Source organism: Streptomyces alfalfae (assembly GCF_004127445.1).
Classification (GTDB): domain Bacteria; phylum Actinomycetota; class Actinomycetes; order Streptomycetales; family Streptomycetaceae; genus Streptomyces; species Streptomyces alfalfae.
The window spans coordinates 1-57,671 of sequence record NZ_QEXM01000014.1 but is presented as its reverse complement, the minus strand read 5'-3'; the positions used below and the strand labels follow the sequence as shown (position 1 = coordinate 57,671).

Here is a 57,671-nt window from a genome sequence, read left to right as displayed (position 1 = left end):
GCCCGCTGCGCGGCGTGCACGATGGCCCGCCGCTCGACGGGCGTCACTCCGCTGGGCACGCACACGACCATGCGGGTGCGGGGACGCCGGCCCGCGAGGGCCTTGCGCACGAAGTGCCGGATCATCTCCTCGGCGGCCTCGTAGTCGCTGATCACGCCGTCCCGCAGCGGCCGGATCGCGGTGATCGACCCGGGGGTGCGCCCGATCGTCTCCTTGGCCTCGGTCCCGACGGCGAGCACCCCGCCCTTGCCGCCCTCCCGCACGGCGACCACGGACGGCTCGTTGAGCACGATGCCCTTGCCGCGTACGTAGAGAAGGGTGTTCGCAGTGCCGAGGTCGATACCTATGTCCATGATCGCCAAGTTTGCCCGGCGGCCCGGCGAAGCGGAGGGACTTTGGTCCCGAATCGGACGGGCCGAAAGTCCCGACGAGGGCCGCGGCGCGTCCCTCGGGCGCCCCGGGCGGGGCCTGGCCGCGCGTGTCGGCGCCGCTCCGTAGACTGGCGTACGTGAGTGACCTCCCCCCGCACGACGACGACCGCCCCTCCGAGCCCATCGACCCCTCTGACGCCTTCGAGGAGATCGTCGGCGCCGAGACGGACCGCGATCCCGACCTCGCCGTGATCGAGGCGGGCAGCCGCACCCTGCGCACCCAGGCGGGCCCGCCGCAGGGCGACATCCCCGCGCGCCCCGCCGATCCCGAGGTGGACAAGGCGCTGCGCGAGGTGGAGACCGAGCTCGCCGGGCGCTGGGGCGAGACGAAGCTGGAGCCCTCCGTCCGCCGTATCGCCGCGCTGATGGACGTCCTGGGCGAGCCCCAGCGCGCGTACCCCTCGATCCACATCACGGGGACCAACGGCAAGACGTCCACGGCCCGGATGATCGAGGCCCTGTTCTCCGCCTTCGAGCTGCGCACCGGGCGGTACACCTCGCCCCACGTGCAGTCGATCACCGAGCGCATCAGCCTGGACGGCGCCCCCATCGAGGCGGAGCGCTTCGTCGAGGCGTACCACGACATCAAGCCGTACGTGGAGCTGGTCGACGCCAAGGAGGAGTACCGCCTCTCCTTCTTCGAGGTCCTCACCGGCATGGCGTACGCGGCCTTCGCCGACGCTCCCGTGGACGTGGCCGTCGTCGAGGTCGGCATGGGCGGCAGCTGGGACGCGACGAACGTCATCGACGGCTCCGTCGCCGTCGTGACCCCCATCGACCTGGACCACACCGACCGCCTCGGCTCCACACCGGCCGAGATCGCCGTGGAGAAGTCCGGGATCATCAAGCAGGACGCGACGGTGATCCTCGCCCAGCAGCCGGTGGACGCCGCCCAGGTGCTCCTGAAGAAGGCCGTCGAGGTCGACGCGACCGTCGCCCGCCAGGGCCTGGAGTTCGGCGTCGTCTCCCGGCAGGTCGCCGTCGGCGGCCAGCTGGTGACGCTGCGCGGACTCGGCGGGGAGTACGAAGAGGTGTTCCTGCCCCTGCACGGCGAGCACCAGGCGCACAACGCCTCGGTCGCGCTCGCGGCCGTGGAGGCGTTCTTCGGCATCGGCGCGCAGCACGCGCGCCCGCTCGACATCGACGTGGTCCGCAAGGCCTTCGCCTCGGTCGCCTCGCCCGGCCGCCTGGAGGTCGTGCGCCGCTCGCCCACCATCGTCCTGGACGCCGCGCACAACCCGGCGGGCGCGCGGGCCGCGGCGGCGGGCGTCAGCGAGGCCTTCGACTTCACCAACCTCATCGGCGTGGTCGGCGCGAGTGACGACAAGGACGTCAGGGGGTTCCTGGAGGCCTTCGAGCCGATCTTCGCCGAGGTCGTCGTCACGCAGAACAGCAGCCACCGCGCGATGGACGCGGACGACCTGGCCGCCATCGCCGTCGAGGTCTTCGGCGACGAGCGGGTCCAGGTCGAGCCGCGCCTCCCGGACGCCCTGGAGGCCGCGATCACCCTGGCCGAGGACGAGGGGGAGTTCGCGGGCGCCGGCGTCCTGGTCACCGGTTCCGTCATCACGGTCGGCGAGGCCCGGCTGCTCCTGGGGAGGGGCTGACCCCTGATGCGTACGCTCTGCGCTTCGACCCTGATCGGCGAGTTCTTCGTCATCGGCTTCGCGGGCCTCGTCGCCATGAAGGACCCCGACCTGTCGATGGGCACGGTCTGGACGGTCTGCGGCATCGCGATGCTGCTCTCTCTGCTGCTCTGCGGCGTCATCACCCGGCCCGGCGGGGTGCAGCTCGGCTGGGCCCTGCAGATCGGGCTGATCGCGAGCGGCTTCGCGGTCCCCGCGATGTTCTTCATGGGCGCGGTGTTCGCCGCCCTGTGGTGGGCCTCGGTGCACTTCGGGCGCAAGATCGACGAGGCGAAGGCCCGGTTCGCGGCCATGGCGGAGGGGCAGGCGGAGGCGTAGCGCGGCGACCGGTGAGGGCCCGCGGGGGCCGGGGCGGAGGCCGGAGGTAACACCGCGTAGCCGCCCCCGGTATCGTGCGGGCCATCCCACCTGATCGTAAAGATCGTGAAAACACTTTGGAGCCGCACATGAGCCAGCGCACCCTCGTCCTGCTGAAGCCCGACGCCGTCCGTCGCGGCCTGATCGGCGAGATCATCGGCCGCATCGAGCGCAAGGCGGGCTGGACGATCTCCGCGCTGGAGCTGCGTTCCCTGGACCAGGACACCCTGGAGCAGCACTACGGCGAGCACAAGGGCAAGCCCTTCTACGAGCCGCTGGTCGCCTTCATGTCGTCCGGTCCCGTCGTCGCGCTCGTCGTCGAGGGCGAGCGGGTCATCGAGGGCGTGCGCGCGCTCGCCGGGCCGACCGACCCGATCGCCGCGGCGCCGGGCTCGATCCGCGGTGACTTCGGCACCATCGTCCGGGAGAACCTGATCCACGCCTCGGACTCCGAGGAGTCCGCCGAGCGCGAGCTGAAGATCTTCTTCCCGGGCGTGGCGTGACACACCCCGGCACGGCGATCTGACAATACGTCAGTAAGAAACCCGCCTGACCTCGGACGGCCGAAGAAATTCGGCCGTCCTTTGGCATATGCACCCCAATCGGGGGAACGCGTGGCCCTTATGGCACGTCTGCATGGGCGAGGCGGCCCATCATCTGCTGACAATGGCGAAGACCCTCGCGCCGTCTTCGCGCGGCCGAGACTACGATGGAAGCCTCCACTGCCACACAGCACCCACCTCGCCTACCTAAAAAGCCATCAAACGCTCCAATAGGGAAGGCCAGACGCATCCTCATGGGGAACAACATGTCGTTCATCGGCCGTGACATGGCTGTCGACCTCGGGACCGCCAACACGCTGGTGTACGTCAGGGGTCGGGGGATCGTACTCAACGAGCCGTCCGTCGTCGCGATCAACACCAACACCGGTGGCATCCTCGCGGTCGGCGCGGAAGCGAAGAAGATGATCGGGCGCACGCCCGGCAACATCGTCGCGGTGCGTCCGCTGAAGGACGGCGTGATCGCCGACTTCGAGATCACCGAACGCATGCTCCGCTACTTCATCCTGAAGATCCACAAGCGGCGCTACCTCGCTCGTCCGCGCGTCGTCGTCTGCGTGCCCTCCGGCATCACCGGCGTCGAGCGCCGCGCCGTCATCGAGGCCTCGTCGCAGGCCGGCGCGCGCCAGGTGCACATCATCGAGGAGCCCATGGCCGCGGCCATCGGCTCGGGCCTGCCGGTCCACGAGGCCACGGGCAACATGGTGGTCGACATCGGCGGCGGCACCACCGAGGTCGCGGTCATCAGCCTCGGCGGAATCGTCACGGCGCAGTCGATCCGCGTCGCGGGCGACGAGCTGGACAACGCGATCATCCAGCACATCAAGAAGGAGTACTCCCTCCTCCTCGGCGAGCGCACCGCCGAGCAGATCAAGATCACCATCGGTTCGGCGTACGACATGGACGCCGACGAGCACACCGAGATCCGCGGCAGGGACCTGGTCTCCGGACTGCCCAAGACCGTCGTGATCTCCGCCGCCGAGGTCCGCAAGGCCATCGAGGAGCCGGTCAACGCGATCGTCGACGCGGTCAAGACGACCCTCGACAAGTGCCCGCCCGAGCTGTCGGGCGACGTCATGGACCGCGGCATCGTCCTCACCGGCGGCGGCGCCCTGCTCCGCGGTCTCGACGAGCGGCTGCGCCGCGAGACCGGTATGCCGATCCACATCGCCGAGGACCCGCTGGACAGCGTGGCGCTCGGCTCCGGGAAGTGTGTCGAGGAGTTCGAGGCGTTGCAGCAGGTGCTCGACGCCCAGCCGCGCAGATGAACTGACGCGCGAGGATCCGCCGTACGAGTGCTTGCCACTTCGTGCGGCGGATCGTTGATATAGAGGCACGACAGAAGATTTCCGGCAAGGCACAAGAATTCCCCCGAACTCCGTGGAACGCGTAGATTCCACGTCATTCCGATTGAGGAAGGCACGCCGCCGCACGTGAGGGACACACGAGAGAGCCGGCTGCTCCTGGTGCTGCTGATCGCCATCGCGTTCGCTCTGATCACGGTGGACATCCGCGGAGGCGAGGACTCACCGGTCGACGGTGCCCGCCGGGCCGCCGCCACCGTCTTCGGTCCGGTCGAGGAGGGAATGTCCTCCGCCGTCGACCCGATCGGCAACGCCATCGGCGCGGTCCGCGACTCCGGCGAGCGGCACGACCGCATCGCCGAACTGGAGCGCCAGAACGCCGCGTTGAAGGCCAGGCTCGGCAGCGACGACCGCAACCGCAGCAGGGTGCGCCAGCTCGACAGCATGCTCAAGACGGCGGGCGCCGGGCAGTACGGCATCAAGGGCGCCGAGGTCATCGGCATAGGAGCGGCCCAGGGCTTCTCCTGGACCGTCACCATCGACGCCGGCGCCAAGGACGGGCTCAAGCGCGACATGACCGTGCTGAACGGCGACGGCCTCGTCGGCCGCGTCACCACGGTCGGCCCGGACACCGCGACTGTCCTGCTCGCCAACGACCCCGACTTCACCGTTGGCACCCGCATGGAGAAGACCGACGAGCTGGGCTTCGCCACCGGCCAGGGCGACCGCCCGCTCTCCGTCCAGCTCCTCAACGGCAAGTCCGAGGTCAAGAAGGGCGACCGCCTGGTCACCTTCGGCTCCCGCAAGGACAAGCCGTTCGTGCCCGGCGTGCCGGTCGGCGAGGTCGTCCGCGTCGACCCCTCCGGCGGCGACCTGACCCGCACCGTCTACGTGAAGCCCTACGTCGGCTTCACCCGGCTCGACATCGTCGGCGTGGTCGTCGAGGGCCCCCGCGAGGACCCGCGCGACACGGTCCTGCCGAAGAAGCCCGAGAAGCCGAAGCCGACGCCGACAGTGACCGTGACGGCCACCCCGTCGGGGAAGCCCGAGGGGGACGGCGCCGGGAACCCGGCGGACGGAGCCGCCGACCCGGCGGACGGGGCCGCCGATCCGGCCGACGGCGCCGCCAACGACGACGAGCAGTAGGAGAGACGGACCCATGCGCTTCAACCGAATCCTGCTCTCCGCCGCGCTGGTCGTCGTCGCCCTGGTCATCCAGGTCAGCGTCCTCGCCCGGCTCCAGCTCCCGGGCGCGGTGCCCGACCTGGTGCTGCTCACCGTCCTCGGGCTCGCGCTGGTCTACGGGCACACCGGCGGCGCCCTCGTCGGCTTCGGCGCGGGCCTCCTCGCCGACCTGGCCCCGCCCGCCGACCACGCCGTCGGGCGCTACGCCCTCGTGCTCTGCGTCATCGGCTACCTCGCGGGCCTCGCGAAGCCGGACGGCGGCAGACTGCGCTCCGTCAGCGGCCCGCTCGTCGTGGTCTTCGCCGCCGCCGTCGGCTCGACCCTGCTGTACGCGGGCGTCGGCTCGTTGGTCGGGGACACCGCGGCCCGCCACGTGGGCCTGGTGGGGCTGCTGTTCACCGCCGCGCTCTACGACCTGCTGCTCGCCCCGTTCACGGTGCCCCTGATCATCGCCCTCGCCAGAAAGGCCGACAACGACCCGCTGGGGGAGAACGGCCCCGCCAACCAGGCGGCCGACGTCACCTCCGGCTGGCTCTCCTCGGGCACCGGATTGCGCATCGGCAGCCAGCGCGGGGGACTGCGCATGAAGACGGCCAAGGCGCGGGCCGCCCGCGCCGGACGCATCAAGGGGGTCAAGCGGCTGTGACGAACATCCCCGAGACGGGACGTACGCCCCGCGTGCAGCTCCGCCTGATGATCATCCAGGTGCTCGTGGTGTCCCTGCTGCTCACCCTCGGCGGGCGGCTGTGGTACCTCCAGATCCGCAACGGCGACGAGTACGCCAAGGAGGCCTCGGGCAACCACGTCCAGCAGGTCGTCCAGCCCGCCGTGCGCGGCTCGATCCTGGACGCGCGCGGCGTGCCGATCGCGGACAACCAGACCCGCCTCGTCGTCTCCGCCTCCCGCACCGACCTGATGAAGATGAAGGACGACGGCAAGGCGGTCCTCGCCAAGCTCGCCGACGTCCTGGACATGACGGTCCAGGAGGTCGAGGGCAAGGTCCGCCTCTGTGACGCCAAGACGCCGCAGCCCTGCTGGAACGGTTCGCCCTACCAGCCCATCCCGATCACCGACGAGGCCACGCCCAAGCAGGCCCTGCAGATCCGCGAGCGCTCCGAGGACTTCCCCGGCATCACCGCCGAGCCCACCGCCGTGCGCCGCTACGCCGCCCCCGGCAAGTCCAACACCGCGCAGGTCCTCGGCTACCTCTCGCCCGTCACCGACGAGGAGATCAAGAAGGCCGAGGACTCCGACTCGCCGTTCCTGCGCTCGGACATGGTGGGCCGCTCCGGTCTCGAACGCACCTACGACAAGCAGTTGCGGGGCAAGGCCGGCGTCACCCGCTACGAGGTCGACAACCTCGGCCGCGTCATCGGCAAGGCCAAGGACGACAAGGCCCAGCCCGGCGCGAACGTCGTCACCAGCATCGACGCGCGCGTGCAGGCGGTCTCCGAGTACTGGCTGAACGACGCGATGAAGAAGGCCCGCAAGGAGCACGACAAGAACACCAACCAGAACTACAAGGCCGACGCGGGCGCCGTCGTCGTCATGGAGAACAAGACGGGACGCGTCGTCTCCATGGCCTCCAACCCGACCTACGACCCGAACGCCTGGGTCGGCGGCATCTCCGGCAAGGACTACACCAAGCTCACCGGCAAGGAGTCGAACTACCCGCTCCTCAACCGCGCCATCCAGGGCCAGGCGGCCCCCGGCTCCATCTTCAAGGTCATCCCGACGACCGCCGCGGTGAACGCGGGCTACGACTTCAACGGCAGCTACCCCTGCCCCAGCTCGTACTCCATCGGCGGCCAGACCTTCCAGAACTACGAGTCCAAGGGCCACGGCACCATCAGCCTCGGCAAGGCCCTCGAAGTCTCCTGCGACACCGTCTTCTACAAGCTCGCGCACGACCAGTGGGCCAAGGACGGCGGCAACAAGCCGAAGAAGGACGCCAAGGACTGGTTCTACAGGACCGCCCACCAGTTCGGCCTCGGCAAGGAGACCGGCATCGACCTGCCCAACGAGGTCACCGGCCGCGTCCCGGACCGCCAGTGGAAGAAGGACTACTGGAAGGCCAATAAGGACGCCTGGTGCAAGCAGGGCAAGAAGGGCGGCGAGTACGCCGAGCGCATCGCGTACGAGAACTGCCTCGAAGGCATGAAGATGCGCGCCGGTGACTCCGTCAACTACTCCATCGGCCAGGGCGACACCCTCGTCACGCCGATACAGATGGCGACGATCTACGCGGCCATCGCCAACGGCGGGACGATGTACGACCCCACGGTGGGCAAGGCGATCATCAGCGCCGACGGCCGGCAGATCCAGGAGATCAAGCCGCGCTCCCACGGCAAGCTGCCCATGGACGCCCAGCTCCTCAAGGACATAGACGGCGCCCTCGAAGACGTCGCCACGCGCGGCACCGCCGCCTGGCGGTTCCAGGGCTGGCCGCAGGACAAGATCCCGATGCACGCCAAGACCGGCACCGCCGAGGTCTACGGCAAGCAGACCACCTCGTGGTTCGCGACGTACACCAAGGACTACACGATCGTCATGACGATCTCCCAGGGCGGTACGGGCTCCGGCGCGTCCGGACCCGCCGTCCGCCAGATCTACAACGCCATCTACGGCCTGGACGACGAGGGCAAGCAGAACCTGAAGAAGGCCCTCCTGCCCGAGCCGCAGACGTCCCTGCCCAAGATCAAGGGCGACGGCTCCATCCACTCCCCGAAGATCAAGCCGTACAAGCCCGCGGCGCCCAAGCCGCCGACGGCTCCGCAGGAGCTCGCGGGACCCCCGGCCGCCTGGAAGCGGGACTGACCCATGGTGACGAACAACGGTTTCTCCGTATCCGGGTACGGCCCCGAGCGCTCCCAGCTGTCACGGCTGCTCGCCCGCGACTCGATAGTGCGCCGGCTCGACTGGGTCATGCTGCTCTCCGCGATCGCGCTCTCCGCGATCGGCGCCGCGCTCGTCTACTCCGCGACCCGCGGCCGCACCGAACTGGTCGGCGACGACCCGTACTCCTTCCTCCTCAAGCACCTGCTCAACACCGGCATCGGCTTCGCCCTGATGATCGGCACGGTCTGGCTCGGCCACCGCACCCTGCGCACGGCCGTGCCGATCCTCTACGGCATCTCCGTCTTCCTGGTGCTGCTCGTCCTCACCCCGCTCGGCGCCACCATCAACGGCGCCCACGCGTGGATCGTGCTCGGCGGCGGCTTCTCGCTCCAGCCCTCGGAGTTCGTGAAGATCACGATCATTCTCGGCATGGCCATGCTGCTCGCCGCCCGGGTCGACGCGGGCGACCGCGAGCACCCCGACCACCGCACGGTGGTGCAGGCCCTCGCCCTCGCGGCCGTGCCGATCGCCATCGTCATGCTGATGCCCGACCTCGGCTCCGTCATGGTCATGGTGATGATCGTGCTCGGCGTCCTGCTCGCCTCCGGCGCCTCCAATCGCTGGGTCTTCGGGCTCCTCGGCACGGGCGCGCTCGGCGGCGTCGCCATATGGCAGCTCGGCGTCCTCGACGACTACCAGATCGCCCGCTTCGCCGCCTTCGCCAACCCCGCGCTCGACCCGGCGGGCGTCGGCTACAACACCAACCAGGCGCGCATCGCCATCGGCTCGGGCGGCCTCACCGGCACGGGGCTGACCAAGGGCTCCCAGACCACCGGACAGTTCGTCCCCGAACAGCAGACGGACTTCGTCTTCACCGTCGCGGGCGAGGAACTGGGCTTCGTCGGCGCGGGCGCCATCCTGCTGCTGCTCGGCGTGGTCCTCTGGCGCGCCTGCCGCATCGCCCGCGAGACGACCGAGCTGTACGGCACGATCGTCGCCGCCGGGATCATCGCCTGGTTCGCCTTCCAGGCCTTCGAGAACATCGGGATGACCCTCGGCATCATGCCGGTCGCGGGGCTTCCGCTGCCGTTCGTCAGTTACGGCGGCTCGTCGATGTTCGCCGTCTGGGTGGCAGTGGGCCTCCTCCAGTCGATCAAGGTGCAGCGCCCCTTGTCGGCCTGAACGCCGCACGTCTAAATCGGTGCTCGGCGGATAGGTTCCGTGCATGGCGGAGACGAAGCGTGAGATCGAGCGAAAGTACGAAGTCGCGGCGGACGCCGAGCTGCCCGACCTGACCGGGGCGGCCGTCGCGGACTCCGTCGACAGAGGCGTCACCGAGCTGGACGCCGTCTACTGGGACACCCCCGACCAGCGCCTGGCCGCCGCGTCCGTCACGCTGCGCCGCCGGACCGGCGGCACGGACGAGGGCTGGCACCTGAAGCTGCCGGTCTCCCTCGCGGAGGGAGTGCGCGACGAGATCCACGAACCGCTCTCGGACACCGTGCCGCGCGCCCTGCTCGGCCTCGTGCGCTCCCGCGTCCGCGAGGCCGAGCTGATGCCCGTGGTCCGGCTGCTCTCCTCCCGCCGGGCGCACCACCTGCTCGACGCGGGGGGCGCCCTGCTCGCCGAGGTCAGCGTCGACGCGGTCGTCGCCGAACGGCTCACCGACGGCGGCGGCACGGCCCAGTGGACCGAGCTGGAGGTGGAGCTGGCCGACGGCGCCGACCCCGCGCTCCTCGACAAGGTCGAGAAGAAGCTCAAGAAGGCGGGCGTACGGCGGGCGGACTCGTCGTCGAAGCTGGGCCGGGCCCTCGCGGAGACGGCGCCGGAATCGCGTACAGGCGGCGGGGCGGCCCGCGTGGCGCCCGCCGAGGGGGCCGTCAGCAGCGGCAAGCGGGCCGGCAAGAGCGAGGCCGTCGAGCAGGCGCTGCGTGAGTCCGTGGGCGAAGGACCCGGCACCGCGGGCGACCACCTCGTCGCCTACCTCCGCGCCCAGCGCGACGCGATCGTCTCCCTCGACCCCGCGGTCCGCCGCGACCTGCCCGACTCGGTGCACCAGATGCGGGTCGCCACGCGCCGGATGCGCAGCGCCTTCAAGTCGTACCGGAAGATCCTCGACCGCACCGTCACCGACCCCCTCGGCGAGGAGCTGAAGTGGCTCGCGGGCGAACTGGGCGTCGACCGGGACCAGGAGGTCCTCGCCCGGCGGCTCACCGCCCGCATCGACGGCCTGCCCACGACGCTGCTGCTCGGCCCGGTCCGCGGCCGGCTCCGGGTCTGGGCCGTGGCCGGCCGCACCGGATCGCGCGGCAGGACCGTCGCCGTGCTCGACGGCGGGCGCTACCTCGCGCTCCTCGACGCCGTGGACGCGCTCCTCGCCGAGCCGCCGCTGCGCCCCGCCGCCGCGAAGCCGCCCGCCGACGTGCTCCCCAAGGCGCTGCTCAAGGACTACGCCCGCCTCGCGGCCCGCGTCGAGCACGCCCTCGGGCTGCCCGCGGGGGAGGAGCGCGACCTCGCCCTGCACGACGCCCGCAAGGCCGCCAAGCGGGCCCGGTACGCGGGCGAGGCGGCGACGCCCGCGCTCGGCAAGGCGGCCAAGCGGTTCGCCCGGCGGATGAAGGCCGTGCAGAGCGTCCTCGGCGACCACCAGGACAGCGTGGTCGCCCGCGAGGCGCTGCGGGCCCTGGCCGTCCAGGCGCACCTGGCGGGGGAGAGCGCCTTCAGCTGGGGCCTGCTGTACGGCCAGGAGGAGGCGTCGGCCGCCGACCGCGAGCGGGAACTGCCGCAGGTCTGGGCCGAGGCGTCCCGCCGGAAGCTGCGGGCGTCGCTGGGCGGCTGACCGGCGGCCGTGCGGGGGGACTCCTCAGCCGCGTTAGGCTTGAGGGTCACCCCTGCCGGCTCATGAAGGTTCGCGATGTCTGTCGAATCGGTCTTCCCACAGCTCGAAGCTCTGCTCCCGCATGTGCAGAAGCCCATCCAGTACGTCGGCGGTGAGCTGAACTCCACCGTCAAGCCGTGGGACAGCTGCGACGTCCGCTGGGCGCTGATGTACCCCGACGCCTACGAGGTGGGCCTGCTCAACCAGGGCGTCATGATCCTCTACGAGGTCCTCAACGAACGCCAGGGCGTCCTCGCCGAGCGCACCTACAGCGTCTGGCCGGACCTGGAGGAGCTGATGCGCGAGCACCGGGTCCCGCAGTTCACGGTCGACAGCCACCGCCCGGTGAAGGCCTTCGACGTCTTCGGGCTCAGCTTCTCCACCGAGCTGGGCTACACGAACATGCTCACCGCCCTGGACCTCGCGGGCATCCCGCTGGAGTCCAAGGACCGCACGCTCGACGACCCGATCGTGCTCGCGGGCGGCCACGCCGCCTTCAACCCCGAGCCGATCGCGGACTTCATCGACGCCGCGATCATCGGCGACGGCGAGCAGGCCGTGCTCGACATGACGGAGATCATCCGCGCCTGGAAGGCCGAGGGCCGCCCCGGCGGTCGCGAGGAGGTCCTCTTCCGTCTGGCGAAGACCGGCTCGGTGTACGTCCCGGGCTTCTACGACGTCGAGTACCTCCCGGACGGCCGCATCGGCCGTGTCGTGCCGAACCGCAGCGGCGTGCCGTGGCGGGTCTCCAAGCACACCGTCATGGACCTCGACGAGTGGCCCTACCCCAAGCAGCCGCTCGTCCCCCTCGCCGAGACCGTCCACGAGCGCATGTCCGTGGAGATCTTCCGCGGCTGCACCCGCGGCTGCCGTTTCTGCCAGGCCGGCATGATCACGCGCCCCGTGCGGGAGCGAAGCATCACCGGCATCGGCGACATGGTCGACAAGGGTCTGAAGGCGACCGGCTTCGAGGAGGTCGGCCTGCTCTCGCTCTCCTCCGCGGACCACAGCGAGATCGGCGACATCGCCAAGGGCCTCGCCGACCGGTACGAGGAGGACAAGATCGGCCTGTCCCTCCCCTCGACCCGCGTCGACGCCTTCAACGTGGACCTCGCCAACGAGCTGACCAGGAACGGTCGCCGCTCGGGTCTCACCTTCGCCCCCGAGGGCGGCTCCGAGCGCATGCGCAAGGTCATCAACAAGATGGTGTCCGAGGACGACCTCATCCGCACCGTCGCGACCGCGTACGGCAACGGCTGGCGCCAGGTGAAGCTGTACTTCATGTGCGGCCTGCCCACCGAGACCGACGAGGACGTCCTGCAGATCGCCGACATGGCGACGAAGGTCATCCAGAAGGGCCGCGAGGCCTCGGGGTCGAACGACATCCGCGCCACGGTGTCGATCGGCGGCTTCGTCCCCAAGCCGCACACGCCCTTCCAGTGGGCCCCGCAGCTCTCGGCCGAGGACACCGACGCCCGCCTCCTGAAGCTGCGCGACAAGATCCGCGGCGACAAGAAGTACGGCCGCTCGATCGGTTTCCGCTACCACGACGGCAAGCCCGGCATCGTCGAGGGCCTGCTCTCGCGCGGCGACCGCCGCGTCGGCGCCGTCATCCGCGCGGTCTACGAGGACGGCGGCCGCTTCGACGGCTGGCGCGAGCACTTCAGCTACGACCGCTGGATGCGGTGCGCCGAGAAGACGCTGCCCGAGATGGGCGTCGACGTCGACTGGTACACCACGCGTGAGCGCACGTACGAAGAGGTCCTGCCCTGGGACCACCTGGACTCCGGTCTCGACAAGGACTGGCTCTGGGAGGACTGGCAGGACTCGCTCGACGAGACCGAGGTCGAGGACTGCCGCTGGACGCCCTGCTTCGACTGCGGCGTGTGCCCGCAGATGGACACCCAGATCCAGATCGGCCCGACCGGCAAGAAGCTGCTGCCGCTCACGGTCGTGAAGTAGCGGGAGAAGAGAGAAGGAAGACCGAGACCGAAGCGCCGCGTCCGCGTGCCCGAACTCGCCCTGCCCACCGGCCTGGTGCACCGCTCCTTCATCGCCGCGATGGAGGAGTTCCGGGCCGAGGGGCGCGGCGGGGACGCGGACGACACGACGCTCGGTCACACCCTGCGGGCCTACGGCGGCACGTGGCACGACCCCGCCGTCTTCGAGCGGTACGTCGCCGAGGCCCGCGCCGCCGCCTATCCGGCCGAGCCGTTCTCCGTCCCCGTCACGTCCCTCTGGTACGTCGACGGCAGCGACTACGTCGGTCGCATCGCCGTACGGCACACCATCGCCACGCGCTTCCTGCGCGAGTACGGCGGCCACATCGGCTACGACGTCAGGCCCACCGCGCGCCGCCGGGGCCACGCCACCGACATGCTGCGCGCCTGCCTGCCGTACGCGGCGGACCTCGGCCTGGAGTCCGTCCTGGTGACCTGCGACACCGACAACACCGGTTCGCGCAAGGTCATCGAGGCGGCGGGCGGCACGTTCGAGGACGAACGGGGCGGGAAGCTGCGGTACTGGATCCGAACGGCACCCGTGTGCGTCTAGGACGACATGGACCTGGAGAAACGGCCCGCCCCCGGCGCTGAGCCGCAGCGACCGCCCGAGCACGCCGAGGGCTGTCTCGCCGTCGCCGTCCGCGTGCCGGTGCGCATCGTGGCGCTGGTGCTCGTCGTGCCGGTGCGCCTCGCGTGGGACGCGCTCGCCGTGGCCGGACGGTTCGTGTACCGCGGCGCGCTCAGGCCGGTCGGACGGGGTGTCGCCGCCGCACTGACATGGTTGTTCAGAGCCGTGTTCGTGTGGCCGTGGGTGGGGCTGTGGCGCTACGGAGCGGTGCCGCTCGCCACCGGCCTCGTGTGGCTGGGCCGGGTGCTGTTCGTGGCGCCGGCGGTGTGGCTGTACCGGTCCGTGCTGGCGCCGGTCGGGCGCGGCATCGCGACGGGCGTCCTCGGCGCCGGGGCGGGCGTCGCCTGGCTGGTGCGGACCCTTCTCGTGACCCCGGCGGCCTGGCTCTGGCGCTGCCTCGCGGTGATCCCGGCCCGCTGGTTCCACGCCCGGGCGCTGACCCCGCTCGGCCGCGCGCTCGCCTGGCTGGCCCGCGGCCTCGGCGCCGGAGCCACGGCCGCGGGCCGGGCCATCGGCGCCGCCCTGGTCTGGCTGTGCAAGGCGGTCTTCGTGTGGCCGTGGGTGGGGTTGTGGCGCTACGGGGTGGTGCCGCTCGGCGGGGGCCTCGCATGGCTGGGCCGGGTGTTGCTCGTGGCGCCCGCGGTGTGGCTGTGCCGAGCGGTGCTCACGCCGGTGGGGCAGGGCATCGCCTGGTGCTGCGCGAGGATCGGCGCGGGCGTCGCCCGGCTGGCGGGCGGGGTGTGGGCCGGGGTCTCGTGGCTGGCGGGCGGCTTCTGGGCCGGTGTGTCGTGGGTGGGGCGTGGCTTCTGGGCTGGTGTGTCGTGGGTGGGGCGTGGCTTCTGGGCAGGGGTCTCCTGGCTGGGGCGCGGCCTCTGGGCCGCCGTCGTCGCGCTCTGCCGCTGGGTCCTCGTCGTGCCCGCCGTCGCGGTGTGGCGCCGGGTGCTCGTCCCGGTCGGGCGCGCCCTTGCCGTCGTCGCCCGCGAGGTCGGCGCCGCGCTCGGCCACGCCTGGCGCGTCGCCGGACACGTCTCGCTGGCCGTCGGCCGCTTCCTCGCCAGGCTGCTGCGGTGGATCTTCGTCGAGCCGGTGCGCTGGGCCTACCGCTGCGTCCTCACTCCCGTGGGCCACGTGGTCCGCGACACGGTGTGGCGCCCCGCGGCCAAGGCGGTGCGGGAGGTGCGCGCCACGACCCGGCAGGCCCTGACGTCGGCCCGCGCGAGCATCCGCCAGGCGCGGGCCGACGTGCGCCGCACACTGTTCGGCGCGCCCGCGCGGCCACGGCGGGCCCCCGTGGAGCCCCCACCGGCGCTCGTGGAGGCGCGGCCGACGCCCGTACCGGTGGCCCGGCGGGAACTCGACGCGCCCGAGCCGCGTAATCTAGAGAAGAACCCCGGGAGTGCAGTTTCCCCGCCTGTGCGGGGGTGATCCCGACTGGACGACGCTGGGCAAGCGTCGCCCAGGCTGCTCCCCGCCGAGGCGGGGGTCCTTCCCGGACCGCACACAAGGAGAAGTTCCCCTGGGCAAGCGACAGCCCGAAGGCCCGCCGCCCGCACCCGCGGTGCAGCGCATCCGCCTGCGCTACACCAAGCGCGGCCGCCTCCGGTTCACCAGCCACCGTGACTTCCAGCGCGCCTTCGAGCGTGCGCTGCGCCGCGCCGAGGTGCCCATGGCGTACTCGGCGGGGTTCACCCCGCACCCGAAGGTGTCGTACGCCAATGCCGCACCCACCGGCACGGGCAGCGAGGCCGAGTACCTGGAGATCGCGCTCACCGCGCCGCGCGACCCCGAGGTCCTGCGCGACCTCCTGAACGAGTCGCTGCCGGACGGCCTGGACATCACCGACGCCGTCGAGTCCCGCACCTCGGGCCTCGCCGACCGGCTGACCGCCTCCGTCTGGGAGCTGCGCCTGGTCGGCGTCGAGACCGCGGACGCGGCCCGCGCCGCCGAGCGCTTCAGGGACGCCGAGACGGTCGAGGTGCAGCGCCGCACGAAGAACGGCATGCGGACCTTCGACGCCCGCGAAGCGGTCGTGAGCCTGGAAGCGATCGCCGAGGACGAGGCGGTCACGCACGACACCGATAGGCCGAGCGACAAGCCCTGTGCGATACTGCGGCTGGTTGTTCGGCACGTAACACCTGCCGTACGACCTGACGACGTCCTGTCCGGTCTCCGAGCTGTGGCCGACCTGGCGCCGCCGGTCCCCGCAGCGGTGACCAGGCTGGCGCAGGGGCTTTTCGATGAAGAGACCGGCACGGTGACCGACCCGCTCGCGCCCGACCGCGAGGCAGTTCCGGCCGCATCAACGGCCGCCGTGACTGCCGCCGCGAAGGCGCCTGCGACGGAAGGCCCCCGGTAAGGACGTACGTCGAAGCGCCGCCCTCGTACTCGGGAGCCATCTGGGTCGGGCAGCGCACTGACCGAGACTTTCGCCAGGCCGTCCGCATTTGGGCGTACGGAACCGGCGAGACAAGACACAGAGAGCTCCCGTGCGGCGCCCCCGCCCCCGGATGACGGCCCCGCGCACCTAGCGCGAGCCGTGGACATCACCGGACCAGGCGCGGCGCCCGGGAGCGTGACGGGAGAACCGCCCGCATGCTTGAGCCGAACGACCCCACTGAGGGCTCGCAGAACGACAGCCCCAGCGACACCCTGCCGCCGCGCCGCAGGCGCCGCGCCGCGTCCCGCCCCGCGGGCCCGCCCGCCGGCGCCGCCGAGGCCGCGGCTCCGGCCGTGGCGGCCGCGCCCGCGGCCGAGGACGCCGCGCCGGCCGCCGAGGCCCCGGCGCCCGCCGCCGAGGAGGCCGCACCGGCGCGCCCGCGCCGCCGCGCGACCCGCCGCGCCTCCGCGCCCGCGGGCTCGCCGGGGGCCGCCGAGGCCACGGAGACCCCGGCGCCCGCCGCCGAGCCCGAGCCCGAGGCCGAGCCGGTCGCCGAGGAGGCCGCACCGGCGCGCCCGCGCCGCCGCGCCACCCGCCGCGCCTCCGCCCCCGCGGGCTCGCCGCAGCCCGTGGCCGAGGAGACGGCCGCCGCCGACGAGGCTCCCGCCGCCGCGCCCGAGCCGGTCACCGAGGAGCAGCCGGAGGAGGCCGCGCCGCGCCGTTCGCGCCGCCGTGCCACCCGTGGCGCCTCCGCGCCCGCCGCCGAGGCCCCCGCGGCCGAGGCCGCCGCCGAGCCGCGGCAGGCCGAGGAGAAGGCTTCCGCGAAGGCCCCCGCGAAGGCCGCGGAGAAGGCCGCCCCGGTCGAGGCGCCCGCCGCCGAGTCCGCTGAGCCCGCCGAGTCCGCCGAGGACGGCGCCCCGCGTGGCCGTCGCCGCCGTGCCACGCGCAAGGCCGCGGCCGGATTCTCCGCGCCCGCCGGCCACAAGGCCCGCAAGGCCTCGGTCGCCGACGACTCCGGTGAGGACGGCCGCCGCAAGCCGGCCCGCCCCGCCGTCGCCGTCTTCCAGGCGCCCGTGTTCGCCGCGCCGATGTTCCAGACCCCGGAGAGCGCCGCCGCGGCCGCCGCCGCCGAGGCCGCCGAGGAGCCCGAGGAGGAGACCGTCGCCCCGGTGGCGGAGGAGGAGCCGGCGCCGCGCCGTCGCCGCCGTCGCCGTGCCGCCGACGAGCAGCCCGCCGCCGAGGAGCGCGAGCCCGCCAAGGCCGCCGTCGAGGAGCAGCCCGCCGAGGCCCCCGACGACACCGAAGCCGAGGTCGAGGCCGAGGTCGACCAGGCCGACTCCGAGGACGAGGGCGACGACTCCGGCGAGCGTCAGGGCCGTCGCCGCCGCCGCGGGGGCCGTCGCCGCCGCCGTGGTGACGCCGCCGAGCACGAGGGCGACCAGCACGACGCCGCCGAGTCCGACGACACGGACGCCGAGCACGCCGACGAGGACGCCGCGGACAGCGCCGAGCAGGACGACGACGCGGACGAGTCCGCCGCCGAGTCCAATGGTTCGGGCTCCAGCAGCAGCCGCCGTCGCCGTCGCCGCCGCCGCCGCGCCGGTGACTCCGCCGAGGGCGAGCCGGGCGACGGCGACCCGGAGCGCACGGTCGTCAAGGTCCGCGAGCCGAGGGAGCGGCGTGCGAAGGACGCGGACCGCGAGCCCGGCACCGGCGCCGACGAGGTCCAGTCCATCAAGGGCTCGACGCGCCTGGAGGCCAAGAAGCAGCGCCGCCGCGAGGGCCGTGAGCAGGGCCGCCGCCGCGTGCCGATCATCACCGAGGCCGAGTTCCTGGCCCGCCGTGAGGCCGTCGAGCGCGTGATGGTCGTCCGCCAGAACGGCGAGCGCACCCAGATCGGCGTCCTCGAGGACAACGTGCTCGTCGAGCACTACGTCAACAAGGAGCAGGCCACCAGCTACGTCGGCAACGTCTACCTGGGCAAGGTCCAGAACGTGCTGCCGTCGATGGAGGCCGCCTTCATCGACATCGGCAAGGGCCGCAACGCCGTCCTGTACGCCGGTGAGGTCAACTTCGAGGCGCTGGGCATGGCCAACGGCCCCCGGCGCATCGAGTCCGCCCTGAAGTCCGGCCAGTCGGTCCTCGTGCAGGTCACCAAGGACCCGATCGGCCACAAGGGCGCTCGCCTGACCAGCCAGGTCTCGCTGCCGGGCCGCTACCTCGTGTACGTGCCCGAGGGCTCCATGACCGGCATCAGCCGCAAGCTGCCCGACACCGAGCGCGCGCGTCTGAAGACCATCCTCAAGAAGATCGTCCCCGAGGACGCGGGCGTCATCGTGCGCACCGCCGCCGAGGGCGCGAGCGAGGACGAGCTGCGCCGTGACGTCGAGCGGCTCCAGGCGCAGTGGGAGGACATCCAGAAGAAGTCCAAGATGTCCATCACCAGCTCGCCGAGCCTGCTGTACGGCGAGCCGGACATGACCGTCCGGGTGGTCCGCGACATCTTCAACGAGGACTTCTCCAAGGTCATCGTCAGCGGTGACGAGGCGTGGGAGACCATCCACGGCTACGTCCAGCACGTCGCGCCCGACCTGTCGGACCGCCTCACGCGCTGGACGTCCGAGGTCGACGTCTTCGCGACGTACCGGATCGACGAGCAGCTCGCGAAGGCCCTCGACCGCAAGGTCTGGCTGCCGAGCGGCGGCTCGCTGGTGATCGACAAGACCGAGGCGATGATCGTCGTCGACGTCAACACCGGCAAGTTCACCGGCCAGGGCGGCAACCTCGAAGAGACCGTGACCAGGAACAACCTGGAGGCGGCCGAGGAGATCGTGCGTCAGCTCCGGCTGCGCGACCTCGGCGGCATCGTCGTCATCGACTTCATCGACATGGTCCTCGAGTCCAACCGGGACCTGGTCCTGCGCCGTCTGCTCGAATGCCTCGGGCGCGACCGTACGAAGCACCAGGTCGCCGAGGTCACCTCGCTCGGCCTGGTCCAGATGACCCGTAAGCGTGTCGGCCAGGGACTCCTCGAGTCCTTCTCCGAGACCTGCGTGCACTGCAACGGCCGCGGCGTCATCGTGCACATGGAGCAGCCCACCGCCGCCGGTGGCGGCGGCAAGCGCAAGAAGCGCGGTCGCGGCGGCGCCGACCAGCACGAGCACACCCACGAGCACGAGCACGAGGCCGCCGACGGCGTCGAGAGCGCCGAGACCGAGGCCGAGGTCGCCGCGGAGGCCGCCGCTCCGGTGGCCCTGCCCGAGCCGGAGTTCGTCGCGGACGAGGAGCTGTACAGCAGCGCCGCGGAGGCCGAGGCCGCCGCGTCCCGCAGTGGCCGCTCGCGCCGCCGTGCGACCCGCAGGGCCTCGGCTCCGGCGGGCGCTCCCCGCGCGGAGTCCGCTCCGGCGGAGGCTCCGCAGGCCGAGGCGCAGCGGTCCGAGGTCCCGCAGGAGGAGGCCCCGAAGGCGCGCGCCCCGAAGAAGTCGGGCAAGCGGGCCAAGGCCGCGGAGCGGGCGGCGGAGAAGGCCGCGCAGGCCGAGCTGGAGGCCGCCAAGGCCGAGGTTCCCGTCGTCGAGTCCGACGTGGCGCGCACCGCCGCGCCGGCCGCCGAGGACCCGGTCGTGGGCACCCCGGAGGCCGTCGAGGCCGCCCAGGAGGCCCCTGCGGCCCCCGCGGCCGCCGAGACGCCCGTGGACGACGCCGCGCCGAAGGGCCGTACGCGTCGCCGTGCCGTCCGCAAGGCGACGTCGCCCGCCGGTTCGCCGAAGGCCGCGGAGAGCGGGGCCGACGAGGCCGCCGAGGTCGTCGTGGCCCCGGCGCCGAAGGCCGAGCCGGTGGCGGAGCCCGCCGCCGAGCCCGTGGCGGACGCCGCTCCGGCCCGTCCGCGCCGCCGTGCGGTGCGCAAGGCCACCGCGCCGACCGCGTCCGAGGACGCCGCCGTCGTGGTCGTCCCGGCCGCGGAGAAGCCGCAGGCCGCGGAGGAGCCGCAGGTCTCCGAGGAGCCCGCGGCGGAGGCCGAGGCCCCCGCCAAGAAGACGGCGCGCAAGGCGGCCAAGAAGGCGCCCGCGAAGAAGACGGCGGCCAAGAAGACGGCCGCCAAGAAGACCGCCGCCAAGACGACGACGGCGAAGAAGACGGCCGCCAAGAAGACGACGGCCAAGAAGGCGACGAAGGCGACCGCCAAGAAGACGGTGGCCGCCGAGCAGACGGCGCCTTCGGTCTCCGCGTCCAGCGAGAGCTGACGCCCGGCGCGACCCGTGCCCCCTGTCCGGCCGCACGGCCGGACAGGGGGCACGCGCGTGTCCGAGAAGCGCCGCCGCCGTGGCTCGAAAGCGTGAACTACCCCCCCTGGCCTTGGAGCACGTGTGGCCACCTGTAAAACTCGTGCGGTCCGACGGATGAACAGAGGCGTGAGCACGCGGTTGGGGAGACGGCGTCCAGGCCTCGGGGGAGGGATGAGAGATGGCGCAAGCGCGCCTGCGTGGCACGGGACGGCACCGTGCGGTGAAGCCGGTCAAGGGCGGACGCCAGGCGGTGGCGCTCGCCACGGTCCTGTCGGCGGCGGGTATCCAGGCCGTGGGCTCCGTGGGGACCGCGTCCGCGGACGCGCCGAGGGCCTGGACGGAGGGCCCGATCTTCAACGACCCCAAGGGCACCCCCGACCAGCAGTACGCGGTCCGCAGCCGGCTCGTGGAGCTGACCGAGTCGGCGGTGAAGGGCTCGACGATCAAGGTCGCGGTCTACCACGTGTGGGAGGCCACGGTCGTCAACGCCCTGGTCGACGCCAAGAAGCGCGGCGTCCACGTGCAGATCCTGCTGGACGAGACCAGCAAGAGCGACCGGCCGACCAACACCTCGTACGCCACGCTCAAGGAGGCGCTCGGGACGAACAAGAGCAAGTCGTCCTTCGTGGCGCTCTGCCCGACCGCGAAGTCGTGCCTCGGCAACCCCCGGTACGGCAAATCGATCATGCACAACAAGTTCTGGCTGTTCTCGGAGGTCAAGGGCGCCAAGGACGTCGTCGTGCAGACGACGTCGAACTCCACGCCGTCGGCGCACACGAAGTTCTACAACGACGCCCTCCTGCTGCCGAACAACCCGGCGATGTACGACGCCTACGCGGAGTACTTCACGGACATGCTGGGCAAGCGCTGGCAGGACTGGGACTACCGCACGGTCAGCAGCGGGCGCTACAAGTCGTACTTCTTCCCGCGCAACGGCTCGGTCAACGAGACCGACACCATGTACTCCGTCCTGAACAACGTGAAGTGCACGTACAAGGACAGCGCCGGAGTGAAGCGGAGCACCAAGGTCCGCGCGGCGATCTTCAAGATCACGCGGAAGCAGATCGCCGACAAGCTCGTCTCGCTGAAGAAGGCGGGCTGCTCGGTGAGCATCCTCTACGCCGAGACGGACAGCGCCAAGAGCCAGAACGGCACCCCCGGCACCTGGGAGCAGCTCCACAAGTCCGGCGGGCCCTCGGTGCGCTGCTTCAACGACGACCGGGACCCCTCGCGCCCCGGCTCCCGGCTGACCACGCCGTACATCATCCACTCGAAGTACCTGCTCATCGACGGCATGTACGACGGCAAGCGGAACAAGGTCTCCTTCACGGGGTCGCAGAACTACACCGCTCCCGCGCTGCGCGAGAACGACGAGGCGATCGTGAAGATCGACGACGACTCGGTGCACGACACCTACCGCTCGCACTTCGACCGGACGCGGGACGTGGCCTGGCCGGGCAGCGCGGACAAGACCGATCTGTGCAAGGGCGTCAAGCCGCTGCCGCCGGACGGCGAGCCCACGTGAGCCGGGGTGCGGGGCCGGTTTGACCCTTCCGGGTCGGCCCCGTAACCTTGACCGTCGGCGTGTTCCTATGCACCGCCACCCCCTGTAAACCTTTTTCCTCCCGAGTCGTGGGCACTGTTCCGGGTCGGGAGAGGCCGCCCGCTCTGTGGGCGGCTGGACTGCGGGGGCCCCGTTCCGAGCGAGAGAGAGATCCGCGTGTACGCCATCGTGCGCAGCGGTGGTCGCCAGCACAAGGTTGCTGTCGACGACATCGTTGAGGTTGACAAGATTTCCACTGCCAAGGTTGGCGACACGGTCGAGCTCTCGACCCTGCTCGTTGTCGACGGCGACGCCGTGACCAGCGACCCGTGGGTCCTGGCCGGCATCAAGGTGCAGGCCGAGGTCGTGGACCACCACAAGGGTGCCAAGATCGACATCCTGCGGTACAAGAACAAGACCGGCTACCGCCGTCGTCAGGGTCACCGTCAGCAGTACACGGCGATCAAGATCACCGGTATCCCCACGGCTGCGAAGTAAGGGACTGAGACAAGATGGCACACAAGAAGGGCGCATCGTCCACTCGGAACGGGCGCGATTCCAATGCTCAGCGGCTCGGCGTGAAGCGCTTCGGCGGTCAGGTCGTCAACGCCGGTGAGATCCTGGTCCGCCAGCGCGGCACCCACTTCCACCCGGGCTCGGGCGTCGGCCGCGGCAAGGACGACACCCTGTTCGCGCTGGACGCCGGTTCGGTGGAGTTCGGTACCCACCGCGGCCGCAAGGTCGTGAACATCGTTCCGGTCGCCTGAGTCCGTCTTTCCGACTGACTAGGCGCTCGTCGAGCGAGTTCTGCGAGGGCGGACCTCTCTTCCCGGGATTTCGGGAAGCGGGTCCGCCTTTCGCGTGTTTCAGAAGAAGCACGCCCAGAAAGACATACCCAGCAGTAAGCAATTCCCAGGAGGCACCCCGCTATGACCACCTTCGTGGACCGCGTCGAGCTGCACGCCGCCGCGGGTAACGGAGGCCACGGCTGTGCCTCCGTCCACCGTGAGAAGTTCAAGCCGCTCGGCGGCCCGGACGGCGGCAACGGCGGCCGTGGCGGTGACGTCATCCTGGTCGTCGACCAGGACGTCACGACACTGCTCGACTACCACCACAGCCCCCACCGCAAGGCCACCAACGGCCAGCCCGGCGCCGGCGACAACCGCTCCGGCAAGGACGGCCAGGACCTGATCCTGCCCGTCCCCGACGGCACGGTCGTCCTCGACAAGGAGGGCAACGTCCTGGCGGACCTCGTCGGCCAGGGCACCACGTTCGTCGCGGGCCAGGGCGGCCGCGGCGGCCTCGGCAACGCGGCGCTGGCCTCGGCCCGCCGCAAGGCCCCCGGCTTCGCGCTGCTCGGGGTGCCCGGCGAGGAGCGGGACATCGTCCTGGAGCTCAAGACCGTCGCCGACGTCGCCCTCGTGGGCTACCCGAGCGCGGGCAAGTCCTCGCTGATCTCCGTGCTGAGCGCCGCGAAGCCGAAGATCGCCGACTACCCCTTCACCACGCTCGTGCCCAACCTGGGCGTCGTGACCGCGGGCTCGACCGTCTACACCGTCGCCGACGTGCCCGGCCTGATCCCGGGCGCGAGCCAGGGCCGCGGCCTGGGCCTTGAGTTCCTGCGGCACGTCGAGCGGTGCAGCGTGCTCGTGCACGTGCTCGACACGGCGACCCTGGAGTCCGACCGCGACCCCGTCTCCGACCTCGACGTCATCGAGGCCGAGCTGCGGGAGTACGGCGCGGGCCTGGAGAACCGGCCGCGCGTCGTCGTCCTGAACAAGATCGACGTGCCGGACGGGCAGGACCTCGCCGATCTGGTCCGCCCCGACCTGGAGGAGCGCGGCTACCGCGTCTTCGAGGTCTCGGCCGTGGCGCACAAGGGCCTCAAGGAGCTCTCCTTCGCCCTGGCGGAGCTGGTCTCCGAGGCGCGTGCCGCGAAGCCGAAGGAGGAGGCGACCCGTATCGTCATCCGGCCCAAGGCCGTGGACGACAGCGGCTTCACGGTCGTCCGTGAGGACGACGGCATCTTCCGCGTGCGCGGCGAGAAGCCGGAGCGCTGGGTGCGCCAGACCGACTTCAACAACGACGAGGCCGTCGGCTACCTCGCGGACCGCCTCAACCGCCTCGGCGTCGAGGACGAGCTGATGAAGGCGGGCGCGCGCGCCGGTGACGGCGTCGCGATCGGCCCCGAGGAGAACGCGGTCGTCTTCGACTGGGAGCCGACGATGATGGCCGGCGCCGAGATGCTGGGCCGCCGTGGCGAGGACCACCGACTGGAGGCGCCGCGCCCCGCCGCCCAGCGCCGCCGTGACCGTGAGGCGGAGCGGGACGACGCGCAGCGCGCGTACGACGACTTCGAGCCGTTCTAGCCGGTCTCCCCGCTGGTGCGGGACAAGAGGAAGGGCCCCGGAGCTGCACGCTCCGGGGCCCTTCCTCGTACCGTCGGGGAGTGGTCACGCGGTGACCGAGTCCTCCGCGCCCGGTGACGACTCCGCCGGGTCCTGCTCCGTCTCCTCCGCGGCCTCCTCCGCGACCCGCTGGCCGGGGATGTCCGCGTCGATGCGGGAGGCCATGCGGGCGCGCCTGGCGTCGGCCTGGGCGCTCAGGGCGAGGGCCGCCGCGTTGAAGCGGACCAGGGACGGCGGGTCCGAGGGGCCCAGGAGGTGCTCCTTGAGCTCGGCCCGGTCCTCCGCGCGGTTGTCCAGCTCCGGGGAGCGCACGGACTTCAGGAGGGCCGCCACGCCGTCCGCCTCGGGCGTGAGGATCGTTCCCGCGGACGCCGTCGGGAAGCTCGCGCGGAACTCCGCCTCCGACATGCCGGCCGTGTTGGCGACGGCGTACGGCTTCTCGCTGCTCAGCCAGTCGGAGACCACCGAGGAGACGTCACTGATCAGCAGGTCCGCCTGGTTGAAGCAGGAGAAGATCGCCGGGCGCGCCGACGTGATGATCTGGTGCTCCCACTCGGGGAAGGACGCCCAGTACGCCGCCTCCCAGGCGGCGGTCGCCTCGGCCACCACGGCCTGCTGGTCGCCGTCGGGCGAGCCCTGGAGCATCATCCGCTCCTGCTCGTCCGCGCTCTTGCGGAACCGGGTCGCCGTCAGCTCGTCGAGCGCGGCGGTGCGCCGGGCCAGCTCGGCGGCGGCCTCGGGGCCCGGCCGGTCACCGGAGCGCTTGGCGTTGGCCGCGAGGATCATCGCCTTGATGCGCTCGTTGGCGGCGCCCGCGCGCGGGTCCTGCGAGCCGGTCATCGGGTGCGGCTTGTACAGCAGGCGCACGCCCGGGTCGGCGAGCAGCTCGCGGACGATGTTCTCGCCGGCCAGGACGACCGAGGTGTTGCCGGGGTTGCCGTCCCAGCCCTCCCAGGTGGGGGCGTACAGGACCGTGGTGTACGGACCCGTGGGCGCGCCCGAGTAGGGCTTGATGGGGGACAGCTGCGGGCGGCCCACCTCGACGACGTCCTTGTCGTCCACGCCGATGTCCGCGAGCTGGTAGCGGTCGCGGGCCGCGGGGCCCGCCACCCACACCTGGTCGTACGCCTTCGCGTACGGGTTGCAGGAGGACAGCTTGTCGCTCTCGCCGTGGTTGATGAAGGCGTGCTTGATCGTCGGGATGCGCAGGACCTGGGAGGTCTTCGCGGCGTTGGCCGGGTGCAGCAGCATCTTCAGCGTCGACGTCTCCAGCGAGAACATCGTCGCGACCTTCGGGAAGCAGATGATCGGGACGTCGGTCGCGTCGATCTTCTGGACCATGAACCGCTCACGCAGCACGATCAGCGGGTTGCCGTCGAGCCGGGAGAGGGTCGAGAGCCACATGTTGGCCTGGTACGCCGACGTGGTGCCGCCCGAGAAGTACATGCCGACGGTCGGCTTGTACTCGGCCAGCCACTCGTCGAGCCACTCCATGACCTTCTGGTCGTTCTTCGCCCGCTTCTTCGGCAGCAGCCAGGTGCCGAGGTAGACCGCGCCGCAGCCGATCAGGGCGATCGACACGCCGAGGCCGATGCCGCCCCAGAGGGCGTCCGCGGTGGCCGCGGTGGCCAGCAGGCCGGCCGTGGCGGGCACCGAGAACGTCAGCAGGCGGTGGGCCTGGCGGCGGGAGAGGATGCGCGGCGGCGCGGCCGTCAGGTGCAGTGCCGAGGTGTCGATGTTGCGCGTGACGATCGGCAGCGAACGGCTGCGGCGCACGAGCACGGCGACGGCCTGGCAGACGAAGTGCAGGGCGTAGAACGCGAGCAGCGCGATCGTCAGCGGCGACTGCTCGGCCAGCGGCTCGATGCCGTCTATGCGCAGCAGGCCGACCAGGATCAGCATGTCGCGCAGCAGCTGGCGGACCGTGACGTCGAACCGGATCTTGCCGAGGAGCGACAGGAGGCCCGGCTGCTTGTACTGCAGATAGATGTCGAGCGCGAGGTTCGCGGCGGCCGCGGCGACGAACACCGGCACGTAGGGGAGCAGCGCGCTCACGAGCTGGGCCGTGAAGAGCGCGAACATCGTGAACAGCGCTGACAGCTGCACGATGCGTCGAGGGACGAGTCCGGCAGAGGGCACGGGCGTGGGCTCCTGGCGGGGGATGGAGAGGGAATGGGGGGAAGTCGACCACTGACCGTATGACGCGCGGTACCTCCGTAGCAATCTTCCGTGACAACAATCACCGAAAACTGGGGCAAACGGGACCGAACCCGGGGGCTGTTTTCTCCCTCGTCACCCGTTCGGCGGTGTTGGGTCCGCCCCTCGGAATGCACGGGCGCACCCCCGGGCCGCTCGCGTAGATTGCTGCTCCGGCACATTCCGGACCCGGATCGCGGGCTCCGGAGCACCAGGAGCACTTGGGGAAGAGCGTGGCAGCGGCAAGGCAGTCGGTGGCAGAGGCCCAGCGGATCGTCGTCAAGGTCGGGTCCTCGTCCCTGACGACCGCGTCGGGAGGCCTGGACGCGGACCGCGTCGACGCGCTCGTGGACGCGCTCGCCAAGGCCAGGGGGTCCGGCGCGCGCGAGATCGTCCTGGTCTCCTCCGGCGCCATCGCGGCGGGCCTCGCCCCGCTCGGCCTCGCCAAGCGCCCCAAGGACCTGGCCCGCCAGCAGGCCGCGGCCAGCGTCGGCCAGGGGCTGCTCGTGGCCCGCTACACCGCCTCGTTCGCGCGGTACGGCGTACGCGTCGGACAGGTGCTCCTCACCTCCGACGACATGGCGCGCCGCGCCCACCACCGCAACGCGTCCCGCACCCTGGACCAGCTCCTCGCCATGGGCGCGCTGCCGGTGGTGAACGAGAACGACACGGTGGCGACCGACGAGATCCGCTTCGGCGACAACGACCGCCTGGCGGCCCTCGTCGCCCACCTCGTCCGCGCCGACCTCCTCGTGCTCCTCTCCGACGTGGACGGCCTCTACGACGGCGACCCGGCCAGGCCGGGCGCCTCCCGGATCTCCGAGGTCACCGGGCCCGCCGACATGGCGCATGTCCAGATCGGCAGCGCGGGCAAGGCCGGGGTCGGCACCGGCGGCATGGTCACCAAGGTCGAGGCGGCGCGGATCGCCGCCGCCGCGGGCATCCCGGTCGTGCTGACCTCCGCGAGCCAGGCGGGCGACGCCCTCGCGGGCCGGGCGACCGGCACGTACTTCCACCGCACGGGACGCCGCTCCGCCGACCGGCTCCTGTGGCTCCAGCATGCCTCCGAGCCGCGCGGCGCGCTCACCCTGGACGACGGGGCCGTGCGCGCTGTCGTCCAGGGGCGCAAGTCGCTGCTGCCCGCGGGGATCGCCGCGGTCGAGGGCGACTTCGCCGCGGGGGACCCGGTCGAGCTGCGGGACACCGGCGGGCGGGCCGTCGCGCGCGGCCTGGTGAACTTCGACGCCAAGGAGCTGCCGCAGCTCCTCGGCCGCTCCACGCGGGACCTCGCGCGCGAACTCGGACCTGCGTACGAGCGGGAGGTCGTGCACCGGGACGATCTGGTGCCGCTGCACGGGTGACGCGGTGTGAAGCCCGCAGGTCGCCTCGCCACATCCGTCGCACGAGCCTCGTCCGCCTCGGCCGAAAACCGTCGCGGGCCGTCCCCGACGGGTGGCCCGGGGGAGGTGAAACTCCCCGAAACGGCCCCGCGGGACCGCTTGGCCTGCTCAACTTTGACGAGAACGGTTCCGTCGAACCGTCGCGTACCCGCATCGCCATCGCGTGAAGGAGGCCGTCGTGAGACGAGTGCGCCCTGGAGCGGCGTCCCGCGGCTCCGCGGAGCGGGCGCTGACGAGCGTCGCCGCGGGGGAGGCGTACGAGAGCGAGCCGCAGACCGCGCCGGAGGGCGCCCCGCGCGAGAGCGGCGACGGCGAGCCGGCCCCGGCGCCCCGCCTGTGGCACGTCACGCTGAGCGTCTCGGGGGCGCGGGCCCCCTTGCAGGAGGTCAGGCGCGGCCTCGAACAGCTCGCCCACGACCATCCCTTCCTGCTCACCAGCCGTTACGCGCCCGACCACGCCGAGATCCGCTACTGGGAGGAGGCCCGCGACCTGCACGACGCGGCGGCGGTCGCGCTCCGCCTGTGGGGCGAGCACCGGCAGACCGCCCGGCTGCCCCCGTGGGAGATCGTCGGGCTCGAAGTGATCGACCGCGACACCTACCACCAGCGCGTGGCCGAGGGCTGCGGACCGCTACCCGCCACCCCGGTCGGCGTGCACCCGTTTTGAGCCGTCGTTCTTCGAGCCGTCGATCTCCGAGCCGTCGATCTCCGAGCCGGCGTCCCCGGCCGCCCGCCGGTCTCGGGGACTGGAATACCGGGTCGACGCCCCGCGCGCGGGGATTACCCTGCGGACATGACGTCGCTCTCTCCCGTCTCGCCGTACGACAACCTCTCGCCGGTCGCCCAGGCCGCCTACCGCTCCCGTGGCGCCGCCGCCACGCTCGCGCCGCTGCCACGCGCCGCGAAGGACGACGCGCTCCTCGCGATCGCCGACGCCCTGGAGGTGCGGACCAGCGAGATCGTCGCGGCCAACGCCGAGGACATCGCGCGCGCCCGCGAGGCCGGCACGAGCGAGGGCATCATCGACCGGCTCACCCTGACCCCCGAGCGGGTCCGCGCCATCGCCGGCGACGTGCGCGACGTGGCCGCCCTGCCCGACCCCGTCGGCGAGGTCGTCCGCGGCTCCACCCTCCCCAACGGCATCGACCTGCGCCAGGTCCGCGTCCCGCTCGGCGTCGTCGGGATCATCTACGAGGCCCGCCCGAACGTCACCGTGGACGCCGCCGCCCTCTGCCTGAAGTCCGGCAACGCCGTCCTGCTGCGGGGCTCCTCGTCGGCGTACGCCTCGAACACGGCGCTGGTGCGCGTCCTGCGCGACGCCGTGCACGGCGCGGGCCTGCCCGCGGACGCCGTCCAGCTCGTGCCCGGCGAGAACCGCGACTCCGTGCGCGAGCTGATGCGGGCCCGCGGCCTGGTCGACGTGCTCATCCCGCGCGGCGGCGCCTCGCTGATCAAGACCGTCGTCGAGGAGTCCACCGTCCCGGTCATCGAGACCGGCACCGGCAACTGCCACGTCTACGTGGACGCCGCCGCCGACATCGACATGGCCGTCGACATCCTGATCAACTCCAAGGCGCAGCGCCCCAGCGTCTGCAACGCCGCCGAGACGCTGCTCGTGCACCGCGACATCGCCGACGCCTTCCTGCCGCGCGCCCTGGACGCCCTCGCCGAGGCCGGCGTGACCGTCCACGCCGACGAGCGCGTCCTCGCCCTCGCCGAAGACGGCAAGGCCACCGTCGTCCCCGCCACCACCGAGGACTGGGAGACCGAGTACCTCTCGTACGACATCGCGGCCGCCGTCGTCGACACCCTGGAGCAGGCCGTCGAGCACATCCGCCTGTGGACCTCCGGGCACACCGAGGCCATCGTCACCACCTCGCAGCAGGCGGCCCGCCGCTTCACCCAATTGGTGGATTCCACCACCGTCGCCGTGAACGCCTCGACGCGCTTCACCGACGGCGGGCAGTTCGGCTTCGGCGCGGAGATCGGCATCTCCACGCAGAAGCTGCACGCGCGGGGACCGATGGGGCTGCCCGAGCTGACCTCCACCAAGTACATCGTGACCGGAGACGGCCACATCCGCTGAATTGCCCCGCGCCCTGCCCAAATCGCACCTTCCCGGTCTAGGCTGGGAAGGTGCCGGAGGACGTGGGGGGCACGCCGTCGTTCCCTGACGGCCGGGAGCCCGACGACGACCGCGACCGCGGGGGTGCGGACGAAGAGTTCGCCTCCGTGGTCTTCGACGAGGACTTCGTACGGGCCGCCGAGATCCACGAGCCGTCCGCCGTGGAGCGGCTGCTGGCCGCCGCCCAGGCGCGCGCGGAGGCCACCGAGGCGGAGAACCGCAGGGCCCGCACCCGGGGCCCGGCACGCGACGCCCCGGACGAGGAGTACTACGACGACGGGTTCGACCCCGACGTGGGCGAGTTCGCCCACGACGACCTCGACGACGCCTACGAACACGACCCCGACGACCGGCGGTACGGCCGCCCGGGACGCCACCCCGGCCAGGCCCGCTGGCACCGCACCGTCGCCTGGATGCTCGCCGTCCTGATGGGCGTCGGCATGGTCGCCCTCGCCTTCACCGCGGTCTACCGCGGCGCCTCGGCGGGCCGCCAGGACCAGGTGCCCGCGCCCGCCTCCACCGAGGTCGGACAGAGCACCGACGACGAGGTCGCGGTCAGCCCCTCGGCCTCCGCGGAGTTCGGCCGCCCCGCGGTGCCCGCGGTGCCGCGCACTCCCTGAGCCGCCCCCGCACTTTGTCGCGTACCAGGGCGTTTACTCGACCCCCCGGAGACCTACTCTCACATTATGGGCGGGCCAGGAGACCCACCGCAGGGCACACCCGAGGGCGCTCCCGGCGGTGGCGAGGACGAGTACCGATCCGTTGTCTTCGACGAGTCGTTCGTCCGCGCTGCGCGTCTGCAGGAGTACTCCGCGCGGGAGCGCATGCTCGACCACGCGCGTGCCGTGCGCCGCCGCCCCGCCCTGCGCCGCGGGCTGTCCCGCCAGGCCATGATCCTCGTCGTGCTCATCGCGGTGGCCTTCGGCACCGCGATCTACATGGGGGTGCGGCACCCGTACCCCGGTCCGCCCGCCAAGCGTCCCGATCCGCTGCGGATGACGGTGATCCCGCTCTCCCCGCAGGGCCGCGTCCCGGGGGCGGAGGCGGTCGCCGACCTGTACGCGCGCAGCCCCGCCGCGCAGTACCGGGTGGGGGCGGGCGGCATCAACCTCCCGCCCGCGCGCCGCACCGCGCACTTCTCCGACAGCCAGGTGACGTCCGCGCTCACCACCGCCAAGGACTACCTGGTCGAGTCATCCCTCGACCCCGACGTCCTCAGCGGCGGCTCACCGAGCTCCGTCCGGCTGCTGCTCGACCCGGAACTGTACGACCAGTTCGACCGGAGCTTCCGGAGTCCCGCCGCGGACGGGCGGCACGCGCCCACCGGCTGGCTGGTGCGGTTCGACCCGACGCGGACCGCCCTCGCCGACCAGCGCGTCCGGGTCCAGGGCACGCTGCGGGTCACCGAGACCGACAAGGGCACGCTTGAGGTGTCCACCGATCACACGTTCGTGTACGCGGTGCGGGGAGCCTCCGGCGGGGGGCCGGGCACGGGCAGGGCCTCCGGCGGGGACGGGTCGGGTACGGGCAGGGCTTCCGGCGGGTCCGGCAAGGACAAGGCCTCCGGCGGGTCCGGTACGGGCAGGGCCTCCGCGGAGGCGAAGGCCTCGCTGTTCACCGTGCGGCGGGAGCTGCAGTTCCGCTTCGACCGTGACGACCTGCGCATGCACCAGGCCGAGCTGTTCACGTCCGCGACCCAGGCCGGGCCGCTGACCTGCGCCGCGGACTCGGTGAGCCATCTGCGGCCGCTGCTCGCGGGGGAGCGCGCGAAGGCGGGCGGCCCGGCGGGCACCGACCCGTACGCCACGGGCCGTGCCCCGGCGCTCTGCGGGACGCTCGCGGACGCCGCCCAGCCCTCGCTCTAGGCCACCCGGCCCTCGGCCGCCGGTCCGGGCGGGAGGCCGCTACTTCGGGCCGGAGCCGGTGGGGCCGGCGTCGGTGGGGCCCTCGGAGCCACCGCCCTGGCCGGTGAACTTGCCCCGCAGCTTGCCGCCGAGGTCGCCCGCGCCGCCCGCGATGTCGCTGACCAGCTTCATCAGCGGGTCCTTGCTGTTGCGCACGTCGTCCGCGTACGCCGAGGCCGACTGCCGGAAGGAGTCCGAGACGGAGGTGTCCCGGTCCTCGTCACGGCGCGGGTAATGCCCGTCCATGATCCGCTGGAAGTCGCGGGACTCGGCCCACTTCTTCAGCTCGGCGGCCCGCACGGTGGCGAAGGGGTGTGTGCGCGGCAGCACGTTCAGGATCTTCAGCACCGAGTCGCGCAGGTCGCCCCCGGCCTCGTACTCCTCGGCCTGTTCGAGGAACGCGTCCACGTTCATCTCGTGCAGGTGGTTGCCGCCCGCCAGCTTCATCAGGCCGCGCATGGAGCACCGCAGGTCCTGGCCCACGAGAAGCCCGGCGCGGTCCGCCGACAGCTCGGACTTGCGGAACCACTCGCGCAGCGCCGTCACGATCGCCATGATCGCGACGTTGCCGAGCGGAATCCACGCGACCTTCAGCGCGAGGTTGGTGAGGAACAGCAGGATCGTGCGGTACACGGCGTGGCCCGAGAGCGCGTGGCCCACCTCGTGGCCGACGACCGCCCGCATCTCCTCCTCGTCGAGCAGCTCGACGAGGCCCGTCGTCACGACGATGATCGGCTCGTCCAGGCCGATGCACATCGCGTTCGGGGTCGGGTCCTGGTTCACGTACATCGGCGGGACCTTCTCCAGGTCCAGGATGTAGCAGGCGTCCCGCAGCATGGTGTGCAGGTGCGCGAACTGCGCGTCCGAGACCCGTACGGAGTCGGACAGGAAGAGCAGCCGCAGACTGCGCTCGGGCAGCAGACCGCTGAGCGCCTTGAAGACCGTGTCGAAGCCACTGAGCTTGCGCAGGGCCACCAGGGCCGAGCGGTCCGCCGGGTGTTCGTAGGCGCGCGACGAGATGCCGGGGAAGCGCCTGCGCTGCCGGCTCGGCACGTTCTCGTGGCTCGCGCCGTCCGCGCCGCCCGTGCCGCCGCCGTGATGGTTGCCGTCGGTCATGCCGATTCCCCCATGTGTCGTCCTCCGATGCCCCCGAGGTGGGCAACAGCCTAGGCGGAGATACCGTGACAGGGCAGCACACAGAAGGAGTCATCCGTCATGGCCATGGATCCCATGGAGCACAACACCGGGGCCGACTGGCTCATGGAGGCGGCCAAGGCCGCCGGAGATCAGGGGCCGGGCAACCTGCTGCGGATCGTACTGATCGTCATGGTCGTCGGCTGTGTCCTCGGGGGCTGGTTCCTGCTGCGCGGGTACCGCCGGGGCGCCGACGACGACCAGGACGGCCGCGGCGACGGCCACAACAGCTGAGTCGGCGTGAGCCGGAGCCGGGCCCACGCTTACGATGGCCCGGAAGTCCTTATGTCCATCCCTCCCCCGGATAGGTCCTGCCTGAGATGAGCCTCCACGCCAACGCCGCCCAGCTGGTCACTCTCGCCTCCGAGGGCGGCGAGCACGGCGGCGAGCACGCAAGCCTGAGCCCCCTCCTGACCGGCGGCGGCGCCTTCCTCGCCCTGCTGCTGCTCCTGTGGATCACCACGCGCTTCAACCGGGACCGCTGAGCACGTTCCCCGTGCGGGGCCGCTGAGCCGCCCTGCCCGGGGGCCTCGGCACGGGGACCGTCCTGTCCGGGCCCGCCTTCGGGGCCGGTAGGGTCTGCACGCATGGGAGAGCAGGACATGCCTACCGGTCCGGCGACCGGTCCGGCAGGCAACGGCAAGCGCCGCCTCGGTGTCATGGGCGGCACGTTCGACCCGATCCACCACGGACACCTGGTGGCGGCCAGCGAGGTCGCCGCGCAGTTCCACCTCGACGAGGTGGTGTTCGTGCCGACCGGGCAGCCGTGGCAGAAGAGCGACAAGCAGGTGTCCCCCGCCGAGGACCGCTATCTGATGACGGTGATCGCGACCGCCGAGAACCCGCAGTTCTCGGTCAGCCGCATCGACATCGACCGCGGCGGCGCGACCTACACCACGGACACGCTGCGCGACCTGCGTGCCCTCAACCCCGACACGGACCTCTTCTTCATCACGGGCGCGGACGCGCTCGGCCAGATCCTCACCTGGCGGGACACGGAAGAGCTGTTCTCCCTCGCGCATTTCATCGGGGTGACCCGGCCCGGCCACACGCTGACCGATCCCGGCCTCCCCAAGGGCGGCGTCTCCCTCGTGGAGGTGCCCGCCCTCGCCATCTCGTCCACCGACTGCCGGGCGCGGGTCCACAAGGGCGATCCCGTCTGGTATCTGGTGCCCGACGGTGTGGTGCGTTATATCGACAAGCGCGAGCTGTACCGCGGCGAATGAGCCGAGAGGGGCACCGGTGAACGACCGACAGTACGACCCTTATGCGGGCAGCGACCCGTATACGGGCGAGTACCCGGGCGAGTACGCCGCCGATCAGTACCAGGTCGTCGGGTACGACGAGTACGGGCGGCCGGTGTACCAGCAGGTGCCTCAGCAGTCTCCTCAGCAGCAGCCCCACCAGACCCACCACCAGCAGCAGCAGGCTCCGCAGTATCAGCAGCCCCAGGGGTACGGGTACGACCCGTACGGGGGCGGGCAGCAGGGCCATGACGCGAACGCCTACGACGCGAACGCCTATGGTGCGGGGGCGTACGGCGCAGGGACGTATGGCGCGGGGACGTATGACGGTGGCTATGGCGCCGGGGCCTCGTCCTCGTCCTCGTCCTCGTCCTCGTACGACGGTGGTGCAGGGACCGCGTACGACAACGCCGCGGGGGCGGCGGGGACGGCAGGGGCCGCGTACGGCGCCGGTGTGACGCAGGATGCCGGGTGGATTCCGCAGCAGCAGCAAGCGCCGGAGCCACAGGCTTCGCGGCCTCAGCGGGCCCATGAGCACCAGCAGGCCCCGCAGCCCGAGCAGTCGCCGGAGCCTCAGCAGGCCCCGGAGCCTCAGCAGGCCCCGGAGTCTCAGCAGGTCCCGCGGCCCCGGCGGGCGGCGCGGGGTGAGGCGGAGGGCGACGCCGGGTCCGGGGCCGCTCCCGAGACGGGTTCCGCGTCGCGCAGACCGCAGCCCGAGTACGAGACCGAGCAGTTCTCGTTCATCGAGGAGCCGGACGAGGACTCCGAGGACGTCATCGACTGGCTGAAGTTCACCGAGAGCCGCACCGAGCGGCGCGAGGAGGCCAAGCGGCGCGGGCGCTCCCGCGTCGTCGCGCTCGTCGTGGTCCTCGCCCTGGTGATCGCGGGCGGCGTCGGCTACCTGTGGTTCGCGGGCATGCTGCCCGGCCAGTCCGGCGACGAGGGCGGCGCCGCGGCGGCGGGCGGCCCGCAGAAACGTGACGTGGTCGTCGTCCACCTGCACAACACCAAGGGCGGCGACACCTCCACCGCGCTCCTGGTGAACAACGCCACCACCGGGCAGGGCGCGACCGTGCTGATCCCGAACTCCTTCGCCGTCCCGGACGACAACGGCTCGGCGACGACGCTCGGCAAGTCCGTCGACGACGACGGCTCGACCGGCACCCGGGAGTCGATCGACACGGCCCTCGGCACCGAGGTCGAGGGAACCTGGCGGCTGGACACCCCCTACCTGCAGAACCTCGTCGAACTCGTCGGCAACATCGACGTCGACACCGACACCGACGTGCCCGACCCCAAGGCCAAGAAGGGCGAGGCCCCGCTGGTCCAGAAGGGCGAGCAGCAGACCCTCAGCGGCCCGATGGCCGTCGCCTACGCCACCCACCGCGCCGCGGGCGAGAGCGAGACCGCGCAGCTCAACCGCTTCGGCCAGGTCATGCAGGGCGCCCTGCGCAAGCTGTCGTCCGACCCGCAGGCGGCCACCACCACCGTCGAGTCGCTCGCGCAGATCCTCGACCCGTCGCTCAAGGAGAAGGACCTCGGCGCCTTCCTGGCCAAGCTCGCCGACCGCGCCAAGGGCGGCGACTACAAGACGACGGTCCTCCCGGTGCGCCAGGACGGCACGCTGACCGAGAAGGCCGGCGACACCGTGGTCAAGGACATCCTCGGCGGCGCGGCGAAGAGCCCGGAGCAGGGCGCGGCCGTGCGCGTCGGCGTCGAGAACGCCTCCGGCAGCAAGGGCGCGGCCCAGGACGCCCGCGTCGCCCTGGTCAACGGCGGCTACGCCTTCGTCGACGGCGGCACGGGCTCCGCCACCCAGCCCACATCGAAGGTCACCTACGCCGACGCGGCCAAGAAGTCCCAGGCCACCGAGGTCGCCAAGACCCTCGGCCTGCCGACGAGCGCGGTCACCAAGGGCAAGACGACCGCGAACGCCGATGTGTCCGTGGTCCTCGGACAGGACTACGAAGCGAAGTAGGAACCGGCCGGCGGAGCCGTACCGGATCGGGCGGGCCGGCCGGGGCGGGCCGGGGCCGGTGGGGCCCTGCCGGACGGGGTCGGGGCGCCCGAGGCAGGAGCCGCCGGAGCCGTGACGAAATCGTCTGGGGCTCCGTCGGCGGTCCGTGAGACCCTTGAGGTGTCTTGACCATCTGAAGGAAAGCTCACCAGTGACCGCCACGGACCGCTCCATCGAGCTCATCAACGTCGCCGCCCAGGCGGCTGCCGACAAGCTCGCGCACGACATCATCGCGTACGACGTCAGCGACGTGCTGTCGATCACCGACGCCTTCCTGCTCGCCTCCGCGCCCAACGACCGCCAGGTCAAGTCGATCGTCGACGAGATCGAGGAACAGCTGAACAAGCGGCTCGGCGCCAAGCCGGTCCGCCGCGAGGGCGACCGCGACGCCCGCTGGATCCTCCTCGACTACGTGGACATCGTGGTGCACGTCCAGCACAGCGAGGAGCGTGTCTTCTACGCCCTCGAGCGCCTGTGGAAGGACTGCCCCGAGATCGAACTGCCCGAGGACGCCGTGGCGACCCGCGGCAAGGCCGCCGAGCACGCCGAGCAGCGGGCCGCCGAGGAGGCTGATCTGGACGGTGAGCTTCGGTGACCAACCGCGGCTGCCGGATCATCCTGTGGCGGCACGGCCAGACGTCCTGGAATCTTGAGCGCCGCTTCCAGGGCTCCACGGACATCGAGCTGACCGACACGGGCACGGCCCAGGCCAGGCGCGCCGCCCGGCTGCTCGCCTCCCTGAAGCCGGACGCCATCGTGGCCTCCGACCTCAAGCGGGCGGCGGCCACCGCGGCCGAACTGGCGGCCGTCACCGGCCTCCCCGTCACGCACGAGGAGGGCCTGCGGGAGACGTACGCGGGCGAGTGGCAGGGCCTGACGCACGACGAGATCATCGCCCGCTTCGGCGACCAGTACGACGCGTGGAAGCGCGGCGAGGCGGTGCGCCGCGGCGGCGGCGAGCTGGAGACCGAGGTCGCCGACCGGGCGGCGCCGATCGTCCTGCGCCACGCCGAGAAGCTGCCGGACAACGGCACGCTCGTCGTGGTCAGCCACGGCGGCACCATCCGCACCACCATCGGTCGCCTCCTCGGTCTGGAGTCCCACCACTGGGAGGGGCTCGGGGGTCTGTCCAACTGCTGCTGGTCGGTCCTCGGCCAGGGCGCGCGCGGCTGGCGCCTGCTGGAGCACAATGCCGGCACGCTGCCGGAACCGGTGCTCGGCGACGACGACTGAGCCTCAGCGGCCCCGGCCGGACGGCTCTGGCCGGGCCCCGGCACCCGGATTTCACATTCCGGCTGGTCGCAGGCTAAAGTTCTTCTTGTTCGCCCGCCGAGCGGGAAGAACACAAGGGGCTATAGCTCAGTTGGTAGAGCGCCTGCATGGCATGCAGGAGGTCAGGAGTTCAATTCTCCTTAGCTCCACAGTCCCGAAGATCCCGTCCCCGCCAGGGGGCGGGATTTTTCATGTCCGGTCTTTCATGTCCAGGTCTTTCATGTCCGGGTCTCTTTGATGTCCGAGCCTCTTCGTGCGCGGGTCCCTTCATGCGCGGACCCCTTCAGCTCATACCGGGTCTCTTCAGCCCTCAGCCTTCGCGCGTGCAGTTCCATGGTCTGGCGCCTGCTCTCCTCGTCGTCCGGGGTGTAGACGACGATCCGGCACTCCGGCATGCCGTTGATGCTCAGGGAGACCGACGTCATGCGCAGCTCGCCTATCGCCTTGTGCCGGAACGTCTTGACCCGGGGGCCGGGCGTTATGACGTTCCCGCTCGCCCACAGCTCGGCGAAGCGCGGGCTGGCGGCGGACAGCCGGCGGATGAAGCCCTCCCACTCGGGCTCGCCCACATGCCTGCCGTACGCGTTGCGCAGCGTCGCCACCATCACCGGCAGCTCCGAGTCGCGGAAGACCAGCGGGCACACCACCTCGGGGACGGTGAACAGCGACCACAGCACGTTCGGCGCGCCCGCCTCGGCGCTCCGCGGTATCAGGAAGAGGTCCCTGTACGCGGGGTTGGTGGCGAGGATGTCGTACCGCGCGTTGTAGACCACCGCGGGGAGCGGGTCCATGGCGTCGATGATGCCCTGCACCTCCGGGCCCACGGCGGCCACCACGGCCTCGGCGTCGGGCTCGTACGGCACCTCGGCCAGGTGGTACAGATGCTCGCGCTCCGGCTGGTCCAGGCGCAGGGTCCGCGCCACGGCGTCGAGCACCTGCGCCGAGGCGTTGATCGGGCGGCCCTGCTCCAGCCACGTGTACCAGGTGACGCCCACCCCGGAGAGCTGGGCGACCTCCTCGCGCCGCAGCCCCGGCGTCCGGCGGCGCAGCCCCGGGGGCATCCCGACATCGGCGGGGGTCACCCGGGCCCTGCGCCCGCGCAGGAAGGCGGCCAGCTCGGGCCGGCGCCGCTGCGGCCCCCGCTGTTGTGCCTCCGCCTGCCGCTCGGCCCCCTGCGGTCGCTCCTCCACCCACCTCTCAGGGCCTCGCGCCTGCCCCCGCGCCCACTCCCGCGTCGTCGTCATCGTCGTCACGTCCCCCATCGTCTGCGCCCCTCGCGTCCCCTGCCAGGTGCTGTCAGTACCAGCATCGGCGGGCTCTCGTCACCCGTACCGGATCGCCCGCACGCTCGACGGCATGACGACCACCTCACCCGCCCCGGCCACCGGCCCGACTCCCCGTCCAACGCCCGGTTCGAATCCCGGGTCGGCCGCCGGTTCAACTCCCACGACCAGTAAAGCCCCCGGCACTGACAATCGGCGGGGGCGGCTGCTCGCGGTCGCGTTGGCCGCGCAGTTCATGGCGCTGCTCGACGCGTTCATCGTCAACGTCGCCGCGCCGACCATCCAGTCCGAACTGCACGCGTCCGGCGCCGGGTTGCAGCTCGTGATCGCCGGTTACACCATCACGTACGCCGTCCTGCTGATCACCGGCGCCCGGCTCGGCGACCGCCTGGGGCACCGGCGGGTCTACCTCTTCGGCCTCGCCGTCTTCACCGTCGCCTCGCTGGCCTGCGGACTCGCCCGGGGCACGGGGGAGTTGATCGCCTTCCGGCTGCTGCAGGGGGCGGGCTCGGCGGTCCTGATCCCGCAGGTCCTCAGCCTGATCCAGCGCAACTTCGCGGGCGAGGCGCGGGTCAAGGCGCTCGGCGCGTACTCGGCCGTCCTCGCCACCGGCGCCGCCGCCGGACAGGTGCTCGGCGGCGTTCTCGTCAGCGCCGACCTCCTGGGCACCGGCTGGCGGCCGGTCTTCCTGGTGAACGTGCCGGTCGGCGTGGTCCTGCTCGCCCTCGCGTTCCGCGTGCTGCCCCGCGACGACGCCGCGGCGCTCGCGGCCGGCCGGGCGCGCGGCCTCGACCTGCCGGGCCTCGTGCTGCTCGGCGCCGCGGTCTCGCTCTTCACCGTGCCGCTCGTCCTCGGCCAGCAGGAGGGCTGGCCCCTGTGGTCCTGGCTCTCGCTGGCCGCCGCGGTCCTCTTCTTCACCCTGTTCTGCGCGTACGAGTCCCGTCTCGCCCGACGGGGCGGGGCGCCGCTCATCGCGCCGCGGCTCCTGCGGTCGCCCGGCATGGGCCTGGCCGTCTTCCGCGTCGCCGCCGTGATGGCCGTCAACGCGGGCTTCCTCTTCGTGGTCACCCTCCATGTCCAGGGCGGCCTCGGGTACAGCGCGCTGCGGGCCGGGCTCACGTTCGCGCCGAGCGCCGTCGTCTTCGGCGCGGTGGGGCTGACGTGGCGGCGCTGGCCGCAGCCGCTGCAACGCGCGCTGATCCCCGGCGGCTTCGCGCTGGCCGCGGTGGCCACGGCCGCCGTGGGGCTGCTGCTGCGTGACGGCGGTGACGGCGGACTCTGGCTGTACGCGGCCCTCGTGGGGGTGGGCGCCGGGCTCTCCCTCGGCTTCGGTCCGACGTTGACCCGGGCCCTCGCGACGGTGCGCGCCGAGGACGCGGCGGACGCCAGCGGCCTGCTCGCGACGGTCACCCAGCTCGGCCAGTTGACCGGAGTCGCCTGTTTCGGAGCACTTTTCCTGCACCGGCTTGAGTCGGCCGGGGCCCCTGGGGCGTACTCGTCATCGGACGCGCTCCTGGTGTGCGCCTACGCGCTCGCCTCGGTGGCCGCACTGGGCGCCGTGTCCGGACTGGTACGACTGCGTCGCTGACCGTGTCGCCCGGGCCGTGGCAGAATCGGACGGCCGGAAGGGGACGCAGCCCGACGGGAGGGAGAGCGCGATGCCCGCGAGCATCATCGGAGAGGTCGACCGCCTCTCCGGCGAGGCGGCGATGCGAGAACGTGCCGGGCGCCGCACGCTCCTCAACTGCCCTTCCTGCGGCTCGCCCCACGTCGCCCAAGTACTCGGTGACAACGGCGGAGTCTCGTACGTGTGCACCGCCTGCGGCCACAGCTGGAGCTGATCGATGGGTGCGCACAGGCGGAAATGCGACTGGTGTGACAGCGGCACGCCGATCGTCCGCGACATGGAACCGGTCAACGACGAGTACCAGTACTGGTGCGAGGAATGCGCCAGGGCGCTGATCATAAAAGGCGACCCCATCGAGACCTACCGCGAGCTGGAGGGGGAGCCGATCTACGGCCGGCTGCTCGACGAGCACTGCACCCTCAAGCGGTTCTACTCGTTCGCCACCGCCTGATCCCGATCAGCAGAAACCCGAAAGCGGTCACTACGTAGAGGGCGGACAGCAGTATTTGGCCATAATTCTGGCCGAGTTCGAGCCGCCCCGCACCGTGGGGCACCCACCACAGGGCGTACGAGACGAAGACCAGCGCGGCTCCCCCGCTCACCGCCCAGCGCCCCCGACCGCCCCGTCGCACCGCGTCGAAGCCCAGGAGCAGCAGCATCGGCACGCACCACACCCAGTGGTGCGACCAGGAGACCGGGCTGACCAGGAGGGCCGTCACCGCGCAGCAGAGCACGGCCCACGCCCGCTCCCCGCGCAGCGCCGCCGCCACCGCCGTCGCGAGCCCGCACACGCCGGTCGCCACGGCGGCCACCGCCCACCAGAGGCCGGGCTCGGCGGTGTGCAGCAGCCGGGAGAGGACACCGCGGAGGGACTGGTTCGCGGTGTCCTCCGGCAGGCCGACCCGGCCGGCCTCGAAGACCATGCGGGTCCAGAACCGCCAGGAGTCGCGGGGCAGCACGACGGCAGCCAGGAGCGTCGCGCCGGAGAACGAGACGGCCGCCACGCACGCGTGCCGCACGGCGGGCCGCCACGGGCCGCGCCGCAGGGCCTCGGCGGCCCCGGTCGCGAGCAGGAACACGGCGAAGAGCGCGGGTGTCAGCTTGATCGCCGCGGCGACCCCGATGCCCACGCCGGCCCAGCGGTGGCCGGGGCGCCGGGAGAGGTCCCACAGGACGAGGACGCCGAGCAGCAGGTTGATCTGTCCGTAGCGGAGCGTCGTCCACACCGGCTCGCACCAGACGGCGAGCGCGGAGAGCCCCAGGGCGGTCCCCACGCGCGCGTGGGGCGCGTCCCCCTCGATGAGCCGCAGGGAGAGCGCCACGAACACCACCAGCAGGAGGAGGTTCCCCAGCGTCGTGAGGACGCGCATGTCCGGGACGTCCAGCAGCGTGAGCGGGGTGAACAGGAGCGCCGCGAACGGGGGATAGGTGGTGGGCAGGTGCGCCTCGGTGGTGCGCAGCGCGTAGAGGTCGCCTCCCGCGCGCACGGTCTCGCCCTCCGCCCGGTAGACCATCAGGTCGATCATCGAGACGTCGGCGGCACGCTGGGCGAGCCAGAAGGCCGTGAAGGAGAGCAGGCAGGCCCAGGCGGCCACGGGTACGCGGCGGCGGGTGGTGGTGGCGAGCGCGATCACGGTCACGGGGGCTGACAGTACCGGCCGTATCGGGTCGTACCGGTGCAGAACGGAAACGATTTGGTGGAGCACGGGGATGACCGTGTAATGTTGGCGGAGCCGCCGGGGAAACCGGGCGGACAAGCAAGGGGCTATAGCTCAGTTGGTAGAGCGCCTGCATGGCATGCAGGAGGTCAGGAGTTCAATTCTCCTTAGCTCCACAGCAGATGGAAGCGGGTCACCCGGATCGGGTGGCCCGCTTCTTCTTTGTCGCCGTCTCTCATGGGCGGTGGCCCCGCTGGTCACTGCCTTCCGCTGCCGAGTGCCCTGCGCCCCCGGCCGGGCGGCAGCGCGGCGGGCAGCGCGGGACGCTGCTTCGATGCCGCCTTCGGGTCCTCCTCGATGCGCAGGGCCAGCGCGGGGCAGCACCGCACCGCGCGCGCGGCACGCGCTTCGGAGTAGCGCGGCACGGCGGCCTCCGCCACCGAGGGGAAGCCGTCGGGGCCGAGCTGGAGCAGCTCGGGGACGATGTCCGCGCAGAGCCCGTGGCCCTGGCAGAGCGTCCAGTCGACGGCCAGCCTGCGGCCGCTGGGCGCCTCACCCCGGGGGGTCTCCGCCTGGAGGGGCAGGACACCCAGCACGGGGCGGCCGCAGCCGCCGCCGAGGACGTGCGCCGCCAGGTCGTCGGTGAACGCCGCGATCGTCGACTCCAGGAAGGCGGCCGTGCCGTCCGGATGCTTGCAGGCGCCGCGTCGCTTCACGGCCCTGGTCACCTCGCGCAGCGCCTCCAGGGCGGTCGGGCCGCCGCCGTCGAGGACGTCCGCGAGGCCGCGCGCCGCCGCGGGCAGGCCGAGATGGCAGGGCCCGCACTGACCCGCGCTCTCCCCGGCCAGCCAGCGCGCGACGCGCAACGACTCGCCCAGCGGGCAGGTGGACTCGCCGATCGGCAGGATCGCCCCCGCTCCGAGCGCGCCCCCACAGGCGTCCAGGGCGGCCCGGGAGACGACCGCCTCGTGCGCGGCGACGCTGTCGAGCCACTTGCCGTGGTAGCCGCCCGTGAGGACGCCCTGGGGCAGCGCGGGGGCGCCGGCGAGCTGGAGGACGTACAGCAGCGGCACGCCGGTGGGCACCTCGACGACCATCGGCCGCGCCACCGCTCCGGAGAGGGTCAGCAGGACCGTGCCGGGCTCGTCGCGCAGGCCGGTGCGGCAGTAGCGGTCCGCGCCGATTCGCGCGGCGACGGCGAGCTGGGCGAACGTCTCGGCGTTCGAGAGCAGCGTGGGGGCCCCGCCCACTCCGGAGTCGGAGGTGCGCGCCTTGCGGCCCGGCGGCAGCGGGGGCCCGCCGTCGGCGGAGCGGACCAGCGCGGAGGACTCCCCGGTGACCATGCGCACCGGATTGCGCTGGACACGCGCGCGTAGGGCGGCGCCGCGGCGGTTGCCGAGGCCGCGCTCGGCGAGGGCGGTGCGCATCGAGGCCTCGGTCGAGTCGCGGGTCACGCCGATGACGAGCGTGCGGGCGCCGAGGGCCTCGGCGGCGAGCAGGGCGCCGTCCAGGACGAGGTGCGGGGCGCGGTTGAGCAGGACGGTGTCCTTGCGGCAGGCCGGCTCGTCCTCGCTGCCGTTGACGACGACCACGGGGCGTACGCCGCGACGTATCGCCGCCTCCGCGACGGAGCGCAGCTTGCGCGCGAAGGGGAAGCCCGCGCCGCCCCTGCCGCGCAGCTCGATCTGCTCGGCGAGTCCGGCCAGCGCCTCGCCCGCCATCGGTTCGAGGGGCCCGTGCACCTTCAGGTGCATGGGCAGACCGAGGCGTTCGACCAGGTCGAAGCCTGACGTGAGCAGGGGGAGGCCGACGACGCGGACCTCGGGGACGTCGGGCAGCGGCGCGTTCACGGGTGGCCTCCGGTGGCGGCGTTCCATGGCTCACCCGAGCTGGGGGCCTGGAACGGCCCGGGTAGCGGCTCGGTGGCGGAGCCACTGTCGTAGGCGGGATCGCAGGGGTCGTACACGGGCTGGGGCGCGGTGTCGTAGGTGGGCTGGGGCGCCACGTAGGGGGACTCGACGGGTGGGGGCGGCGACGGCGTGGGCCAGTGGTCGGCGGGCTCTGCGCGGGGTGGGGGTCCCGTCGGGTGCAGGGGTGGTGTGGCGGCGAGCGCGCGGTAGGCCGCGGAGATGCCGACCACGGGGCCGGAGGCCGGTTGGGCGTCGGCGGCCGTGCCCGGCAGCGGAGCGGAAACGGTGTCCCGCGCGGGATGCCGATGTGCGGGACGCGGCGCCTCGCCCGGTTCGAGCAGGGCCAGGACGCGGGCGGCGACCTTCCGCTTGGCCGGCGGCGGCGCGGCGCGCAGGGCGACGGCTCCGGTGACCGCGATCAGACACAGGCAGTACAGCGCCACCACCCAGGGCCTCGGCTGGCGTCCCGCGTACAGGCCGTGCACGAGGGCGGCGCACCAGGCGGGGTAGGCGAGCATGTGCAGCGCCCGCCAGCGCGACGCGATCCCCGCCGGTGAGGCGAAGGCGCTCCGCAGGGCTCCGGTGACGCTCGTGACCACCATGAGGAGGCCCGCGAGCGAGCCGAGGCCGATCAGCCCGGCGCTGCCGCCGACACCGAGCCCGAAGGGCACCAGGGCGCCGACGAGCGACACGTGGTCGAGCGCGATCTTGACCGTGCCGTGCAGCAGCAGGAAGCCCACCGAGGCGACCGCGGTGGCGCGGTGGACGGCCTGGGCGAGCAGTCGCTGGCGCGAGCGGAGGAAGAGGCGGTCGGTGGCCACCAGGCCCCAGACCACGGACGCGGTGAGGGAGACCAGGCACAGGACGCCGGTCGTGAAGTCGAGGGCGACGCGGAAACCGTCGCTGCCCGCGAAGACGAACAGGGGTATCAGGAGCAGGGCGCCGGCGGCGAGAACACGGCTCCGACGATGAGGGTGCAGAGGGTTCATGGGGGCGGCTCCGAAATGTTCGGTTCCCGCCGCATGCTAAGTCGCTCCATACCGGTGAGTACGAGGTTTGAGTTATTGCGTCGTTATCAAAGCGCTATCCCCTCTTGGTGTTGCCCCGATAGTGGGCGGTACGCCGAGTAACCCTTGGCCAAGGGTGAGGGTGCGGTCCCGCGCGGCCCCCGCCGGGAAGCTCGTCGCGGGCCGCGCGGGTGCTGCGGTACCCTGACGCCATGCGTGCCGTACGCCTTCTGCTTAGCGGGCCGCGCTGATCAGTCCCGACCGCCGGTGAACCGCGGTCGGAATCGGCGCGGCGTCCCCTCCTGTGCGAGGGGCATTTTTATTTGACCCGCACGGTCAATTCCGCAGGCAGAGACGATCGATGGAGCTTTGAGGATCATGAGCGAGACGAATTCTGCTGCCGCCTCCGAGGTGGCCGCGCCGCACCGCTACACGGCCGCCCTGGCCGCTGAGATCGAGGCACGCTGGCAGGACTTCTGGGACGCCGAGGGCACCTACGAGGCGCCGAACCCCAGCGGTGACTTGGCCGCGCGGGACGAGGCGGAGGCCGCGCTGGTCGGCAAGCCCAAGAAGTTCATCATGGACATGTTCCCGTACCCCTCGGGTGCGGGCCTGCACGTCGGCCACCCGCTGGGCTACATCGCCACGGACGTCTTCGCCCGCTTCCAGCGCATGACCGGGCACAACGTCCTGCACACCCTGGGCTTCGACGCCTTCGGCCTGCCCGCCGAGCAGTACGCCGTGCAGACGGGCACCCACCCGCGGGTCTCCACCGAGGCCAATATCGCGAACATGAAGGCGCAACTGCGCGCGCTGGGCCTGGGTCACGACAAGAGGCGCTCGTTCGCTTCGATCGACCCCGAGTACTACAAGTGGACCCAGTGGATCTTCGTCCAGATCTTTAACTCCTGGTACGACGCCGACGCCAAGAAGGCCCGCCCGATCGCCGACCTGGTCGCGCAGTTCGCGAGCGGTGAGCGTCCCGTGCCGGGCACCACGCGCGCGTGGAGCGAGCTGGACGCCGCGGAGCGCGCGGAGATCCTGGGCGAGTACCGCCTGGCCTACGCCTCCGACGCGCCCGTCAACTGGTGCCCCGGCCTGGGCACCGTCCTGGCCAACGAGGAGGTCACCGCCGACGGCCGCTCCGAGCGCGGCAACTTCCCCGTCTTCAAGGCCAAGCTGCGCCAGTGGAACATGCGCATCACCGCCTACGCCGACCGGCTGCTGGACGACCTGGACGCGCTGGACTGGCCCGAGGCCATCAAGCTGCAGCAGCGCAACTGGATCGGCCGCTCCGAAGGCGCCCGCGTGAACTTCCCCGTGGGCGCCGATGGCCAGGCCATCACCGTCTTCACCACCCGCCAGGACACCCTGTTCGGCGCCACCTACATGGTCCTGGCGCCCGAGCACGAACTGGTCGACAAGGTCCTGCCCGCCGCCTGGCCCCAGGGCACCCACGAGCTTTGGACCGGCGGCCACGCCACGCCCGCCGACGCCGTCACCGCGTACCGCGCGAGCGCCGCCGCCAAGTCCGACGTCGAGCGCCAGGCCGACGCCAAGGAGAAGACCGGCGTCTTCACCGGCGTCTACGCCACCAACCCGGTCAGCGGCGAGCAGGTCCCGGTCTTCATCGCCGACTACGTGCTGATGGGCTACGGCACCGGCGCGATCATGGCCGTCCCCGCCCACGACAGCCGCGACTTCGCCTTCGCGCGCGCGTTCGGCCTGCCGATGCGCTGCGTGGTCGAGCCGTCGGACGGCCGCGGCACCGACACCGCCACGTGGGACGACGCCTTCTCCTCCTACGAGGCGAAGCTGATCAACTCCGCGAACCAGGAGATCTCCCTGGACGGCCTGGACGTCACCGGGGGCAAGGCCCGCATCACCGGCTGGCTGGCCATGCGCGGCATCGGCGAGGGCACCGTCAACTTCCGCCTGCGCGACTGGCTGTTCAGCCGCCAGCGCTACTGGGGCGAGCCCTTCCCGATCGTCTACGACGAGGACGGCGTCGCCCACTCGCTGCCCGAGTCCATGCTGCCCCTGGAGCTGCCGGAGGTCGACGACTACTCCCCGCGCACCTTCGACCCGGACGACGCGGACACCTCCCCGGAGACGCCGCTGTCCCGCAACGAGGACTGGGTCAACGTCACGCTGGACCTGGGTGACGGCCCCAAGAAGTACCGCCGCGAGACCAACACCATGCCCAACTGGGCCGGTTCCTGCTGGTACGAGCTGCGCTACCTGGACCCCCACAACGACGAGCGCCTGGTCGACCCGGCCGTCGAGCAGTACTGGATGGGCCCGCGCGAGGGACAGCCGACCGGCGGCGTCGACCTGTACGTGGGCGGCGCCGAGCACGCCGTCCTGCACCTGCTGTACGCGCGCTTCTGGTCCAAGGTCCTGTTCGACCTGGGGCACATCTCGTCGGCCGAGCCGTTCCACAAGCTGTACAACCAGGGGATGATCCAGGCGTACGTCTACCGGGACAGCCGCGGCTTCCCGGTGCCCGCGACCGAGGTCGAGGAGCGCGACGGCGCGTTCTTCTTCGAGGGCGAGCAGGTCAAGCGCGAGCTGGGCAAGATGGGCAAGTCCCTGAAGAACGCCGTCACCCCGGACGAGATCTGCGACGAGTACGGCGCGGACACCCTGCGCCTGTACGAGATGGCGATGGGCCCCCTGGACGTCTCCCGCCCCTGGGACACCCGCGCGGTCGTCGGCCAGTACCGCCTGCTGCAGCGGCTGTGGCGTCTGATCGTCGACGAGTCGACCGGTGAGGTCACCGTCGCGGACGTCGCCGAGGGCGATATCGACGAGGTCACCCTGCGCGCCCTGCACAAGGCGATCGACGGCGTGCGCCAGGACCTGGACGGCATGCGGTTCAACACTGCCATCGCCAAGATCACCGAGCTGAACAACCACCTGACCAAGGCCGCGGGACCGGTGCCGCGCTCGGTCGCCGAGCGCCTGGTGCTGCTGATCGCGCCGCTGGCCCCGCACATCGCCGAGGAGCTGTGGCGCAAGCTGGGCCACACCGACTCGGTCGTCCACCAGGACTTCCCCGTCGCCGACCCGGCGTACGTCGTGGACGAGTCCGTGACCTGCGTCGTGCAGATCAAGGGCAAGGTCAAGGCGCGTCTGGAGGTCTCTCCCGCCATCTCCGACGAAGAGCTGGAAAAGGTGGCCCTGGCCGACGACCGGGTCGTCGCCGCGCTGGACGGCGCCGGCATCCGCAAGGTCATCGTCCGGGCGCCGAAGCTGGTGAACATCGTCCCGGCCTAGTCGCCGGCCGGAGACACCCCGCGCCGGGGTGGCATAGGGGTGATCCCCTACGGGCAGGTTGGGGGTTCCACTGGAACCTCTGGCCTGCCTTCTCCGTTTACGGTGGGAGGACGGTCGCAGGAGCGGACGCGAATCGGAGAGGGGCGTCATGGAAGCCGTGGGCGCAATCGTGGCGTTGCTCGTCGTGCTGTTCCTGGTGGCGGGTATCTACGCGACGGTGAAGGTCGCCAAAGCGGCCAAGCGGGGAGTCGACCGCACCATCTCGGAGGCCCGCAGGACGGTGGAGGACACCACGCTGCGGGCGAGGAGCTTCGCGCAGGTCGGCAGCGCCGCCCAACTGGCACAGCTGCGTCTGTCGTTGCGCACCTCGATGCGGGCCACGCAGGACGTGCTGCGGGCGGGCGCGGTCGAGGACCATTCGCTGAAGGAGTCCCTCGCGCTCTTCGATCGGCTGAGCGCCCACGGGCACGAGCTGGACGAGGAACTGCGGCGCCTGGAGCGGGACCCCGACAAGGCGGCCCTCGCCGAGCGCCTCCCGGGGCTGCGGGAGCGCACCGAGCAGATCACGAAGGCCGCGGACTCGCTGCGGTGGGTGGCACGTGACCGCGCCCGCCGGTTCGCCGACGACGACCTGGAGTCGCTGAGCAACCAGATCGACCTGGAGACGGGCGCCCTGCGGCACTGGGCGAAGGAGCCCGCGCCGGACCAGCCGCCTCCGGCGTGGCCCGAGCCCGCGGCGCCCGCCAAGGGCTCCGAGCAGACCAGGCCCGATGCGTCCGCCGCGTCCGGCCCGGCGGCTCAGGAGCCGCAGCGGCCCGCGATCAACCCGCCGAAGCCGCCGGTCACCTATCCGTGGGAGAAGAAGGCCAAGCCCGAGAGCACGACCTGAGCCGCCCGTGACACAGCGCGTCTCCCCGGAGCAGGACGAGCGGGGGCCGGACTGCCGTCCCGCCGGTCAGACGGGTAACCTCCAGCTCATGTCCCGCCATGTCGCGATCGTCACGGATTCAACGGCCTATCTGCCGCAGCGGACGATGGACCGGCACGGCATCACATCGGTGCCCCTGACGGTGGTCCTGGGCAGTCAGGCGTTCGAGGAGGGCACCGAGATCTCGGCCCGCTCCCTCGCCCAGGCCCTGCAGAAGCGGAAGCCGGTGACGACGTCCCGGCCCAGCCCAGAGGTCTTCGCGGAGACGTACCGGAAGGTCGCCGAGGCGGGTGCCGAGGCCATCGTCTCGCTCCACCTGTCCGCCGAGTTCTCCGGTACGTACGACGCGGCGCTCCTCGCGGCGAAGGACGCCCCGGTGCCGGTGCGCGTCGTAGACACCGGCATGGTCGCGATGGCCCTCGGCTTCTGCGCCCTCTCGGCGGCGGAGGCCGCCGACGCGGGCTACTCGGCCGAGGAAGCGGTGGCGGCGGCCGAGAAGCGCGCCGCGGGCACGTCCGCCTACTTCTACGTCGACACCCTCGACTATCTGCGCAGGGGCGGCCGCATCGGCGCCGCCCAGGCGCTCCTCGGCTCGGCCCTGGCCGTGAAGCCGCTGCTGAAGCTGGACGACGGCCGCATCGACATGCTGGAGAAGGTCCGGACGGCGTCGAAGGCCATCGCCCGCCTCGAAGAGATCGTCGTGGAGCGCGCGGGCACCGGCCGGGTCGACATCGCGGTCCACCACCTGTCGGCTCCGGACCGCGCGTCGACCCTGGCGGACCGCCTCCGCGAGCGGGTGCCGGGCCTCGCGGAGCTGCACGTCAGTGAGGTGGGCGCGGTGATCGGCGCGCATACGGGGCCGGGGTTGCTGGGTGCTGTGGTCTCGCCTCGCTAGGCGAAGAATTCCCTCGTGCGGGTGACGGAGTTATCCACAACTGGCGGGTGATCCACGGGTTTTGACCAAGATCATCGCGGTCGGGCGATTGTGCCTAACGTCGTCGGCATGACTCTTCGATCTTCTTCCCCGACGTCGGGCAGCCGGCTTTCCGAGGACCGGACGCCGCACGTGCCTTCCGAGGCCGGGACGCTGCGTGCGCCCGCCGAGGCTCGGACTCTGCCGGTGCCTTCCCAGGCCCAGGCGGCCCCCATGCCCTTCGCGGCCCGGACGTCACATGCGCCTTCCGCGACTGGGACGCCTTACGGATCGTCCGCCGCCCGGACACCGCACGTGTCCTCCTCCGCCCGGACGTCACCTGTGCCCTCCGCTGTCGGGACGCCCCGGAGGCCTTCCGCGACGAGTGGCCCCGGGCGCGGCCCCGCGTCCGACGGCCGTGCGTCCGACGGTCGTGCGCGGAGCCGGGACGCCCGTGGCAGGGCCCGCCGCAGGCGAGGCACGGTGGAGGCCGTGCGGCTGCGCGCGGAGAACCTCTTCCCCGAGCCCTTGCCCGAGCCCTTCCCGGGCCCTCCCGGATCGGAGCCGCCGCCGGGGTGGCGGGCCGCCAGCCCGGGCGAGGGCGCGCCGCGTGCGCCGGGACCGGCGTCGCGTGACGCCGGGCCCCAGTGGGAGTGGAAGGCCGTGCCCGCCGAGTCGCGTGAGGAGCGAAGTGTGCCGGAAGGGTGCGCCGAGCGGGGGCCCGGCTCCGGTGGGCAGGTGGTCGAGACGGTCGAGGCGGTCGGGGAGCCGTCGCGGGGGGAGCGGGCACGGCTCGCCGTGCGGGAGCGGCTGCCGGTGTGGCTCCAGGCGCGGTGCGGCCTGGAGCGGCGAGGCGTCGTCGCGCTGGTCGTGGTCCTTGCCGTCGCGGCGGTCTTCGCGGCGCAGCACTACTGGGCGGGGCGTACGCAGTCGGTGCGGCCGCCGGACGTCGTGGGTGAGGCGAGCAGTGCCCGTGAGCGAGGCGCGGCCCCGGCTCCTTCACCGGGTTCCGCACCGGCTGGGGGCGACGCGAACGCGGGCGGCGGTGTCGCGGCTGCCGGTGCGCAGGGTGACCGGGTCGTCGTGGACGTCAGCGGCAAGGTCAGGGACCCCGGGGTGCAGCGGTTGCCCGCGGGCTCCCGGGTGGCCGACGCCCTGCGGGCGGCCGGCGGGGTAAGGCCCGGAGCCGACCTGAGCGGGCTCAACCGCGCGAGGGTCCTGCTGGACGGCGAACAGGTGGTCGTCGGGGCCCCTGCGGCACCGGCCGCGCCTGGCGCGTCGGGCGCGGGCAGCGGCGGGGCTGCCGGAGTCGGCGGAGCGGCGACCGCGGGGCCGGTCGGGCTGAACACGGCGAGCGCCGCGCAGCTCGACGAACTGCCCGGCGTCGGACCGGTCCTGGCACAGCACATCATCGACTACCGCACGGAGCACGGCGGTTTCCGCTCGGTCGACGAACTGCGCGAGGTCAACGGCATCGGTGACCGCCGGTTCGCCGACCTCCAGGATCTCGTACGGCCATGAGGCCGGGCACCGGGGACAGGGAGCCACGCGCGGCGGTCCACCTCTCGTCGGGCAACCGTCTGGGCGCCTCGCATCCCCGGCAGGAGGGGCCGGTCGACCTCCGCCTGGTGCCGCCCGCGCTGGCGGCGTGGGCGACGGCGGCACTGATGCTGGACGCCCCACCGCGATGGGCGGTCACGACGGTCGCGATCTGCGTGGCGGTGGCCGGAGCCCTGATGGTGACGTGGACGGCGCGGGGGCGACCTCGAACGTCGGGAGAGCGGTCACCCATGACGCGGGGGTGGTCACCCGCCCCATCCGCGCGCGGGAGACCGCGGGGGCCACGCCACATCTGGGGGCGGCTGACGGTGGCGGCCGTGCTGCTCTGCACCGCCGCATCGGCCGGCTCCGCGGCCCTGCACGGGGCGGACCTGCGGCGCGGCCCGGTGCCCGCGTCGGCGAGGGAGTACGCGCAGGTCGAGGCGGAGTTGCGGGTCACGTCCGATCCCCGTCGCACCCGGCCACGCACGGCGAGCGCCCATGCGATGCCGCCCACCGTCGTCCTGGACGCCGAGGTCCAGCGCGTCACGAAGGCCGACGGATCGGAGTCGGTGACGCGGACTCCGGTACTGGTCATCGTGCGAATGGAAGGGCGAGAGCCGGAAGGGAGAGATACGGAAGGGAGAGGAACGGAAGGGCGAGATACGGACGGGCGAGATACGGAAGGGGGAGGAACGGAGCCCGAAGTCCGGAAGGCCGGATCACGGCCGTGGCTCGCTCTGCTGCCGTCGACGCGGCTGCGGGTGCAGGGGCGACTGGCACCGCCGCTGCCGCGGGGAGGCAGGGCCGCCGCGGTGCTGCGGGTGTCGGGCGAGCGGGCGCCGCACGTGATCGGGCCGCCCTCCGCGGCGCAGCGCCTGGCCGGTGAACTGCGGGCAGGGCTGCGGGAGGCCACGGGCGGACTGCCGGCCGATGCCCGAGCGCTGGTGCCGGGGCTCGTGATCGGGGACACCTCGCGGGTGCCCGCCGAGTTGGAGGAGGCGTTCCGGGCGACCGACCTCACGCACTTGCTGGCCGTCAGCGGGGCGAACCTGACAATCGTCCTCGCGCTGCTCATCGGGCCGCCGGGCATGGCGCAGCGGGCCGAGAGGCGGGGGCTTGCGCCGATGCTGGGCATGTCGCTGCGGACGACGGCGTTGCTGGGCGGGGTGCTGACCCTCGGCTTTGTCATCGTCTGCCGACCGGAGCCGAGTGTGCTCCGGGCCGCGGCCTGCGGGCTGATCGCGCTCCTCGCCATCGCCACCGGGCGGCGGAGATCGCTGCTCCCGGCGTTGGCCGCCGCGGTGCTGCTGCTTGTCCTGTGGGACCCCTGGCTGGCCCGGAGCTACGGTTTCCTGCTGTCCGTCCTGGCCACCGGCGCGCTGCTCACCCTCGCGCCCCGCTGGGGAGCCGCGCTGCGCGAGCGCGGGGTGCCGCCACGGCCGGCGGAGGCGCTGGCCGCGGCTGCCGCGGCGCAGGCGGTGTGCGCACCCGTGGTGGCCGTGCTCGCCGCCCGGGTGAGTCTGGTCGCGGTGCCGTGCAATCTCCTGGCGGAGTTCGCCGTGGCGCCCGCCACCGTCCTCGGGTTCGCCGCGCTCGCGGTGGCCCCGGTGGCGATGCCGGTCGCGAAGGTGCTCGCGTGGGGCGCTTCCTGGCCCACCGGATGGATCGCGGAGATCGCGCGCACGGGGGCGGCGCTGCCAGGCAGCGGTGTCGACTGGCCCGGGGGCTGGCACGGCGGGCTCCTCCTTGCGCTCGCCACGGTGGTGGTCGCCCTGGCCGGACGCAGGCTCGCGCGGCACCCGTGGCTCGCGGCGGCCTGTGCGCTGCTGCTCCTGCTGGTCATCGTCCAGCCACCGCCCCTCACCCGGGTGATCGCGGGGTGGCCGCCGCAGGGCTGGCGCATGGTGATGTGCGACGTGGGTCAGGGCGACGCCCTGGTGCTCGCGGCGGGTGAGGGCGCCGGGGTGGTCGTCGACGCCGGGCCGGACCCCGTGGCGGTGGACCGCTGCCTGCGCTCGCTCGGGGTCACGCGCGTGCCGCTCGTGCTGCTGACGCACTTTCACGCGGACCATGTGGCGGGACTGCCGGGGGTGTTGCGGGGGCGTGAGGTGGGGGCGATCCAGACGACCGGGTTCGATGAACCCTCGGAGCAGGCGGAGTTCGTCCGGAGGCAGGCGGCCGCGAAGGGGGTGCGGATGACTCGGGCCGCGGCGGGGGAGCGGCGGCGGGCGGGGGCCCTGGAGTGGCGGGTGCTCTGGCCGCAGGCCGAGCCGCGGGTGCGGCCCGAGGGACCGAACGACGCCAGCGTCACGCTGCTCGTGCGGACCGCCGGGCTGAGCCTGCTGCTGCTCGGCGATCTCGAACCACCCGCGCAGCGCGCCCTGCTGAGAAGCCCGGCTGCCGCGTGGCTCACGTCCGTGGACGTCCTGAAGGTCGCCCACCACGGCTCGGCCGACCAGGACCCGGAGCTGCTGCGCAGGGCGGCGCCCAGGCTGGCCTTGATCTCTTGTGGCGCCGAGAACACGTACGGCCATCCGGCACCCGTCACGATGGCGGCGCTGCGGGCCGAGGGGGCGGAGGTGCTGCGCACGGACACCCAGGGCGCGATCGCGGTGCTGGCTTCGGGGCGGGGCTCGGCGCCACGGCTGGAGGTGGCCACGAGACCGCCGTAGCGCGGCCGGGGTGCGGGGCCGCCGAGCGCCGCGATGCCGGAGGCCTGCCCTCCGGTAGGGCTACCGCCGGAAACAGGGGGCTGACCTGCCCAAAGTGGTTCAGGCGCGGCACTACAGCTCATCATCGGCAATTGGCGCGATGTAGGTTCGTGTTGCACCGAATGCCGCAACGGTGATCGAATGCCCTTTCGTTGCCGTTTGTGGAATGCAGTTGCTGTGGTGTCGTGAGGGAACGCGGGGGTGTGTCGTAAGTGTTCGGCCGTTGGCTGGGGAACCGGCTGGGGAACCGTACGAATCGGGTGGCGCGGGCGGGGGCTCTGTCGGCGTTCACGGTTCCGCCGAACGCGGGGGCGCTCAGCTGCCGGGTGCTCGACCCTGTGAACGAGCCCGTGCGGAACGCGGAGTTCGTGGTCAGCGACGCCGTGGGCCGCAAGGTGGTCGGCGGGGGGACGGATCCCTTCGGGTCGTTCGTCACGACGGTGCCGGCGGGGGAGTACCGCCTCGCGGTGTCGGCGGAGGGGTTCACTCCGTACCGGGCGAGCGTCACGGTGGGGGAGGACGCGCACGCCTCGCTGGGTGACGTCACGTTGCAGGTCGCCCAGCCGCCGGTTCTCCCCAGGCCCGGCGAGTGGGAGGTCGACCCGCAGCACTCCTCGGTCGGGTTCTCCGCGCGGCACATCGGGCTGGCCCGGATCCACGGGCGGTTCAACAGCTTCGCGGGGGTGATTCGCCTCGGCGAGCGCATGGAGGACTCCGCGATGCACGTCGTCATCGACGCGGCGTCCATCGACACCGCGGTCAAGATGCGCGACGACCACCTGCGCTCGGGGGACTTCCTGGACGTGGCGCGCTTTCCGACCATGGAGTTCTACAGCGACCGCTTCGTGCACAAGGGCGGCAGCCGGTGGGCGATATCCGGCGGGCTGACGTTGCACGGTGTGACGCGGACGGTGACGCTCGACGCCGAGTACCTCGGCATCGGGCAGGGGCTCGAAGGGGAGACCCGCGTGGCCTGCCGTGCCTCCACCGAGCTGCACCGCGACGACTTCACGATCACCTGGCAGACGATGCTCGCGCGCGGCATCGCGGCCGTCGGCCACAGCATCCAGGTCGATCTCGACATCCAGGTCATCCCCAAGGGCTGACGCGGCGGAGGTGCGTGGCCCCGCCGGGCGGGACCATCGGGGCTACGGGGCCTCCAGCCAGCCCTCGTGTTCCGCGGCCAGGTCGTCCAGGGCCGTGCGGTCGAGGCGGGACTCCGGGTCCTCGACCACGACCAGCCACTGGGCGTCCTCGGCGTCGTCCTCGCCGGCCAGGGCGTCGCGTACGAGCTGGGGTTCCTCGGAGACGCCGAAGCGGTCCGGAAGCTCTTCGGCCACTTCCTCCGCGGCATCGCGGTCGGGCAGCACCAGGACATGTCGTACGTCGCTCACGCCCCCATTCTCCGATACGGGCCGGGCGGCACGGCACCGGCTCCCGGCCTCCCGCTGCCGGCCCCCCGCTCCCGGCTCCCGGCCGGGGAGCCCGCCGTGCGGGGTGGACTGTCAGTGCCGCGTGGGATGCTTGACCGCGATGGCCAGGAAGACAGCTAACGACGATCCGCTCGCTCCCCTCACGCTCGCCGTGGGGCAGGAGGAACTGCTCCTCGACCGTGCCGTGCAGCAGGTGGTGGCGGCCGCCCGTGCCGCCGACGCGGACACGGACGTGCGCGACCTCAGCTCGGACCAGTTGCAGCCCGGCACGCTCGCCGAGCTCACCAGCCCCTCGCTCTTCGCCGAGCGCAAGGTCGTCGTCGTGCGGAACGCGCAGGATCTGTCGGCGGACACGATCAAGGACGTGAAGGCGTATCTGGGGGCGCCCGCCGAGGAGATCACCCTCGTGCTGCTGCACGCGGGCGGCGCCAAGGGCAAGGGGTTGCTCGACGCGGCCCGCAAGGCGGGGGCGCGGGAGGTAGCCTGCCCGAAGATGACCAAGCCCGCGGACCGGCTGTCGTTCGTGCGGTCGGAGTTCCGTGTGACGGGGCGTTCCGCCACGCCCGAGGCGTGCCAGGCCCTCGTCGACGCGATCGGCAGCGACCTGCGGGAGCTGGCCTCCGCGGTCTCGCAGCTCGTGGCGGACGTCGAGGGGACGATCGACGAGGCGGTTGTCGGGCGGTACTACACCGGCCGGGCCGAGGCGTCGAGCTTCACGGTGGCGGACCGGGCCGTGGAGGGGCGGGCGGCTGAGGCGCTCGAGGCGTTGCGTTGGTCCCTGTCGACCGGGGTCGCCCCCGTCATGATCACGAGCGCGCTCGCGCAGGGGGTGCGGGCCATCGGCAAGCTGTCCTCCGCGCGGGGCGGGCGTCCGGCCGATCTGGCCCGTGAGCTGGGCATGCCGCCCTGGAAGATCGACCGGGTCCGGCAGCAGATGCGCGGCTGGACCCCGGACGGCGTGGCCGTCGCGATCGCCGCGATCGCCGCGGCCGACGCGGGCGTCAAGGGCGGTGGCGACGACCCCGAGTACGCGCTGGAGAAGGCCGTGGTGACCATCGCCCGCGCCGCCAGATCCCGCCGCCCCTGACCCCCGGGGCCCACGGGTCACCTCCGGTCGCGGAGCCACCGGCCGCCCGGCCTCGGCCGGTCACGGGCTCACCCCCGGCGCCGGAACCACCGCCCCGGCCCCCGTCGGTCACAGGCCCGCCGCCCCCGCCCCCCCCGTAGCCCACGGGCTCACTCCCGGCCATGGAGCCACCGGCCGCCCGGCCCCCCCGCTCACGGGCTCACCGTCGGCCATGGACCTACCGGCCGCTCGGTCACGGCCGGTCACGGGCCCACCCCGGCCGCCGAATCACCGCCCCCGGCCACACCGTCGGCCACAGGCCCACCGCTCCTGCCCCCCCGGGGGGGCCCGCGGGCCCCGCTGCTGGTCACGGAACCACCGACCGCTCGTCCACGGACCGCCTCCGGCCAACGGCCCACCCCCGGCCAATGGCCCACCCCCGGCCACGGAACCCCCATCCCCCGGGGGGGGAACGCCCAGCCACACAGGACTCAACCCCAAGCCCAGCTCAGCCCACCCCG

General features: G+C 72.4%; 47 protein-coding genes and 2 tRNA genes (1 of these 49 running past the window's edge). 41 read left to right on the top strand and 8 right to left on the bottom strand.

Features of this window, described 5'->3' with window-relative positions; translation table 11 throughout:
* Nucleotides 1–353 carry the beginning of a rod shape-determining protein gene (locus tag DCW30_RS04855; protein WP_103557488.1) on the bottom strand. 658 nt of this gene lie to the left of the window's left edge, so 353 of the gene's 1,011 nt are visible here — the first part of the coding sequence; the start codon lies at nucleotides 351–353; its stop codon lies beyond the left edge, outside the window.
* 155 nt (nucleotides 354–508) lie between these two features.
* Between DCW30_RS04855 and folC the strand changes: the two genes are divergently transcribed.
* The 18 genes from folC (at nucleotide 509) to obgE (ending at nucleotide 24,402) form a co-directional block, all read left to right on the top strand.
* Nucleotides 509–2,038, top strand: coding sequence for a bifunctional tetrahydrofolate synthase/dihydrofolate synthase (gene folC / locus DCW30_RS04850; protein ID WP_076686384.1), 1,530 nt, complete (start codon nucleotides 509–511; stop codon nucleotides 2,036–2,038).
* A 6-nt stretch (nucleotides 2,039–2,044) separates the two neighbouring features.
* Nucleotides 2,045–2,395, top strand: coding sequence for a DUF4233 domain-containing protein (locus DCW30_RS04845; protein ID WP_076686386.1), 351 nt, complete (start codon nucleotides 2,045–2,047; stop codon nucleotides 2,393–2,395).
* Between the two features lie 128 nt (nucleotides 2,396–2,523).
* On the top strand, nucleotides 2,524–2,937 hold the full coding sequence (ndk, locus tag DCW30_RS04840; RefSeq protein WP_055702325.1) for a nucleoside-diphosphate kinase: 414 nt from the start codon (nucleotides 2,524–2,526) through the stop codon (nucleotides 2,935–2,937).
* Nucleotides 2,938–3,242: 305 nt separating this feature from the next.
* Complete coding sequence (locus tag DCW30_RS04835) at nucleotides 3,243–4,262, top strand: rod shape-determining protein (protein WP_030362602.1); 1,020 nt, start codon at nucleotides 3,243–3,245, stop codon at nucleotides 4,260–4,262.
* Between the two features lie 165 nt (nucleotides 4,263–4,427).
* On the top strand, nucleotides 4,428–5,444 hold the full coding sequence (gene mreC / locus DCW30_RS04830; protein WP_076686388.1) for a rod shape-determining protein MreC: 1,017 nt from the start codon (nucleotides 4,428–4,430) through the stop codon (nucleotides 5,442–5,444).
* A gap of 13 nt (nucleotides 5,445–5,457) precedes the next feature.
* The gene (gene mreD / locus DCW30_RS04825) at nucleotides 5,458–6,129 is read left to right on the top strand and encodes a rod shape-determining protein MreD (RefSeq protein ID WP_062773864.1); all 672 of its coding nucleotides are present in this window, start codon (nucleotides 5,458–5,460) and stop codon (nucleotides 6,127–6,129) included.
* Complete coding sequence (gene mrdA / locus DCW30_RS04820) at nucleotides 6,126–8,300, top strand: penicillin-binding protein 2 (protein WP_076686389.1); 2,175 nt, start codon at nucleotides 6,126–6,128, stop codon at nucleotides 8,298–8,300. The genes mreD and mrdA overlap by 4 nt, the downstream gene beginning before the upstream one ends.
* 3 nt (nucleotides 8,301–8,303) lie before the next feature.
* A complete protein-coding gene (gene rodA, locus DCW30_RS04815) occupies nucleotides 8,304–9,503 on the top strand; it encodes a rod shape-determining protein RodA (protein WP_062773860.1) in 1,200 nt (399 codons plus the stop codon).
* A gap of 43 nt (nucleotides 9,504–9,546) precedes the next feature.
* The gene (locus DCW30_RS04810; RefSeq protein WP_076686391.1) at nucleotides 9,547–11,160 is read left to right on the top strand and encodes a CYTH and CHAD domain-containing protein; all 1,614 of its coding nucleotides are present in this window, start codon (nucleotides 9,547–9,549) and stop codon (nucleotides 11,158–11,160) included.
* 75 nt (nucleotides 11,161–11,235) lie between these two features.
* Nucleotides 11,236–13,161 (top strand): TIGR03960 family B12-binding radical SAM protein, encoded by a 1,926-nt coding sequence (locus DCW30_RS04805; protein ID WP_129299882.1) that lies wholly within the window; start codon nucleotides 11,236–11,238, stop codon nucleotides 13,159–13,161.
* Nucleotides 13,162–13,206: 45 nt separating this feature from the next.
* Nucleotides 13,207–13,752 carry a GNAT family N-acetyltransferase gene (locus DCW30_RS04800; RefSeq protein WP_076686393.1) on the top strand — a complete coding sequence of 182 codons (546 nt, stop codon included), beginning with the start codon at nucleotides 13,207–13,209 and terminating at the stop codon, nucleotides 13,750–13,752.
* 6 nt (nucleotides 13,753–13,758) lie between these two features.
* Nucleotides 13,759–15,255: a hypothetical protein gene (locus DCW30_RS04795; RefSeq protein WP_076686394.1), complete on the top strand. Its 1,497-nt coding sequence runs from the start codon at nucleotides 13,759–13,761 to the stop codon at nucleotides 15,253–15,255.
* 133 nt (nucleotides 15,256–15,388) lie between these two features.
* Nucleotides 15,389–16,186, top strand: coding sequence for a TIGR03936 family radical SAM-associated protein (locus DCW30_RS04790; RefSeq protein ID WP_062773852.1), 798 nt, complete (start codon nucleotides 15,389–15,391; stop codon nucleotides 16,184–16,186).
* A 236-nt stretch (nucleotides 16,187–16,422) separates the two neighbouring features.
* Entirely contained in the window at nucleotides 16,423–20,448 is a 4,026-nt protein-coding gene (locus tag DCW30_RS04785) for an Rne/Rng family ribonuclease (protein WP_119271281.1), read from the top strand.
* 220 nt (nucleotides 20,449–20,668) lie between these two features.
* Entirely contained in the window at nucleotides 20,669–22,015 is a 1,347-nt protein-coding gene (locus DCW30_RS04780; protein WP_076686396.1) for a phospholipase D-like domain-containing protein, read from the top strand.
* A gap of 195 nt (nucleotides 22,016–22,210) precedes the next feature.
* Complete coding sequence (gene rplU / locus DCW30_RS04775; RefSeq protein WP_055566950.1) at nucleotides 22,211–22,531, top strand: 50S ribosomal protein L21; 321 nt, start codon at nucleotides 22,211–22,213, stop codon at nucleotides 22,529–22,531.
* 14 nt (nucleotides 22,532–22,545) lie between these two features.
* Nucleotides 22,546–22,800: a 50S ribosomal protein L27 gene (rpmA, locus tag DCW30_RS04770; RefSeq protein WP_062773847.1), complete on the top strand. Its 255-nt coding sequence runs from the start codon at nucleotides 22,546–22,548 to the stop codon at nucleotides 22,798–22,800.
* A gap of 162 nt (nucleotides 22,801–22,962) precedes the next feature.
* Nucleotides 22,963–24,402 (top strand): GTPase ObgE, encoded by a 1,440-nt coding sequence (gene obgE, locus DCW30_RS04765; RefSeq protein WP_062773846.1) that lies wholly within the window; start codon nucleotides 22,963–22,965, stop codon nucleotides 24,400–24,402.
* Between the two features lie 84 nt (nucleotides 24,403–24,486).
* On the opposite strand, the gene DCW30_RS04760 is transcribed toward obgE, so the two are convergent.
* Complete coding sequence (locus DCW30_RS04760; protein WP_076686398.1) at nucleotides 24,487–26,580, bottom strand: hypothetical protein; 2,094 nt, start codon at nucleotides 26,578–26,580, stop codon at nucleotides 24,487–24,489.
* 290 nt (nucleotides 26,581–26,870) lie between these two features.
* Between DCW30_RS04760 and proB the strand changes: the two genes are divergently transcribed.
* The 5 genes from proB (at nucleotide 26,871) to DCW30_RS04735 (ending at nucleotide 32,027) form a co-directional block, all read left to right on the top strand.
* A complete protein-coding gene (gene proB / locus DCW30_RS04755) occupies nucleotides 26,871–27,998 on the top strand; it encodes a glutamate 5-kinase (protein ID WP_076686399.1) in 1,128 nt (375 codons plus the stop codon).
* 217 nt (nucleotides 27,999–28,215) lie between these two features.
* Nucleotides 28,216–28,704 carry a hypothetical protein gene (locus DCW30_RS04750; RefSeq protein WP_076686401.1) on the top strand — a complete coding sequence of 163 codons (489 nt, stop codon included), beginning with the start codon at nucleotides 28,216–28,218 and terminating at the stop codon, nucleotides 28,702–28,704.
* A gap of 126 nt (nucleotides 28,705–28,830) precedes the next feature.
* A complete protein-coding gene (locus DCW30_RS04745) occupies nucleotides 28,831–30,123 on the top strand; it encodes a glutamate-5-semialdehyde dehydrogenase (protein WP_076686403.1) in 1,293 nt (430 codons plus the stop codon).
* Nucleotides 30,124–30,173: 50 nt separating this feature from the next.
* Nucleotides 30,174–30,782 carry an SCO2584 family spore wall biosynthesis protein gene (locus tag DCW30_RS04740; protein ID WP_076686405.1) on the top strand — a complete coding sequence of 203 codons (609 nt, stop codon included), beginning with the start codon at nucleotides 30,174–30,176 and terminating at the stop codon, nucleotides 30,780–30,782.
* Between the two features lie 66 nt (nucleotides 30,783–30,848).
* Nucleotides 30,849–32,027, top strand: coding sequence for an SCO2583 family membrane protein (locus DCW30_RS04735; protein ID WP_076686407.1), 1,179 nt, complete (start codon nucleotides 30,849–30,851; stop codon nucleotides 32,025–32,027).
* Between the two features lie 39 nt (nucleotides 32,028–32,066).
* On the opposite strand, the gene DCW30_RS04730 is transcribed toward DCW30_RS04735, so the two are convergent.
* A complete protein-coding gene (locus DCW30_RS04730) occupies nucleotides 32,067–33,182 on the bottom strand; it encodes a M48 family metallopeptidase (protein ID WP_076686409.1) in 1,116 nt (371 codons plus the stop codon).
* 114 nt (nucleotides 33,183–33,296) lie between these two features.
* Here DCW30_RS04730 and DCW30_RS04725 point away from each other — a divergent pair, with 114 nt between their 5' ends.
* The 7 genes from DCW30_RS04725 (at nucleotide 33,297) to DCW30_RS04700 (ending at nucleotide 37,942) form a co-directional block, all read left to right on the top strand.
* A complete protein-coding gene (locus tag DCW30_RS04725) occupies nucleotides 33,297–33,494 on the top strand; it encodes a hypothetical protein (RefSeq protein WP_062774002.1) in 198 nt (65 codons plus the stop codon).
* 86 nt (nucleotides 33,495–33,580) lie between these two features.
* Nucleotides 33,581–33,745, top strand: coding sequence for a hypothetical protein (locus DCW30_RS36565; RefSeq protein ID WP_162933589.1), 165 nt, complete (start codon nucleotides 33,581–33,583; stop codon nucleotides 33,743–33,745).
* A gap of 102 nt (nucleotides 33,746–33,847) precedes the next feature.
* Nucleotides 33,848–34,486: a nicotinate-nucleotide adenylyltransferase gene (gene nadD, locus DCW30_RS04720; protein WP_062773822.1), complete on the top strand. Its 639-nt coding sequence runs from the start codon at nucleotides 33,848–33,850 to the stop codon at nucleotides 34,484–34,486.
* Between the two features lie 16 nt (nucleotides 34,487–34,502).
* On the top strand, nucleotides 34,503–36,482 hold the full coding sequence (locus DCW30_RS04715; protein WP_076686411.1) for a LytR C-terminal domain-containing protein: 1,980 nt from the start codon (nucleotides 34,503–34,505) through the stop codon (nucleotides 36,480–36,482).
* A gap of 190 nt (nucleotides 36,483–36,672) precedes the next feature.
* Nucleotides 36,673–37,116, top strand: coding sequence for a ribosome silencing factor (rsfS, locus tag DCW30_RS04710; RefSeq protein ID WP_062773817.1), 444 nt, complete (start codon nucleotides 36,673–36,675; stop codon nucleotides 37,114–37,116).
* Nucleotides 37,113–37,754 carry a histidine phosphatase family protein gene (locus tag DCW30_RS04705; RefSeq protein ID WP_076686413.1) on the top strand — a complete coding sequence of 214 codons (642 nt, stop codon included), beginning with the start codon at nucleotides 37,113–37,115 and terminating at the stop codon, nucleotides 37,752–37,754. Before rsfS ends, DCW30_RS04705 begins: the two co-directional genes overlap by 4 nt.
* 115 nt (nucleotides 37,755–37,869) lie before the next feature.
* Nucleotides 37,870–37,942: transfer RNA gene (locus DCW30_RS04700), tRNA-Ala, on the top strand.
* Between the two features lie 69 nt (nucleotides 37,943–38,011).
* Here the strand turns inward: DCW30_RS04700 and DCW30_RS04695 are convergent.
* Nucleotides 38,012–39,037 carry a helix-turn-helix transcriptional regulator gene (locus DCW30_RS04695; protein ID WP_079250408.1) on the bottom strand — a complete coding sequence of 342 codons (1,026 nt, stop codon included), beginning with the start codon at nucleotides 39,035–39,037 and terminating at the stop codon, nucleotides 38,012–38,014.
* Nucleotides 39,038–39,149: 112 nt separating this feature from the next.
* Between DCW30_RS04695 and DCW30_RS04690 the strand changes: the two genes are divergently transcribed.
* The 3 genes from DCW30_RS04690 (at nucleotide 39,150) to DCW30_RS04680 (ending at nucleotide 41,154) form a co-directional block, all read left to right on the top strand.
* Nucleotides 39,150–40,664: an MFS transporter gene (locus DCW30_RS04690; protein ID WP_205576616.1), complete on the top strand. Its 1,515-nt coding sequence runs from the start codon at nucleotides 39,150–39,152 to the stop codon at nucleotides 40,662–40,664.
* 70 nt (nucleotides 40,665–40,734) lie between these two features.
* Nucleotides 40,735–40,917: a hypothetical protein gene (locus DCW30_RS04685; protein ID WP_076686414.1), complete on the top strand. Its 183-nt coding sequence runs from the start codon at nucleotides 40,735–40,737 to the stop codon at nucleotides 40,915–40,917.
* A gap of 3 nt (nucleotides 40,918–40,920) precedes the next feature.
* Nucleotides 40,921–41,154: a hypothetical protein gene (locus DCW30_RS04680; RefSeq protein WP_062773809.1), complete on the top strand. Its 234-nt coding sequence runs from the start codon at nucleotides 40,921–40,923 to the stop codon at nucleotides 41,152–41,154.
* On the opposite strand, the gene DCW30_RS04675 is transcribed toward DCW30_RS04680, so the two are convergent.
* Nucleotides 41,123–42,343, bottom strand: a complete 1,221-nt coding sequence (locus DCW30_RS04675) for a glycosyltransferase 87 family protein (RefSeq protein WP_079250143.1) — start codon at nucleotides 42,341–42,343, stop codon at nucleotides 41,123–41,125. The genes DCW30_RS04680 and DCW30_RS04675 overlap by 32 nt on opposite strands.
* Nucleotides 42,344–42,464: 121 nt before the next feature.
* On the opposite strand from DCW30_RS04675, the gene DCW30_RS04670 reads away from it, so the two are divergent.
* Nucleotides 42,465–42,537: transfer RNA gene (locus DCW30_RS04670), tRNA-Ala, on the top strand.
* 81 nt (nucleotides 42,538–42,618) lie between these two features.
* On the opposite strand, the gene DCW30_RS04665 is transcribed toward DCW30_RS04670, so the two are convergent.
* Together DCW30_RS04665 and DCW30_RS37885 are read right to left on the bottom strand one after the other, a co-directional pair.
* The gene (locus DCW30_RS04665) at nucleotides 42,619–44,211 is read right to left on the bottom strand and encodes an NADH-quinone oxidoreductase subunit NuoF family protein (RefSeq protein WP_076686416.1); all 1,593 of its coding nucleotides are present in this window, start codon (nucleotides 44,209–44,211) and stop codon (nucleotides 42,619–42,621) included.
* Nucleotides 44,208–45,260 carry a ferric reductase-like transmembrane domain-containing protein gene (locus DCW30_RS37885; protein ID WP_076686418.1) on the bottom strand — a complete coding sequence of 351 codons (1,053 nt, stop codon included), beginning with the start codon at nucleotides 45,258–45,260 and terminating at the stop codon, nucleotides 44,208–44,210. The genes DCW30_RS04665 and DCW30_RS37885 overlap by 4 nt, the downstream gene beginning before the upstream one ends.
* Before the next feature lie 396 nt (nucleotides 45,261–45,656).
* On the opposite strand from DCW30_RS37885, the gene leuS reads away from it, so the two are divergent.
* The 6 genes from leuS (at nucleotide 45,657) to DCW30_RS04630 (ending at nucleotide 55,757) form a co-directional block, all read left to right on the top strand.
* The gene (gene leuS / locus DCW30_RS04655; RefSeq protein ID WP_076686420.1) at nucleotides 45,657–48,557 is read left to right on the top strand and encodes a leucine--tRNA ligase; all 2,901 of its coding nucleotides are present in this window, start codon (nucleotides 45,657–45,659) and stop codon (nucleotides 48,555–48,557) included.
* Nucleotides 48,558–48,705: 148 nt separating this feature from the next.
* The gene (locus tag DCW30_RS04650) at nucleotides 48,706–49,446 is read left to right on the top strand and encodes a hypothetical protein (protein WP_076686422.1); all 741 of its coding nucleotides are present in this window, start codon (nucleotides 48,706–48,708) and stop codon (nucleotides 49,444–49,446) included.
* A gap of 88 nt (nucleotides 49,447–49,534) precedes the next feature.
* The gene (locus DCW30_RS04645) at nucleotides 49,535–50,380 is read left to right on the top strand and encodes a DegV family protein (protein ID WP_076689337.1); all 846 of its coding nucleotides are present in this window, start codon (nucleotides 49,535–49,537) and stop codon (nucleotides 50,378–50,380) included.
* Between the two features lie 360 nt (nucleotides 50,381–50,740).
* On the top strand, nucleotides 50,741–51,919 hold the full coding sequence (locus tag DCW30_RS04640) for a ComEA family DNA-binding protein (protein ID WP_076686424.1): 1,179 nt from the start codon (nucleotides 50,741–50,743) through the stop codon (nucleotides 51,917–51,919).
* Entirely contained in the window at nucleotides 51,916–54,612 is a 2,697-nt protein-coding gene (locus tag DCW30_RS04635; RefSeq protein ID WP_076686426.1) for a ComEC/Rec2 family competence protein, read from the top strand. The genes DCW30_RS04640 and DCW30_RS04635 overlap by 4 nt, the downstream gene beginning before the upstream one ends.
* A 251-nt stretch (nucleotides 54,613–54,863) precedes the next feature.
* Nucleotides 54,864–55,757: a YceI family protein gene (locus DCW30_RS04630; RefSeq protein ID WP_076686428.1), complete on the top strand. Its 894-nt coding sequence runs from the start codon at nucleotides 54,864–54,866 to the stop codon at nucleotides 55,755–55,757.
* A gap of 42 nt (nucleotides 55,758–55,799) precedes the next feature.
* Here the strand turns inward: DCW30_RS04630 and DCW30_RS04625 are convergent, their stop codons facing one another.
* On the bottom strand, nucleotides 55,800–56,045 hold the full coding sequence (locus DCW30_RS04625) for a hypothetical protein (protein WP_062773794.1): 246 nt from the start codon (nucleotides 56,043–56,045) through the stop codon (nucleotides 55,800–55,802).
* 139 nt (nucleotides 56,046–56,184) lie between these two features.
* On the opposite strand from DCW30_RS04625, the gene holA reads away from it, so the two are divergent.
* Entirely contained in the window at nucleotides 56,185–57,171 is a 987-nt protein-coding gene (gene holA / locus DCW30_RS04620; protein WP_062773793.1) for a DNA polymerase III subunit delta, read from the top strand.
* Nucleotides 57,172–57,671 lie beyond the last annotated feature (500 nt).

Excerpts from the sequence above, each read along its gene's own strand:
- ndk (WP_055702325.1), top strand. The coding sequence starts at position 2,524 with ATGAGCCAGCGCACCCTCGTCCTGCTGAAGCCCGACGCCGTCCGTCGC.
- mreD (WP_062773864.1), top strand. The coding sequence starts at position 5,458 with ATGCGCTTCAACCGAATCCTGCTCTCCGCCGCGCTGGTCGTCGTCGCC.
- holA (WP_062773793.1), top strand. The coding sequence starts at position 56,185 with ATGGCCAGGAAGACAGCTAACGACGATCCGCTCGCTCCCCTCACGCTC.
- leuS (WP_076686420.1), top strand. The coding sequence starts at position 45,657 with ATGAGCGAGACGAATTCTGCTGCCGCCTCCGAGGTGGCCGCGCCGCAC.
- DCW30_RS04645 (WP_076689337.1), top strand. The coding sequence starts at position 49,535 with ATGTCCCGCCATGTCGCGATCGTCACGGATTCAACGGCCTATCTGCCG.
- DCW30_RS04785 (WP_119271281.1), top strand. The coding sequence starts at position 16,423 with ATGCTTGAGCCGAACGACCCCACTGAGGGCTCGCAGAACGACAGCCCC.
- DCW30_RS37885 (WP_076686418.1), bottom strand. The coding sequence starts at position 45,260 with ATGAACCCTCTGCACCCTCATCGTCGGAGCCGTGTTCTCGCCGCCGGC.
- rodA (WP_062773860.1), top strand. The coding sequence starts at position 8,304 with ATGGTGACGAACAACGGTTTCTCCGTATCCGGGTACGGCCCCGAGCGC.
- DCW30_RS04725 (WP_062774002.1), top strand. The coding sequence starts at position 33,297 with ATGGAGCACAACACCGGGGCCGACTGGCTCATGGAGGCGGCCAAGGCC.
- DCW30_RS04695 (WP_079250408.1), bottom strand. The coding sequence starts at position 39,037 with ATGACGACGACGCGGGAGTGGGCGCGGGGGCAGGCGCGAGGCCCTGAG.
- DCW30_RS04650 (WP_076686422.1), top strand. The coding sequence starts at position 48,706 with ATGGAAGCCGTGGGCGCAATCGTGGCGTTGCTCGTCGTGCTGTTCCTG.
- DCW30_RS04735 (WP_076686407.1), top strand. The coding sequence starts at position 30,849 with ATGGGCGGGCCAGGAGACCCACCGCAGGGCACACCCGAGGGCGCTCCC.
- nadD (WP_062773822.1), top strand. The coding sequence starts at position 33,848 with ATGGGAGAGCAGGACATGCCTACCGGTCCGGCGACCGGTCCGGCAGGC.
- DCW30_RS04690 (WP_205576616.1), top strand. The coding sequence starts at position 39,150 with ATGACGACCACCTCACCCGCCCCGGCCACCGGCCCGACTCCCCGTCCA.
- DCW30_RS04780 (WP_076686396.1), top strand. The coding sequence starts at position 20,669 with ATGGCGCAAGCGCGCCTGCGTGGCACGGGACGGCACCGTGCGGTGAAG.
- DCW30_RS04730 (WP_076686409.1), bottom strand. The coding sequence starts at position 33,182 with ATGACCGACGGCAACCATCACGGCGGCGGCACGGGCGGCGCGGACGGC.
- DCW30_RS36565 (WP_162933589.1), top strand. The coding sequence starts at position 33,581 with ATGAGCCTCCACGCCAACGCCGCCCAGCTGGTCACTCTCGCCTCCGAG.
- obgE (WP_062773846.1), top strand. The coding sequence starts at position 22,963 with ATGACCACCTTCGTGGACCGCGTCGAGCTGCACGCCGCCGCGGGTAAC.
- DCW30_RS04680 (WP_062773809.1), top strand. The coding sequence starts at position 40,921 with ATGGGTGCGCACAGGCGGAAATGCGACTGGTGTGACAGCGGCACGCCG.
- DCW30_RS04835 (WP_030362602.1), top strand. The coding sequence starts at position 3,243 with ATGTCGTTCATCGGCCGTGACATGGCTGTCGACCTCGGGACCGCCAAC.
- DCW30_RS04685 (WP_076686414.1), top strand. The coding sequence starts at position 40,735 with ATGCCCGCGAGCATCATCGGAGAGGTCGACCGCCTCTCCGGCGAGGCG.
- DCW30_RS04805 (WP_129299882.1), top strand. The coding sequence starts at position 11,236 with ATGTCTGTCGAATCGGTCTTCCCACAGCTCGAAGCTCTGCTCCCGCAT.
- rpmA (WP_062773847.1), top strand. The coding sequence starts at position 22,546 with ATGGCACACAAGAAGGGCGCATCGTCCACTCGGAACGGGCGCGATTCC.
- DCW30_RS04635 (WP_076686426.1), top strand. The coding sequence starts at position 51,916 with ATGAGGCCGGGCACCGGGGACAGGGAGCCACGCGCGGCGGTCCACCTC.
- DCW30_RS04845 (WP_076686386.1), top strand. The coding sequence starts at position 2,045 with ATGCGTACGCTCTGCGCTTCGACCCTGATCGGCGAGTTCTTCGTCATC.
- DCW30_RS04745 (WP_076686403.1), top strand. The coding sequence starts at position 28,831 with ATGACGTCGCTCTCTCCCGTCTCGCCGTACGACAACCTCTCGCCGGTC.
- DCW30_RS04810 (WP_076686391.1), top strand. The coding sequence starts at position 9,547 with ATGGCGGAGACGAAGCGTGAGATCGAGCGAAAGTACGAAGTCGCGGCG.
- DCW30_RS04795 (WP_076686394.1), top strand. The coding sequence starts at position 13,759 with ATGGACCTGGAGAAACGGCCCGCCCCCGGCGCTGAGCCGCAGCGACCG.